Origin of the sequence: Eikenella sp. NML03-A-027 (assembly GCF_001648395.1) — a bacterium.
Classification (GTDB): Bacteria; Pseudomonadota; Gammaproteobacteria; order Burkholderiales; family Neisseriaceae; genus Eikenella; species Eikenella exigua.
Genome location: NZ_LXSM01000007.1, coordinates 56638 through 111916, shown reverse-complemented (window position 1 = coordinate 111916; position 55279 = coordinate 56638). Strand labels below are relative to the sequence as shown.

Annotated in this window: 59 protein-coding genes, 2 tRNA genes and 4 pseudogenes (1 of these 65 cut by a window edge); 26 read left to right on the top strand and 39 right to left on the bottom strand. The window is 55.9% G+C overall.

The window, feature by feature from the left end:
* The first annotated feature begins 57 nt into the window (after positions 1–57).
* Entirely contained in the window at positions 58–471 is a 414-nt protein-coding gene (locus A7P96_RS03960) for a nuclear transport factor 2 family protein (protein WP_067524912.1), read from the top strand.
* An 83-nt stretch (positions 472–554) separates the two neighbouring features.
* Here the strand turns inward: A7P96_RS03960 and A7P96_RS10205 are convergent, their stop codons facing one another.
* Complete coding sequence (locus A7P96_RS10205; RefSeq protein WP_196761666.1) at positions 555–704, bottom strand: hypothetical protein; 150 nt, start codon at positions 702–704, stop codon at positions 555–557.
* A 217-nt stretch (positions 705–921) separates the two neighbouring features.
* On the opposite strand from A7P96_RS10205, the gene A7P96_RS03955 reads away from it, so the two are divergent.
* The gene (locus tag A7P96_RS03955; RefSeq protein ID WP_064105350.1) at positions 922–1584 is read left to right on the top strand and encodes a peptidoglycan DD-metalloendopeptidase family protein; all 663 of its coding nucleotides are present in this window, start codon (positions 922–924) and stop codon (positions 1582–1584) included.
* Between the two features lie 97 nt (positions 1585–1681).
* On the opposite strand, the gene A7P96_RS03950 is transcribed toward A7P96_RS03955, so the two are convergent.
* Complete coding sequence (locus A7P96_RS03950) at positions 1682–2275, bottom strand: glutathione S-transferase family protein (protein WP_067524911.1); 594 nt, start codon at positions 2273–2275, stop codon at positions 1682–1684.
* A gap of 121 nt (positions 2276–2396) precedes the next feature.
* Entirely contained in the window at positions 2397–3107 is a 711-nt protein-coding gene (locus A7P96_RS03945; protein WP_067524909.1) for a YafY family protein, read from the bottom strand.
* Between the two features lie 210 nt (positions 3108–3317).
* Between A7P96_RS03945 and gloA the strand changes: the two genes are divergently transcribed.
* Positions 3318–3713: a lactoylglutathione lyase gene (gloA, locus tag A7P96_RS03940; protein ID WP_067442606.1), complete on the top strand. Its 396-nt coding sequence runs from the start codon at positions 3318–3320 to the stop codon at positions 3711–3713.
* A 242-nt stretch (positions 3714–3955) separates the two neighbouring features.
* Here the strand turns inward: gloA and radA are convergent, their stop codons facing one another.
* Together radA and A7P96_RS03930 are read right to left on the bottom strand one after the other, a co-directional pair.
* On the bottom strand, positions 3956–5335 hold the full coding sequence (radA, locus tag A7P96_RS03935; protein ID WP_067524907.1) for a DNA repair protein RadA: 1380 nt from the start codon (positions 5333–5335) through the stop codon (positions 3956–3958).
* Positions 5336–5405: 70 nt separating this feature from the next.
* Positions 5406–6017 (bottom strand): class I SAM-dependent methyltransferase, encoded by a 612-nt coding sequence (locus A7P96_RS03930; protein WP_067524906.1) that lies wholly within the window; start codon positions 6015–6017, stop codon positions 5406–5408.
* A gap of 283 nt (positions 6018–6300) precedes the next feature.
* Between A7P96_RS03930 and A7P96_RS03925 the strand changes: the two genes are divergently transcribed.
* The gene (locus A7P96_RS03925) at positions 6301–7527 is read left to right on the top strand and encodes an aspartate kinase (RefSeq protein ID WP_067524904.1); all 1227 of its coding nucleotides are present in this window, start codon (positions 6301–6303) and stop codon (positions 7525–7527) included.
* 538 nt (positions 7528–8065) lie between these two features.
* Positions 8066–8545 carry a peptidylprolyl isomerase gene (locus A7P96_RS03920; protein ID WP_067447141.1) on the top strand — a complete coding sequence of 160 codons (480 nt, stop codon included), beginning with the start codon at positions 8066–8068 and terminating at the stop codon, positions 8543–8545.
* A 285-nt stretch (positions 8546–8830) separates the two neighbouring features.
* On the opposite strand, the gene gap is transcribed toward A7P96_RS03920, so the two are convergent.
* Positions 8831–9859, bottom strand: coding sequence for a type I glyceraldehyde-3-phosphate dehydrogenase (gene gap / locus A7P96_RS03915; RefSeq protein WP_067442452.1), 1029 nt, complete (start codon positions 9857–9859; stop codon positions 8831–8833).
* Between the two features lie 198 nt (positions 9860–10057).
* Between gap and asd the strand changes: the two genes are divergently transcribed.
* Positions 10058–11176, top strand: coding sequence for an aspartate-semialdehyde dehydrogenase (gene asd / locus A7P96_RS03910; protein WP_067524902.1), 1119 nt, complete (start codon positions 10058–10060; stop codon positions 11174–11176).
* Between the two features lie 437 nt (positions 11177–11613).
* Here the strand turns inward: asd and glmS are convergent, their stop codons facing one another.
* Both glmS and A7P96_RS03900 read right to left on the bottom strand, forming a co-directional pair.
* On the bottom strand, positions 11614–13455 hold the full coding sequence (glmS, locus tag A7P96_RS03905) for a glutamine--fructose-6-phosphate transaminase (isomerizing) (protein ID WP_067524898.1): 1842 nt from the start codon (positions 13453–13455) through the stop codon (positions 11614–11616).
* A gap of 112 nt (positions 13456–13567) precedes the next feature.
* Positions 13568–14041, bottom strand: coding sequence for a NemA protein (locus A7P96_RS03900; protein WP_067524927.1), 474 nt, complete (start codon positions 14039–14041; stop codon positions 13568–13570).
* Positions 14042–14144: 103 nt separating this feature from the next.
* Here A7P96_RS03900 and ruvA point away from each other — a divergent pair, with 103 nt between their 5' ends.
* From ruvA to A7P96_RS03875, 5 genes are all read left to right on the top strand, one after another.
* Positions 14145–14726 (top strand): Holliday junction branch migration protein RuvA, encoded by a 582-nt coding sequence (ruvA, locus tag A7P96_RS03895; RefSeq protein ID WP_067524896.1) that lies wholly within the window; start codon positions 14145–14147, stop codon positions 14724–14726.
* Between the two features lie 166 nt (positions 14727–14892).
* Positions 14893–15507: a nicotinate (nicotinamide) nucleotide adenylyltransferase gene (gene nadD / locus A7P96_RS03890; RefSeq protein WP_067524894.1), complete on the top strand. Its 615-nt coding sequence runs from the start codon at positions 14893–14895 to the stop codon at positions 15505–15507.
* Between the two features lie 131 nt (positions 15508–15638).
* Positions 15639–17048: a leucyl aminopeptidase gene (locus A7P96_RS03885; protein WP_067524893.1), complete on the top strand. Its 1410-nt coding sequence runs from the start codon at positions 15639–15641 to the stop codon at positions 17046–17048.
* 299 nt (positions 17049–17347) lie between these two features.
* Positions 17348–17596 carry a hypothetical protein gene (locus A7P96_RS03880; RefSeq protein ID WP_067524891.1) on the top strand — a complete coding sequence of 83 codons (249 nt, stop codon included), beginning with the start codon at positions 17348–17350 and terminating at the stop codon, positions 17594–17596.
* Positions 17597–17785: 189 nt separating this feature from the next.
* On the top strand, positions 17786–18151 hold the full coding sequence (locus A7P96_RS03875) for a hypothetical protein (protein WP_067524889.1): 366 nt from the start codon (positions 17786–17788) through the stop codon (positions 18149–18151).
* Positions 18152–18537: 386 nt separating this feature from the next.
* Here A7P96_RS03875 and A7P96_RS03870 read toward each other — a convergent pair whose 3' ends face one another.
* From A7P96_RS03870 to A7P96_RS03845, 8 genes and pseudogenes are all read right to left on the bottom strand, one after another.
* Positions 18538–19875 (bottom strand): NCS2 family permease, encoded by a 1338-nt coding sequence (locus A7P96_RS03870; RefSeq protein WP_067524887.1) that lies wholly within the window; start codon positions 19873–19875, stop codon positions 18538–18540.
* 174 nt (positions 19876–20049) lie between these two features.
* Positions 20050–20508, bottom strand: coding sequence for a hypothetical protein (locus A7P96_RS03865; RefSeq protein WP_067524883.1), 459 nt, complete (start codon positions 20506–20508; stop codon positions 20050–20052).
* 19 nt (positions 20509–20527) lie between these two features.
* Positions 20528–22019, bottom strand: a pseudogene (locus tag A7P96_RS03860) (subtype B tannase).
* Positions 22020–22157: 138 nt separating this feature from the next.
* Positions 22158–23483 (bottom strand): tRNA (N6-isopentenyl adenosine(37)-C2)-methylthiotransferase MiaB, encoded by a 1326-nt coding sequence (gene miaB / locus A7P96_RS03855; RefSeq protein WP_067524881.1) that lies wholly within the window; start codon positions 23481–23483, stop codon positions 22158–22160.
* A gap of 95 nt (positions 23484–23578) precedes the next feature.
* Positions 23579–23725, bottom strand: coding sequence for a DUF2818 family protein (locus A7P96_RS11160; protein WP_231863629.1), 147 nt, complete (start codon positions 23723–23725; stop codon positions 23579–23581).
* A gap of 69 nt (positions 23726–23794) precedes the next feature.
* A pseudogene (locus A7P96_RS11485) lies at positions 23795–23914 on the bottom strand (NADH-quinone oxidoreductase subunit C); the annotation flags it as partial.
* Positions 23908–24123 (bottom strand): annotated as a pseudogene (locus A7P96_RS11480) (NADH-quinone oxidoreductase subunit B); the annotation flags it as partial. The pseudogenes A7P96_RS11480 and A7P96_RS11485, both read right to left, overlap by 7 nt.
* Positions 24030–24410, bottom strand: coding sequence for an NADH-quinone oxidoreductase subunit A (locus A7P96_RS03845; protein ID WP_067524925.1), 381 nt, complete (start codon positions 24408–24410; stop codon positions 24030–24032). The pseudogene A7P96_RS11480 and the gene A7P96_RS03845, both read right to left, overlap by 94 nt.
* Positions 24411–24845: 435 nt before the next feature.
* Between A7P96_RS03845 and mgtE the strand changes: the two genes are divergently transcribed.
* Positions 24846–26267 carry a magnesium transporter gene (gene mgtE / locus A7P96_RS03840; protein WP_067524877.1) on the top strand — a complete coding sequence of 474 codons (1422 nt, stop codon included), beginning with the start codon at positions 24846–24848 and terminating at the stop codon, positions 26265–26267.
* Between the two features lie 281 nt (positions 26268–26548).
* On the opposite strand, the gene A7P96_RS03835 is transcribed toward mgtE, so the two are convergent.
* From A7P96_RS03835 to A7P96_RS03810, 6 genes are all read right to left on the bottom strand, one after another.
* The gene (locus tag A7P96_RS03835; RefSeq protein WP_067524876.1) at positions 26549–26896 is read right to left on the bottom strand and encodes a DUF1841 family protein; all 348 of its coding nucleotides are present in this window, start codon (positions 26894–26896) and stop codon (positions 26549–26551) included.
* A gap of 20 nt (positions 26897–26916) precedes the next feature.
* Positions 26917–27489, bottom strand: a complete 573-nt coding sequence (locus tag A7P96_RS03830) for an RDD family protein (RefSeq protein WP_067447173.1) — start codon at positions 27487–27489, stop codon at positions 26917–26919.
* Positions 27490–27577: 88 nt separating this feature from the next.
* Positions 27578–28102, bottom strand: a complete 525-nt coding sequence (locus tag A7P96_RS03825) for a DUF3465 domain-containing protein (RefSeq protein ID WP_067524873.1) — start codon at positions 28100–28102, stop codon at positions 27578–27580.
* Positions 28103–28219: 117 nt separating this feature from the next.
* Positions 28220–29437 (bottom strand): uracil-xanthine permease family protein, encoded by a 1218-nt coding sequence (locus A7P96_RS03820; protein ID WP_067524872.1) that lies wholly within the window; start codon positions 29435–29437, stop codon positions 28220–28222.
* A gap of 329 nt (positions 29438–29766) precedes the next feature.
* A complete protein-coding gene (locus A7P96_RS03815; RefSeq protein WP_067524870.1) occupies positions 29767–30264 on the bottom strand; it encodes a YbhB/YbcL family Raf kinase inhibitor-like protein in 498 nt (165 codons plus the stop codon).
* A 280-nt stretch (positions 30265–30544) separates the two neighbouring features.
* Positions 30545–31504 (bottom strand): beta-ketoacyl-ACP synthase III, encoded by a 960-nt coding sequence (locus tag A7P96_RS03810; protein WP_067524869.1) that lies wholly within the window; start codon positions 31502–31504, stop codon positions 30545–30547.
* 215 nt (positions 31505–31719) lie between these two features.
* On the opposite strand from A7P96_RS03810, the gene cysK reads away from it, so the two are divergent.
* The 4 genes from cysK (at position 31720) to aspA (ending at position 36331) form a co-directional block, all read left to right on the top strand.
* Entirely contained in the window at positions 31720–32658 is a 939-nt protein-coding gene (gene cysK / locus A7P96_RS03805) for a cysteine synthase A (RefSeq protein WP_067524868.1), read from the top strand.
* A gap of 162 nt (positions 32659–32820) precedes the next feature.
* A complete protein-coding gene (locus A7P96_RS03800) occupies positions 32821–33282 on the top strand; it encodes a prokaryotic membrane lipolipid attachment site family protein (protein WP_067524867.1) in 462 nt (153 codons plus the stop codon).
* Between the two features lie 480 nt (positions 33283–33762).
* A complete protein-coding gene (pip, locus tag A7P96_RS03795; protein ID WP_067524865.1) occupies positions 33763–34701 on the top strand; it encodes a prolyl aminopeptidase in 939 nt (312 codons plus the stop codon).
* A gap of 232 nt (positions 34702–34933) precedes the next feature.
* On the top strand, positions 34934–36331 hold the full coding sequence (gene aspA, locus A7P96_RS03790; RefSeq protein ID WP_067524864.1) for an aspartate ammonia-lyase: 1398 nt from the start codon (positions 34934–34936) through the stop codon (positions 36329–36331).
* A 255-nt stretch (positions 36332–36586) separates the two neighbouring features.
* Here aspA and A7P96_RS03785 read toward each other — a convergent pair whose 3' ends face one another.
* From A7P96_RS03785 to A7P96_RS03775, 3 genes are all read right to left on the bottom strand, one after another.
* Positions 36587–36988, bottom strand: coding sequence for an endonuclease/exonuclease/phosphatase family protein (locus A7P96_RS03785; protein ID WP_197476440.1), 402 nt, complete (start codon positions 36986–36988; stop codon positions 36587–36589).
* A 232-nt stretch (positions 36989–37220) separates the two neighbouring features.
* Positions 37221–37436, bottom strand: a complete 216-nt coding sequence (rpmE, locus tag A7P96_RS03780; RefSeq protein ID WP_064090120.1) for a 50S ribosomal protein L31 — start codon at positions 37434–37436, stop codon at positions 37221–37223.
* Positions 37437–37566: 130 nt separating this feature from the next.
* Entirely contained in the window at positions 37567–38166 is a 600-nt protein-coding gene (locus A7P96_RS03775) for a dual specificity protein phosphatase family protein (RefSeq protein WP_231863628.1), read from the bottom strand.
* Positions 38167–38375: 209 nt separating this feature from the next.
* Here A7P96_RS03775 and dusB point away from each other — a divergent pair, with 209 nt between their 5' ends.
* From dusB to A7P96_RS03750, 5 genes are all read left to right on the top strand, one after another.
* Positions 38376–39380, top strand: a complete 1005-nt coding sequence (gene dusB, locus A7P96_RS03770) for a tRNA dihydrouridine synthase DusB (protein WP_067524862.1) — start codon at positions 38376–38378, stop codon at positions 39378–39380.
* Positions 39381–39483: 103 nt separating this feature from the next.
* The gene (locus A7P96_RS03765; RefSeq protein ID WP_067442493.1) at positions 39484–39723 is read left to right on the top strand and encodes a Fis family transcriptional regulator; all 240 of its coding nucleotides are present in this window, start codon (positions 39484–39486) and stop codon (positions 39721–39723) included.
* 64 nt (positions 39724–39787) lie between these two features.
* Positions 39788–40276, top strand: coding sequence for a 5-(carboxyamino)imidazole ribonucleotide mutase (gene purE / locus A7P96_RS03760; RefSeq protein WP_067524857.1), 489 nt, complete (start codon positions 39788–39790; stop codon positions 40274–40276).
* Positions 40277–40532: 256 nt separating this feature from the next.
* The gene (locus tag A7P96_RS03755; protein WP_049258048.1) at positions 40533–41015 is read left to right on the top strand and encodes a ProQ/FINO family protein; all 483 of its coding nucleotides are present in this window, start codon (positions 40533–40535) and stop codon (positions 41013–41015) included.
* A 153-nt stretch (positions 41016–41168) separates the two neighbouring features.
* Positions 41169–42248 (top strand): T6SS immunity protein Tli4 family protein, encoded by a 1080-nt coding sequence (locus A7P96_RS03750; protein ID WP_067524856.1) that lies wholly within the window; start codon positions 41169–41171, stop codon positions 42246–42248.
* A 149-nt stretch (positions 42249–42397) separates the two neighbouring features.
* On the opposite strand, the gene A7P96_RS03745 is transcribed toward A7P96_RS03750, so the two are convergent.
* The 14 genes and pseudogenes from A7P96_RS03745 to A7P96_RS03680 form a co-directional block, all read right to left on the bottom strand.
* Positions 42398–43741 (bottom strand): hypothetical protein, encoded by a 1344-nt coding sequence (locus A7P96_RS03745; protein WP_067524854.1) that lies wholly within the window; start codon positions 43739–43741, stop codon positions 42398–42400.
* Positions 43742–43909: 168 nt separating this feature from the next.
* Entirely contained in the window at positions 43910–44773 is an 864-nt protein-coding gene (gene accD / locus A7P96_RS03740) for an acetyl-CoA carboxylase, carboxyltransferase subunit beta (RefSeq protein WP_067524853.1), read from the bottom strand.
* 138 nt (positions 44774–44911) lie between these two features.
* Positions 44912–45693 (bottom strand): annotated as a pseudogene (gene trpA / locus A7P96_RS03735) (tryptophan synthase subunit alpha).
* Between the two features lie 60 nt (positions 45694–45753).
* Positions 45754–47109, bottom strand: coding sequence for a PFL family protein (locus tag A7P96_RS03730; protein WP_067524850.1), 1356 nt, complete (start codon positions 47107–47109; stop codon positions 45754–45756).
* 192 nt (positions 47110–47301) lie between these two features.
* The gene (locus A7P96_RS03725; protein WP_067524921.1) at positions 47302–47586 is read right to left on the bottom strand and encodes an ACT domain-containing protein; all 285 of its coding nucleotides are present in this window, start codon (positions 47584–47586) and stop codon (positions 47302–47304) included.
* A 108-nt stretch (positions 47587–47694) separates the two neighbouring features.
* A complete protein-coding gene (locus A7P96_RS03720) occupies positions 47695–48462 on the bottom strand; it encodes a PhnD/SsuA/transferrin family substrate-binding protein (protein WP_067524848.1) in 768 nt (255 codons plus the stop codon).
* A gap of 399 nt (positions 48463–48861) precedes the next feature.
* A tRNA-Ala gene (locus A7P96_RS03715) sits at positions 48862–48937 on the bottom strand.
* Between the two features lie 4 nt (positions 48938–48941).
* A tRNA-Met gene (locus A7P96_RS03710) sits at positions 48942–49018 on the bottom strand.
* A 161-nt stretch (positions 49019–49179) separates the two neighbouring features.
* On the bottom strand, positions 49180–49596 hold the full coding sequence (gene dksA, locus A7P96_RS03705; protein WP_067442509.1) for an RNA polymerase-binding protein DksA: 417 nt from the start codon (positions 49594–49596) through the stop codon (positions 49180–49182).
* 91 nt (positions 49597–49687) lie between these two features.
* Complete coding sequence (locus A7P96_RS03700; protein WP_067524844.1) at positions 49688–50248, bottom strand: YggT family protein; 561 nt, start codon at positions 50246–50248, stop codon at positions 49688–49690.
* A gap of 6 nt (positions 50249–50254) precedes the next feature.
* Positions 50255–51049: a pyrroline-5-carboxylate reductase gene (gene proC / locus A7P96_RS03695; protein WP_067524842.1), complete on the bottom strand. Its 795-nt coding sequence runs from the start codon at positions 51047–51049 to the stop codon at positions 50255–50257.
* Positions 51050–51121: 72 nt separating this feature from the next.
* A complete protein-coding gene (locus A7P96_RS03690) occupies positions 51122–51820 on the bottom strand; it encodes a YggS family pyridoxal phosphate-dependent enzyme (protein WP_067524840.1) in 699 nt (232 codons plus the stop codon).
* Positions 51820–52620 carry an NAD(+) synthase gene (nadE, locus tag A7P96_RS03685; RefSeq protein ID WP_067524839.1) on the bottom strand — a complete coding sequence of 267 codons (801 nt, stop codon included), beginning with the start codon at positions 52618–52620 and terminating at the stop codon, positions 51820–51822. The genes A7P96_RS03690 and nadE overlap by 1 nt, the downstream gene beginning before the upstream one ends.
* 9 nt (positions 52621–52629) lie before the next feature.
* A complete protein-coding gene (locus A7P96_RS03680) occupies positions 52630–52986 on the bottom strand; it encodes a hypothetical protein (protein ID WP_067524838.1) in 357 nt (118 codons plus the stop codon).
* Between the two features lie 182 nt (positions 52987–53168).
* Here A7P96_RS03680 and A7P96_RS03675 point away from each other — a divergent pair, with 182 nt between their 5' ends.
* The 5 genes in view from A7P96_RS03675 to ubiE are tightly spaced (at most 30 nt apart) and all read left to right on the top strand, a layout consistent with a single transcriptional unit that may run on beyond the window.
* Positions 53169–53705 (top strand): GNAT family N-acetyltransferase, encoded by a 537-nt coding sequence (locus A7P96_RS03675; protein WP_067524837.1) that lies wholly within the window; start codon positions 53169–53171, stop codon positions 53703–53705.
* 26 nt (positions 53706–53731) lie between these two features.
* Positions 53732–54133: a gamma-butyrobetaine hydroxylase-like domain-containing protein gene (locus A7P96_RS03670; protein ID WP_067524834.1), complete on the top strand. Its 402-nt coding sequence runs from the start codon at positions 53732–53734 to the stop codon at positions 54131–54133.
* The gene (locus A7P96_RS03665) at positions 54121–54483 is read left to right on the top strand and encodes a hypothetical protein (protein WP_067524832.1); all 363 of its coding nucleotides are present in this window, start codon (positions 54121–54123) and stop codon (positions 54481–54483) included. The genes A7P96_RS03670 and A7P96_RS03665 overlap by 13 nt, the downstream gene beginning before the upstream one ends.
* A 29-nt stretch (positions 54484–54512) precedes the next feature.
* A complete protein-coding gene (locus A7P96_RS03660) occupies positions 54513–54869 on the top strand; it encodes a hypothetical protein (protein WP_067524830.1) in 357 nt (118 codons plus the stop codon).
* 30 nt (positions 54870–54899) lie between these two features.
* On the top strand, positions 54900–55279 hold the 5' portion of the coding sequence (gene ubiE, locus A7P96_RS03655; RefSeq protein WP_067524828.1) for a bifunctional demethylmenaquinone methyltransferase/2-methoxy-6-polyprenyl-1,4-benzoquinol methylase UbiE. 358 nt of this gene lie beyond the right edge of the window; only the first 380 of its 738 coding nucleotides appear in the window; the start codon lies at positions 54900–54902; the stop codon falls past the right edge of the window.

Below are 55279 nucleotides of genomic sequence, written 5' to 3'. Positions count from 1 at the left end.
CCTGTTAGCACCAGTAAGCGTAGTATTCGGTTTTTGCATCCAACACTGGGAAACATCATGACTGCCGAACAAATCTACCGGCAATGGCACGAAGCCGCCAAAAGCCGCAACACCGCCGCCCTGCTCGCACTGTATCACGAAGCAGCCGAGCTCGAATCGCCCCTGGTGCCCATCATCCTTAATCAAAACAGCGGCGTGCTGCATGGCAAAGCCGAAATCGGCCGCTTCCTCGAAGAAGGCACCCACCGCCGCCCCAACGAATTGGTGCGCTGGTATCGCAGCGGCCAATACCTTGCCAGCGGCGACCTCCTCGTGTGGGAATACCCGCGCCAAACGCCCGATGGCGAGCAAATCGACATTTTAGAACTGATGCAGCTCAAAGACGGCCTCATCTGGCGCCACCGCATCTACTGGGGCTGGTTCGGTACGCAGATGCTGATTCAATCCGCGCTATCCAAAGCTCAAGCCTGAGGGCACAACAGCCATCCCTATATCTGCCCGCCATACATAAAATCAAGCGGGTATTTTGCAAAGTTTTCCCAAGCCCACTGCATTCAAAGGCTACCTGAAAGGGTCAGCTTCAATCTAGTTTGCGGCAGGCGAAACAAAAACTCCACCGGGCCCATTAAATCTAACGTTTCGTATTGCTCAAATAGCAAGCAATAAATATCGGTTGCGGCCTGCGGATTGAATGCAGAAGGCATAGCCCTCTCCTCGCGCTATATTTTGCAAACAGCCACATCATACCCTGTTCGCACCAACGCCGCCCGACCGGCCGGTTTGTTTACCTGCCGTTTCCTATAGTATGATAGAAGCACTTCTTTACAGCACACTTGAGCACATGCCAAATTTGCTTAGCTCACACTCGCTGTATCTTTCATTTTTCAGGTAGCCCAGCTGCCCCATCACACGGAGCGCTTCATGAAATTCTCTTCCGCCTGCACCGCCCTCTTATGCACCGCCCTCATGGCCGCCTGCGCCGGCACCTCCTCCGGCGATCAATACTATCGCGTGCAGCGCGGCGACACGCTCTACCGCATCAGCCGACGCTTCAACCAACCCGTCTCCCGCCTAATGGCCTGGAACAACCTGAAAAACTCCTCCCAGCTCGAAGTGGGCCAACGATTGCGCGTGGGCAGCGGCACCAACCGCAGCACATCCGCCAGCAATACGCCCAACCGCACAGTAACACGCACCCCGGCCGAGCGTACCAGCGCCGCGCCCAGCAGCCTGCAATGGCCGGTGCGGGGCGAAATCATCACCCAGTTTAACGGCTCCTCCAGCAAAGGCATCGACATCGCCGGCAGCGCCGGTACCCCCGTGAAAGCCGCCGCCCCCGGCCGCGTGAGCTACGTGGGCGAAGGCATCCGTGGCTACGGCAAGCTCATCCTCATCAACCACACCGGCGGTATGCTCACCGCCTACGCGCACAACAGCCAAATCAGCGTGCGCGAAGGCCAGCAGGTATCCGCCGGGCAAACCATCGCCACCATGGGCAGCAGCGGCACCGACCGCGTGAAACTGCACTTCGAAGTGCGCGTAAACAACCGAGCCGTCAATCCGATGGATTATCTGCCGAAATAAACGCTTGGCACATATACACATATAAAGGCTACCTGAAACAAGCTCCGCGCATTGCTGCGAAGCTCATGTTCAGGTAGCCTTTTTTTGCGCCAACGCCCTAGTTCTGTGCCGCCTGCGCTGCCGGCCGTTGCAGATGCCGCTGCATATAGCTTGCAAACGGCTCAACGTTTGGCACCACTTGGGTGCGGAACATGCCCCAAGCCAAGAGGCCGCTCAAATATAAATCGAGCGCACTAAAGTGTTGTCCCACAGCGTATTCGCGGCCGTCGGCCAGCAGGGTTTGCAGGGTGTGCAACACAGTATCGAAATCGCCATAGCCGATAGCGCGGCGCCGATCTTCGCTCTGCGGCACTTGCTGCCAACGGTCGAGAATGGCGTATTCAAGCTGCGTGCCAAACCACAGCCAGCGGTAGTATTGCCCGCGCTCCGGCGTGCCCGCAGCCGGGATCAACCGTTTTTCGGGGAAAAGTTCGGCCAGATAGGTGAGGATGGCGGGCAACTCGGTAATCACTTGCCCGGCGTGCGTAATGGCGGGCACTTTGCCCATCGGGTTGATGGCCAAATAGTCTGCCTCTTTGAGCTGCGGGTAATCCAGCGCTACAGTGTCGTAATCCGCACCGCATTCGGACAGCATCCAGCGTACATTGTTGCCGCGCGAAGGGTGCACGGTATAGAGGGTGATTTTGCTCATGATGTTTCCTTTTTAAAACAGTTTATTATGTTTTCAGGTAGCCTGAAAGTGCAGTCATGATACGCCATGGCTGTGTCAGTTTTTGTCAGCAGCCAAAACCATCGCTGAAACGAAATCAACACTAGCGGCTCAAATCAAACGAGCTCAAATCCAGCCCCTCCTGCTGCCGCCAGCATTGCAGCAGCAGGCGGTGCGGCATGGAATAGGCCGCGCCGATTTGGGCTTGCTTGATGCGGTCGCAGCGGAAATGGCGGAAGGCCTGCCGCAACGTGCACCAAGCCGCCAACAACCGCACATCGTCCAAATAGCCCAGCGCCACCGGCCACACCGTTCGCCTGCTGGCCTGCCCGCGCAAATCCGTATAGCTGAAGCTGAGCGCCGTTTCCTGCCGCAAAGCCTGTCGTACCAGCGCCAACACCTGTGTTTCGCCGCTCCCATACGCCGTACCGCCCATCGGATACACCGCATGCGCCGCCGCCTGCTCGGCCAGGCGTGCCGGCAACACCGTGTGTACCTTGCCCAACACCGCGCGCGCCGCCTCAGCCATTTCGCCGTCGGCATGTGCCGCCGCCCAACGCATGCCCAACATCAGCGCTTCCAGTTCGTTTTCGCTAAACATCAGCGGCGGCAGATTGCAATCCTGCTGCAACACGAAGCCCAAGCCCGCTTCACCGCCAATCACCGCGCCCTGCCCGCGCAAAGTATCGATATCGCGATACACCGAGCGCACACTGATGCCCAACTCCTGCGCCAACAGCCGCGCACTTTTCGGATGGCGGCTGGCGCGCAGCAGCTGCAAAAGTTTGAGCAGGCGGTCGGTACGGCTGGGCATGATGAGTCTCCGGATGATTTTTCAGGTAACCTGACGACTTGAATTGGAGGCTACCTGAAAATAATAGAGATGATACCGCGTTTGCAAACAATCGCGGCAAGAGGCTATATGAAATCAGGCTCCGTCATTTTCAGGCAGCCCCAAGCTCCGCAGCCCGCCGTGAACCTGCTACAATCCGCTTCCCTAGCCAACACCTACCAAGGACAAACCATGCGACTCCTCCACACCATGCTACGCGTCGGCAACCTCGAAGCCTCCCTCGCCTTCTACCAAGAAGTGCTTGGCATGAAACTTCTGCGCCGCAAAGACTACCCCGAAGGCCGCTTCACTCTTGCCTTCGTCGGCTACGGCAGCGAAGACGAGACTGCCGTGCTTGAACTTACCCACAACTGGGATACCGCAAGCTATGACCTCGGCAATGCCTACGGCCACATCGCCATCGAAGTGGAAGACGCCTACGCCGCCTGTGATGCCGTGCGCGCCAAAGGCGGCAAAGTGGTGCGCGAAGCCGGCCCGATGAAACACGGCAACACCGTTATCGCCTTCGTGGAAGACCCGGACGGCTACAAAATCGAATTCATCCAAAAACACGGCCGTGAAGATTAAGGCAATAGGAAAACAATAAAGGCTGCCTGAATTTTTCAGGTAGCCTTTTCAATGATCGGTTTCAGACGGCCGTAAAAACACCAAACACACAGGCAACAATTGCCCATCCCATAATAGATTCAATTAAATTTCAATACAAAGCAGCAAGCCGCAGACGGTACAGAAAGGAGGCAAGGCAAGACAATGCCGTATCGGAAGTTAAGTGAATCTGCTATATCTCTATTTCTTAGGCAGCCTGCACCCTACTCCGCCAAATCCCTGCACAATCTCACCGCCTCGTCCAACCGTTCCACGCCGAAGATTTCCAGGCCGGCAAATTCTTTCCTGCTGCGCGGCATATTGGCTTTGGGCACGATGGCGCGTTTGAAGCCGAGTTTTTCCGCTTCTTTCAGCCGCTCCTGCCCGCGTGCCACGGGGCGCACTTCGCCGCTTAATCCGACTTCGCCGAAGGCCACCATTTTTTCGGGCAGCGGCTTGTTGCGGAAGCTGGACACCATCGCCAGAATCACCGCCAAATCCGCCGCCGGTTCGCTGATTTTCACGCCGCCCACGGCGTTGATGAACACGTCTTGGTCGAAGCAGGCGATGCCGGCGTGGCGGTTGAGCACGGCCAAGAGCATGGCGAGGCGGTTTTGTTCGAGGCCGACGGTAAGCCGCTTGGGCGTGAAGCCGTGCGCGTCGTCCACCAGCGCTTGGATTTCCACCAACAGCGGGCGGCTGCCTTCCTGCGTTACCAGCACGCACGAGCCGGCCACGTCGTCGCGGTAGCTAGCGAGGAAGATGGCGGAGGGGTTGGATACGCCTTTGAGTCCGTTTTCCAGCATGGCGAACACGCCCAGCTCGTTGGCCGCGCCGAAGCGGTTTTTGATGGCGCGAATCATGCGGTAGTTGGAATGCTGGTCGCCTTCGAAATACAGCACGGTATCCACCATGTGTTCCAGCACGCGCGGGCCGGCAATCGCGCCGTCTTTGGTCACGTGGCCGACAAAAATCATGGCGATGCCCATCTGCTTGGCCATGCGCGTGAACTGGGCGGCGCACTCGCGCACCTGCGACACGGAGCCGGGCGCGGAAGTGATTTGGTCGGAATACATGGTTTGAATCGAATCGATGACCACCACGGCGGGCTGGTGCTGCTTCAAAGCAGCCTGCACCGCTTCCAAGCGGATTTCTGCCAGCAGGTGCACGCCGTCCGCATCCAGCCCCAAACGCTGCGCGCGCAGGGCGACCTGTTGCGCCGATTCCTCGCCCGACACATACAGCACTTTGCGTTTTTTCGCCATCAGGGCAACGGCTTGCAGCAGCAGCGTGGACTTGCCGATGCCGGGGTCGCCGCCCAACAAAATCACTGCACCGTCCACCAGCCCGCCGCCGAGCACGCGGTCGAGTTCGCCCATGCCGGTGGGTTCGCGCGGCACTTCGGCGGCGGTAACTTTCGATAATTCCTGCACTTGCGTGGTGTCCGCCGCCCACGATTGGAAACGGGCATTCTTCGGCTCGGGCGCGGCAAGGCCTTCCTGCAAGGTGTTCCACTCGTCGCAGTGCGGGCATTTGCCCTGCCACTTGGGCACGGTGCCGCCGCATTCGGTGCAGATGTAGAGGGTTTTTGGGGCTTTGGCCATGGTATTGTTTTCCTTGTATCTTTTATTTTCAGGTAGCCTTTTTAACTATTGGATGAGGCTACCTGAAAGCTCAGCGGGTTTCTGCCAAGCTCAAATCTGTTTTGCTGAAATTCAGCGTGTAGTTGCGCTCGTTGCCGAACTGTTGCACAGGAGTGAAGCCGTATTGCTCGAGCAATTGGATAAGCTCGGTGCGGCTGAGTTTATCCGCATCTCCGGCGGCTTCGGAAATGGACAGCAGCCCGTCTGGAGCGAGCAGGCGGTGGAACTCGGCGAGGTAGGCTGCTTGTTCGGCCACTTCGCCTAAAACGGTTACCAGCACGATGCGGTGAAAAGAGGCACTGGCAAAGGGAAAGCTGCTGCCGCTGCACAGGTGGTATTCGGCATTGGTAATATGGCGTTTTTCCAGCCGCTGCCGTGCTTTGGCCAGCATTTCGGGCTGAATGTCGGCCAACACCAAGCTGCCCTGCGGCACGGCACGAGCGAGCGCAGGGCTGAAATAGCCCGGCCCGCAGCCCACTTCGAGAATGCGCTGTTGCGGCTGCAACTCGAGCCGGCGCAGCAGCTCAGCGGGGGAAAGCGCCCAGTTGCGCAGGGGGATGAGCAGGGTGAAGGCGAGCTGGTAGGGGAAGAGTACGCCTTTGGCAGTGAGGCCGTGCCAGATGGTTTTAAGGGTGCGGAGCATGGTGGGATTTTTCAGGTAGCCGTTGCGTATTCGGGCAGGCGGATTGTAGCAAACCCTTTGTGCGGCGGTTGACCCGACAAGGGAAAAGTTCTGCCGCGAATACTGCTGCGACCCTAGGTAATGGCACGGCTGCGGCGATGTGAGGCTTGTTTTTTTATGCCGAACTGGCAATAATGCCGCTCTGCCTGATAAATCGGCAAACTGTCCACTTCCCAATTTTCGGCCAATCCGTTGCCATATGTGATACGGGTTGGTTTCAAAAGTAAAGAGAGTATTCAAGCAAATGGCTTTATTGGTACAGAAATATGGCGGGACTTCGGTGGGAAGCCCCGATCGCATTAAGAATGTGGCCAAACGCATTGCCCGTGCCCGTGCCGAAGGGCACGACGTGGTGGTGGTGGTGTCCGCCATGAGCGGCGAAACCAACCGCCTAGTGGCGTTGGCACACGAAATCCAGGAGTTTCCCGACCCACGCGAAATGGATGTTGTGCTCGCCACCGGTGAGCAGGTAACCATCGGCCTTTTGGCCATGGCGTTGATGGACATCAGCATTCCGGCCAAGAGCTACACCGGCTGGCAGGTGTTGGTGCAAACCGATAATTCCCACACCAAAGCCCGCATCGAATACATCGACGACAGCAAAATGCGTGCCGATTTAGCGGCAGGCAAAGTAGTGATTGTGGCCGGTTTCCAAGGCGTAGATGCCGAAGGCAACATCACCACGCTGGGGCGCGGCGGTTCCGATACTTCCGCCGTGGCGCTGGCCGCCGCACTCCAAGCAGACGAATGCCAAATCTACACCGATGTGGACGGCGTTTACACTACTGACCCGCGCGTGGTGCCCGAAGCGCGGCGCATGAACACCGTATCATTTGAAGAAATGCTCGAATTGGCGAGCCTGGGCAGCAAAGTGCTGCAAATCCGCTCGGTAGAATTTGCCGGCAAATACAAAGTGCGCCTGCGCGTATTGAGCAGCCTCACCGATGGCGGCGAAGGCACCCTGATTACTTACGAGGAAGACCCCAACATGGAAAAAGCCATTGTATCCGGTATCGCATTCGACAAAAACCAAGCCCGCATCAACGTGCGCGACGTTCCCGACAAGCCTGGTATCGCCTATCAGATTTTGGACACAATTTCCGCCGCCAATATTGAAGTGGACATGATTATCCAAAACGCCGGTGAAGAAGGCACCACCGATTTTTCCTTCACCATATCGCGCGGTGACTACCGCCACACGCTCGAGCTTTTGCAAAGTGTGCGGGAAAGTGTTGGCGCATCCGATATCCACGGCGACGACACCGTGTGCAAAGTTTCCATCGTCGGCATCGGCATGCGCTCGCACAGCGATGTGGCCGCCACAATATTCCGCACCCTGGCCGAGGAAAACATCAATATCCAACTGATTTCCACTTCCGAAATCAAAGTTTCCGTGTTGATCGACGAAAAATACCTTGAACTCGCCACCCGCGTGCTGCACAAAGCCTTCGGCCTCGACCGCCAGCAATAACCGCCCTACCCCGCAGCCCCCTCCGGCACGGGGTATTTTTTACCTTGTAAAAACCAAATTTTCATTTTCAGGTAGCCTTTAGGAGGAGAGGCTACCTGAAAACACAACTAAAACGTGGCAAGAGTAAGTTGGCGTTGCTATGCCGACCTTTTATTTATCCGACCTAGCCCGTATTCCGAGTAAAAAAATTTTATCTTTTTGTAAACTATCCATATTCACAAACCACTCTATCCCCGTCGCCACAAAGGCTACCTGAAAACCCTTCCGTTGTTTCCACACACCACCAGCCAACCTACCTAAACACAACAAAACCTAAAATAAATCAACAGAAAACAACACCCCCAACCAAACCGCAATCCTCCACACCTAGGCCACCTCCGCCATTTAACCTCAACCGTTCCACCACTGCGTATACAAACAAACACAGAGTGTCGGCAAATTTCCTCCTACCACGCCCAAGCTACTGCCACATTGCCTAAACCTTGCAATGCAGTAAAATAGTATTTTCCTAACCGTCCCCAAGCAGGAAAGACTTGCCATGAACATCGAAAAAGACACCGTAGTAACTCTGCATTACGAAATGTTTGATGCCAACAACCAGCTAATCGACAAAACAGAAGAGCCCATCGCCTACCTGCATGGCGGTTACGACGGCATTTTCCCGCTGGTGGAAGAAGCGTTGCACGGCAAGACCGTGGGTGAAGAAGTGGACGTAACCCTTTCCCCCGATGATGCATTCGGCGAGCAAGACCCCGAATTGGTGCGCCTTGAGCCGCTCAACGTCTTCCCCGTGGAAGTGGAAGTGGGCATGATGTTTGAAGCAGACGACCCCGAAACCGGCGATACCCTAGTTTACCGCGTAACCGACATTGCCGACGGCAAAGCCGTGGTGGATGGCAACCACTCGCTGGCCGGCATGAAACTGCGTTTTAAAGGCAAAGTAGCCGAAATCCGCCCCGCTACTGCCGAAGAACTCGCCCACGGCCATGCCCATGGTACACACGGCCATCACCACTAACTACCGTATTCGTACAAACAGGCGGGTTGCCACAAGTTGCCACAATAGGCAGCCCGCCTGTTTTTTCTTTCAAAGTTGGAGGCCGTAAACTTTAGCTTCGCAGAAACTCCGCTGTACTTCGTTTTAACTTCGTTGAAACCGCACTTTCAGGTAACCTGAAATCTTTTGGGCTACCTGAAGCAAGCCAAACAAAATATCGGCATAGCAAAGCCGACCGATAACCAACACACCACACAAAAGGCTACCTGAAACCTTTCAGGTAGCCTTTCACATCACAAACAAGCATTACTCAAACGGGCGCACCAGCATCCCGAACATCGCGCGGGCGGTGTTCAACATCTGGCAAGAGAAGCCCCATTCGTTGTCATACCAAGACAACACTTTCACCATATTGCCGTTGGAAACTTTAGTCAGCGTGCTGTCAAATACAGAAGCCTGGGTGGTGTGGTTGAAGTCGGAAGATACCAGCGGCAGGGTGTTGTAGCCCAGCACGCCTTTCAGATCGCCCTCACTGGCGGCTTTCACTAGTGCGTTGATTTCTTCCACGCTGGTATCGCGGCCGGCTTCAAAGGTTAAATCCACCAGCGAAACATTGATGGTGGGCACGCGCACGGCGAAGCCGTCGAGCTTGCCTTTGAGCTCGGGCAGCACCAAGCCCACGGCTTTGGCAGCGCCGGTTTTGGTGGGGATCATGTTTTCCACCGCGCTGCGGGCGCGACGCAGGTCTTTGTGGCACACGTCGGTGAGCACTTGGTCGTTGGTAAAAGCGTGGATGGTGGTCATCAAGCCTTTGGCAATGCCCATGCCATCGGCCAGCACTTTGGCCACGGGTGCCAGGCAGTTGGTAGTGCAGGAAGCATTGGATACAACGGTCATCCCGGGCGTGAGTACTTGGTGGTTCACACCGTATACGATGGTGGCGTCTACATCATCACCGCCAGGCGCGGAAATCAGCACTTTTTTCGCACCAGCTTTGATGTGTGCCGAGCTTTTCTCTTTGCTGGTAAAGGCACCGGTACACTCCAACACCAAATCCACACCCAGCTCTTTCCACGGCAGATCGGCCGGATCACGCTGAGACAAGAAGCGGATTTTGTCGCCGTTCACAATCAAATGGGTTTCGTTGTGCGACACCTCGGCGGCAAAGCGGCCGTACACTGTATCGAATTTGGTCAGGTGAACGTTGGTTTGTAAATCGCCACCGGTATTGATGGCGACGACTTCAAACTGGTCGCGCAAGCCGTATTCGTAAATAGCGCGCAACACCTGGCGGCCGATGCGGCCATAGCCGTTGATGGCAATCTTCAAACTCATATTTACACCTTTCGTAGGTTCTAAGAAAACCCCGCGCCAAACAGCCCGGGCAGACACAAAATAACGAATCGCATTATAGCGGCTTTGCTGGTGAAAACCCACCCCTCGCTGTTTTACCCCCCCTTTACTTTTCCCCGCCGCAGGGTTAAAAAGGCAGTATCATTTCATTCATACTTCTTTACCAATCAAGGAGCAGTTATGCAAAAAGTAGGATTTGTCGGCTGGCGCGGCATGGTCGGCTCGGTTTTGATGCAGCGTATGCGCGAAGAAAACGATTTCGCCCATATCCCCGAGGCCTATTTCTTCACCACCTCCAACGTAGGCGGCAACGCCCCCGATTTCGGCCAGGCCGCCAAAATCCTGCTTGATGCCAACAACCCCGCCGAACTGGCCAAAATGGACATCATCGTTACCTGCCAGGGCGGCGACTACACCAAATCCGTGTATCCCAAGCTGCGCGAATCCGGCTGGAACGGCTACTGGATCGATGCCGCCTCCGCCCTGCGCATGAACGACGATGCCGTCATCGTGCTCGACCCGGTCAACCGCAACGTAATCGATGCCGCCCTGCAAAACGGCGTGAAAAACTACATCGGCGGCAACTGCACCGTTTCCCTCATGCTCATGGGCTTGGGCGGCCTGTTCCAAAACGGCCTGGTGGAATGGGCTTCCTGCATGACCTACCAAGCCGCCTCCGGCGCGGGCGCGAAAAACATGCGCGAACTCATCAACGGCATGGGCGCCATCCACAGCCAAGTGGCCGCCGAACTGGCCGACCCCGCCAGCGCCATCCTCGATATCGACCGCAAAGTATCCGACTTCCTGCGCTCGCCCGACTACCCCAAAGCCAACTTCGGCGTGCCGCTGGCCGGCAGCCTGATTCCGTGGATCGACGTAGACTTGGGCAACGGCCAATCCAAAGAAGAATGGAAAGGCGACGCTGAAACCAACAAAATACTCGGCGGCAGCCGCCCCACCATCGTGGAAGGCCTGTGCGTACGCATCGGCGCCATGCGCTGCCACAGCCAGGCCATCACCCTGAAGCTGAAACAGAATCTGCCCGTATCCGAAATCGAAAGCCTGCTCGCCGGTGCCAACGACTGGGTGAAAGTCGTGCCCAACACCAAAGAAGCCAGCATGCACGAGCTCACCCCCGCCGCCGTTACCGGCACGCTCACCGTGCCCGTAGGCCGCATCCGCAAGCTCGCCATGGGCGGCGAATACATCAGCGCCTTCACCGTGGGCGACCAACTGCTCTGGGGCGCGGCCGAACCCATCCGCCGCATCCTGCGCATCGTATTGGGCAATTTAGATTGATGGTGTCTTAGCCTCAATCCGACAAACACAGGCTACCTGAAAATTTTCAGGTAGCCTGTTTCGTTACTGCCAGCCATTTCGATCACAACAAATCGATCCTCCTCCCCCAATTTGCCAGCCTAACACTCTCCATATTCCGCCTCACGAAACCTAAATTTCCAGCCTGGTCAGCCGCTGTTCGTCATTTCACTACGCACTAACACAAACATTTTGCTGCAGCATCAGCCTGCTACCCAACGAACTACCCGGCCTCACACCTCCATGCAACACAGCCTGTCAGATACATTGGCTCACCTTACCGCATTAGCTGTATTACCTGCAGCTCACCGCCTTATCTGGATTTAACCTTAATCCGCGACACCCTATATCTACTCCTCAAACCAAAGGCTACCTGAAAGCCCAAAACTTTCAGGTAGCCTTTTTTCACTCCAGCAGCGCTATTCCACCGTTACTGATTTAGCCAGATTGCGCGGTTTGTCCACATCCGTGCCGCGCACTAAGGCGGCGTGGTAGGCCAGAAGCTGTACGGGGATGGTGTGTACAATCGGCGAGAGTACACCCACGTGGCGCGGGGTGCGGATGATGTGCACATTGGGGCTGGGCAGGAAGTTGCTGTCCAAATCGGTAAACACAAACAGCTCGCCGCCGCGCGCGCCCACTTCCTGCATATTGGCTTTTACTTTATCCAGCAGGCTGTCGTTCGGCGCAATCACCACCACGGGCATATTCGCATCCACCAGCGCCAAGGGGCCGTGTTTGAGCTCACCGGCGGGGTAGGCTTCGGCATGGATATAAGTGATTTCTTTGAGTTTCAGCGCGCCTTCCAAGGCCACGGGATAGTGGATGCCGCGCCCTAAAAACAGGGCACTGTTTTTCTCAGCGAATTTGTGCGCCCAGGCGGCAATCTGCGGCTCGAGGTTGAGCGCGTGCTGGATACTGCCGGGCAGCTGGCGCAACTCTTCCATATAAGACTGCGCCTGCTGCTCGGAAACATAGCCGCGCATTTTGCCCAAGGTAACCGCCAGTCCGAACAATACCACCAGCTGGGTGGTAAAGGCCTTGGTGGAGGCCACGCCGATTTCTACGCCGGCGCGGGTGTAGAGCACCAGTTCGCTCTCGCGCGGCAGGGCAGATTCCATCACGTTGCACACGGAAAGGCTGTGCTTCTGCCCCAGCAATTGCGCGTATTTCAAGGCTTCCATGGTATCCAGCGTTTCGCCGGATTGGGATACGGTAATCACCAGTTGGTCGGAGCTGGCAATCACGTCGCGGTAGCGGTATTCGCTGGCAATTTCCACATCGGTGGGCACTCTGCCGATGGCTTCCAGCCAGTATTTGGCGGTGAGCGCGGCGTAGTAGGAGGTGCCGCAGGCCAAGATTTTGATGCTGCGGATGTGTTCAAACACTTCTCGCGCTTTGGCACCAAAGTTTTCCGGCTCAAAGCCGCCACCGAGGAATACTTCGGCGGTGTCGGCAATTGCCTTGGGCTGTTCGTGAATTTCCTTCTGCATAAAGTGGCTGTAAGGGCCCAGCTCCAACGAGGTGAGCGACAGCTCGGACACACGCACTTCGCGTTTGGCTTCCTGCCCGCTGCAGTCGACGAGGCGGCGGATGCCTTCGCTGCCCAATTCGGCAATATCGCCGTCTTGCAGATACACGATGCGGCGCGTGAAGGCCACCACGGCAGAAACGTCTGATGCAGCAAAGGTTTCACCCTCGCCCAAGGCCACCAAGAGCGGGCAGCCCATGCGTGCCACCACCAATTCTGCCGGTTTATCCTGCGCCATCACGGCAATCGCATACGCGCCGTGAAAACGCGCACAGGCAGCTTGCACGGCGGCAAACAGCTGGTGTCCGTTGGCGGTGTATTCGCGGTGTACGCTGTGTGCAATCACTTCCGTATCGGTTTGCGATTCAAACACATAGCCCAAGCCTTGCAAGCGGGCGCGTTCTTCCTCGAAATTTTCGATGATGCCGTTGTGCACCACTGCAATCAGGCTACCTGAAATATGCGGATGCGCATTGGGCTCGGTTACACCGCCGTGCGTAGCCCAGCGGGTGTGGCCGATGCCGATGTGGCCGCACAGGCCGGCTACCTTGGCTGCGTCTTCCATCTGCTGCACGCGGCCCACGCGGCGCACGCGCTCGATAACGCCCTGCTCCGTGCCCACTGCAATACCGGAAGAATCATAGCCCCGATACTCCAGCCGCTTCAGGCCGTCGGTGAGAAAATCCACCACATTTTGCTTGGCGCGCACCGCGCCCACAATACCGCACATTGCAAAGCCCTTCTACTATTTGGTTGCCAGCCGCCGAAGCGGCAAAAAATCGGGCAGATTATAGCAAACCAGACTACCTTTCAGTCAGCCCGGTTCGCCAATATTGCCCGCTTCAATACGAAGCCGACACCATCTTACCGTTCCTAAAATTCTGCTGATACAGAATATTGCCATTGATGGCATAAGTGGTAAGCACCCCGTTTTGCGGATGGGCACGGAAATCATACAGGCTCTCGCGGGTGAGCAACATGGCATCGCTGCGCTTCTGCCCGCTCTCGTAAAAATCCTGCACCAAATAACCCCTGCCCTGGCGGCTCAGCAGCCGGCGGTAGTAGCCGCCCTTCACTTCGTTTTGCACTGCCTTGCCCTGCGCATCGAAATACGTTACCACCTGCTCCTCAATAATGCGCAAACCGCCCAAATCCTGCACATTGCTGCCGTTATTCCGGCTGCCAACCGGAATACTCAAGCCCGTGCCCACGCCTAGATAGCGGCCGGTAAAGCCCAAGCCCAGCAGCACATTGCTGCCCGAACAGCCGGCCAACAACACAACGCAGGCGGCAGCCGCAAAATTCCGTTGTTTCATCATCATTCCCCCTTGAACCCAATCAAAATCAATGCCCGATTATAACCCTTTTGAATAAACCGATATAATGCCCCTCTTCCCATTTTTCAGGTAGCCTCATCCCATGATCAGCAAGCTCACCGGCAAACTCATCGAAGCCATCCCCCCGCAAGTCGTTATCGACGTAAACGGCGTCGCCTACGAAGCCGACGTTTCTATGCAAACCTTCTACACCCTGCCCCCCGTGGGCGAAACCGTCTCGCTCTACACCCAGCTCATCGTGCGCGAAGATGCCCACCTCCTCTTCGGCTTCGGCAGCCACAGCGAACGCAACACCTTCCGCCAACTCATCAAAGTGAGCGGCATCGGCGCCAAAACGGCGCTCGGCATCCTCTCCGCCATGAGCGCCGACGAGCTTGCTGCCGTCATCGCCGCCGAAGACATCAAACGCCTCTCCTCCGCCCCCGGCATCGGCAAGAAAACCGCCGAACGCATGGTGCTCGAACTGCGCGGCAAACTCACCGCCTCCGGCAGTGCCCAAGCCCAGCCTGCCGCCCAAGCAGGCGATAGCAGCGAAGACATCGTCAGCACCCTGCTCGCCCTGGGCTACAACGAAAAAGAAGCCCGCGCCGCCGCCAAAGGTATCCCGCCCGACACCGAAGTGGGCGAAGGCGTGCGTTTAGCCCTAAAAAACCTGCTGAAATAACCAGATAAAGGCTACCTGAAATTTATCGGACCATTTTCAGGTAGCCCCTTATATGGCAAATTAACACACTACCCAAGCAAGGCGAACCAATACCATAGCAAAAGTTAAGCGAATTGGCGCCGCCCAGCCAAAGGCTACCTAAAACCCACCGCAAAGGAACCCCACCATGCCCCGCATCGGCCTCTTCGGCGGCACCTTCGACCCCATCCATAACGGCCACCTGCACATTGCCCGCAGCTTTGCCGACGAGCTGGATTTAGAAAGCGTCATCCTCCTGCCCGCCGGCGACCCCTACCACAAAACCACCCCCCGCACCGCCGCCCAGCACCGCCTAGCTATGGCCGAAATCGCCGCCCAAGCCGATTCCCGCCTCGCCGTGAGCGACTGCGACATCGTCCGACAAGGCGCCACCTACACCCACGAAACCGTGCAAATCTTCCGCCAACACTTCCCCGCTGCCGAGCTCTGGCTGCTCATCGGCATGGACAGCCTGTTGCAACTGCACACCTGGCATCGTTGGCAAAACCTCGTGCGCCAATGCCGCATGGCCGCCGCCCCCCGCCCCGGCAGCAACCTCGCCCAAGCTCCTGCCCCACTCCAAAGTTGGCTAGCCGAAGCCCTACCCCAAGGCCGCCTACACATCCTGCAAGCCGAGCCGCTACCCATCAGCTCCAGCCAAATCCGCCAACAGCTCGCCACCGAACACACCAGCCCCGACATCCCCCCCGCCGTGCTCGGCTACATCCGGCAACACCAACTGTATTGCCATATCGGCACATAAACTTTCATGTAGCCTCTTTCAAAAGCAAAGACTACCTGAAATTTTCTCCACGCTGTTTTCAGGTAGCCTTTCCTCCGCGCCAAGCGATAAAATGCCACCCGTTTTCCACCCTAATCAAGCCAAGGATCAACATGCAATTCCATCTATACTCCGCCGCACTGCCCGCCAACCAAGTCGCCCGCCTGTTTTTGTGCACCGCCGCACCGGCCGATGAAACCGCCGCCCTGCTCTACGGCACGCTCACCGAAAGCGAACCTTTTGCCGCCGCCCGCATTCCCGTTAACGGTGGCTTTGCCGACACCGCCGTGCTCAAACTCGACAATACAGGGCGCGACACGCTGGCCAAAGCCTTCCGCCATGCCGCCGGTTGGGCACAGAAACAGCCCGTGCTTGCCATCGACTTAAGCACCTTCTCCGCCGCCGAATTGGCCGATACTCTCAATGTGCTCACTACCGCGCTGGGCGAAGCCGTATACCGTTTCGACCGCTTCAAAAAAACCGCCAAACCCGCCGCCCTGCAGCAAGCCGATTTCTACGCCCCCGCGGCCGATAAATCCGCCCAAGATGCGCTCGGCCGCGCCCAAGCCCTACTGTACGGCATCAATCTGTGCAAAGACCTCGGCAACACCGCCGGCAACATCTGCACACCCGCCTATTTGGCCGACACTGCCCGCGCCGAAGCCCAAGCCGCAGGCGCATCCGCCAAAATCATCGGGGCAGACTACATCCGCGAACACATGGGATCATTTTGGTCGGTAGCCAAAGGCAGCGCCCAAGAGCCGCGCTTAATCGAGCTTTCCTACTTCGGCGCGCCCGATAAAAACGCCGCGCCCGTCGTACTGGTAGGCAAAGGCGTAACCTTCGACAGCGGCGGCATCTCCCTCAAGCCCGGTGCCGAAATGGACGAAATGAAATTCGACATGTGCGGCGCCGCCAGCGTGATCGGCACCTTCATTGCCGCCGCCCGCGCCAAACTGCCCATCAACCTCATCGCTGTTGCCCCCGCCTGCGAAAACATGCCCGATGCCGCCGCCAACAAGCCCGGCGATATTGTAACCGCCATGGACGGCACCACTATCGAAGTCCTCAACACTGATGCCGAAGGCCGCCTGATCCTGTGCGACGCCCTCACCTACGCCGCCCAATTCAAGCCTGCCGCCCTCATCGACGTGGCCACCCTTACCGGCGCCTGCGTCATCGCGCTGGGCAGCGCCGCCAGCGGCCTGGTGGCCAACAATCAGGAATTGGCCAACAGCCTGCTCGAAGCCGCCCGCCAAAGCGGCGACAAAGCCTGGCAGCTGCCCTTGTTTGAAGAATACAGTGAGCAGCTCAAATCCAACTTTGCCGACCTGCAAAATATCGGCGGCCGCCCCGCCGGCACCCTCACCGCCGCCGCCTTCCTCGCCCACTTCACCAAAGAGCAACCCTGGGCGCACCTCGACATCGCCGGCACTGCCTGGAAATCCGGCAAAGAAAAAGGCGCCACCGGCCGCCCCGTTCCGCTCTTATGGCAATACCTCTGCAACCTAGCCGGCGTGTAAAGCAGCAGCCATAAGTTTCAGGTAGCCTGCTGTGGCAAGAAGCAGGCTACCTGAAACCTAACTCCCACCAAACCAACCTTATCCTCACTGCCACCCTCAGTGCCGCCCATGCTGCACCTATCAACGAAGCCCAACTCGGCGGCCACTGGCGCTGCATCACTGAATACCCCGACATCTACGCTACCGTTACCGACAGTCTCACCCTACGCCTCAACCACCACGCCGGCTGCATCGGCGACTATACCTTCCGCCGCTAAGGCCTCAACTTCGGTTCCCGGCAAAGCGACAACGGCACCTAATTGTCCAAATTGTCCAACGACACCCCAACCTTCATCTGGAATAGCAGCCATGCCCGCCCGCAGCACGATGCTGCCATCCGCCAAGCCATCGGCAACGATCCTGAGCTCCGCAACATAGAGCACCGCATCGCCATCATCCTCGATAGTGATCACCAGGCCAAAACCATCACTCCGCACATCGACAGCCTTGACACCGACACCATGCCTCAAACCCAAATCGACGACCAAACCGGCAAAGAAATGACATAATGCCCCCTGCCGCCGCCTACCAAACTGAAGCGTTGCCCAAACCGGTAGGGTGGCTTCAATTCTCCCATGCCAGGAAAACACTAAACTCATTTATTTACACCCACTCTGTTTTATTTTCCATTTTTCAGGTAGTATCCCATCCCGAAAGGCTACCTGAAATATAATTCCCTTCACAACTCAAGGATTTTCATGAGAAAACTACTTCCCCTCCTACTTGCCCTCTCCGCCCTGCCCACTGCGCTCTATGCCGCACCGGCCGATGATGCTGCGCGTATTAGCACGCTAGAGCGGCGCATTGCCAGTTTGGAAGCGCGTATCGCCGTGCTGGAGCGCAATCAGTCTGCCCGCAACAGCGGCGTGCGCGAAGTCATCATTGAACACCGGGCAGGCCGCAATACTGCTTATGTGTGCAGCGTTACCCCGTTCCGCAAAACCTATGAGGCCACCAGCCACAATGAAGGCCTTGCCCGCGCCCAAGTCCGCCGCGCCTGCCAGGCTGAGCAAAATGCGATTTTCTGCACGGATTCGGATATTCAGTGCCGCCGTTATGATTGATTCAGACAGATGTGGCTATAGCCAATTAAATGACAATCGATACAAGGCGGCGAGCTGCAGGCAGTACAGCTAGTACGGCAAGATGAGCCAACGCGGTATTGGAAGTTAAGTTGATTGGCTATACAAGGCTATAAAAACAGGCTACCTGAAAGCATAGCTTCAACCAAGCTAGATCTTTCAGGTAGCTTCTTGACTATTAGCAAAATGTTTTCAGGTAGTCTTTCTATCCTGAACCGCAAACTTTTCATCAGCCATTTCAAGCCAGCGCACCCCAAACGGGCGCAAACCCACCAGCAGCGCCCCCGCATTCTCATTTCTGCCACACATACAAAAAGGCTACCTGAAATTTTTCAGGTAGCCTTTTCTCTCCAATATTCAAACCTGCCTTATGCGCCTAAGAACCAGAATTTCAATGCCCACAATACGGCTACACCCCACACCATCGGCGGTACATCGCGGGATCGGCCGCAGCACAGTTTCACCAAGGCATAGCTGATGAAGCCCATGGCGATACCGTCGGCAATCGAATAGGAAAACGGCATAAACACCATGGTGAGAAAGGCGGGTGCGGCTTCAGTCATGTCGTTCCAGTCGATTTCCGTGGCCGAGCGCATCATGTGGATGCCGATATACAACAGTGCCGGCGCGGTGGCGAAGGCGGGCACGGCTTCGGCCAGCGGTGAAAACCACAGGCAGGCGAGCATCAGCACGCCCACGGTAACGGCAGTAAGCCCGGTGCGGCCGCCCGCAGCCACGCCGGAGGCGCTTTCCACATAAGGCGTGGTAGAGGAAGTGCCCAGAGCCGCCCCAGCCACGATGGCCACGGAATCGGCAAACAGGGCTTTTTTCAAGCGCGGCAGCTTGCCGTTTTCCAACAGGCCGGCACGGTGCGCCACGCCCACCAGCGTGCCGGTGCTATCAAACAAATCCACTAGGAAAAATACGAAAATCACCGCAATCAGGCTACCTGAAAACAGATGGTTGAAATCCATCTGCATAAAGGTGGGCGCCATGCTGGGAATGGCCGACACCACGCGCTCGAAGCGGGTCAGCCCCAGTGGCACCGCCAGCAGGGTAACGCCCAAAATGCCGATGATGATGGCGCCGCGCACGCGGAAATAATCCAGCACCACGATGATGAAAAAGCCCAGCAGTGCCAAAAGCATCGGCCAATTCGGCGTATACACGCCCGGCTGCCCTTCCACCGGCAGGCGGAATTCGCCCATGTGCACCAGCGTGGCCTCATTGCCCACTACCACGCCCGAGCCTTTGAGCGCAATCAGCGCCAAAAACAGGCCGATACCGGCGGCAATCGCCATTTTCAGGCTCATCGGCAGCGCGTTCACCAACATTTCGCGCACTTTCAAAAAGCTGAACAAAATAAAGATAATGCCAGACACAAACACCGCTGCCAGCGCCACCTGCCACGGCACACCCATGCCTTTGACCACGCTGAAGGTGAAATAGGCATTCAGCCCCATGCCGGGTGCCAGCGCAATCGGATAATTGGCCAGCGCGCCCATAATCAGGCAGCCGATGGCGGCGGAAATGCAAGTGGCCACAAATACCGCGCCGAAATCCATCCCCGCCTGCGACAGGGTGTGCGGATTCACCACGACGATGTAGCACATGGTGAGGAAGGTGGTGAGCCCCGCCATCAGCTCGGTGCGGATGGTGGTTTTGTTTTCGGAAAGTTTGAAATAACGGTCTAGAAAGGATTGCATGATGTTTCAAGTGTGGTTGGGAAAAGGGTTGAGATAAAGGGTTCTTGCAGGATTAAGCTCCGGTTTTATTTTCAGATAGCCTCAAGGGTTGCCTGCGGAAGGCTACCTGAAAACTATCTGCTATCAATCTTTGCTGCCGGGATGCAAGGCTAACCGCGCCATCCATTCGGCAATCTATTCTGTTTCGACAGCCTGTTGTTGGTGGCTGGTTATCCAAGATTGCGTTTGCTCGTGTAGCGGCATAATCGGCTGTTTGTCGTTTGACTGCTCTAGCGCTTTGCGCATGATACTCCGTCCGGCAATATCACGATAAGCGCATAAATCTGCTTTATTTTCCGCATAGCATTGCGCAATATAGCCAACAAACTGCTGCATCACTTGCCCGCGCATTTCGCTTTCCCAGCGGGCCGCCTGCTGCTTATCGGCAAGTAGTCGGTCGAACTCGCTCTGCTGTTCCGGCGTCATGGCAAGAAAGTGATCCACTACCAGGCTGGATGCCTGCTCACCCAAATATTGGGCGGCCATCCGTGCCTGCCGGGCAAACACCAACTGATCAAGCCTTTCGGCATCCTTTGCATAAGCTGGCGCAAGCAAGCATAGCGATAATGTGGCCGCCATCATTTGCTTCATCATTTTCAGGTAGCCTCAGTGGTTAGCCGCGCGGCCGGCGTACGGTTTTATCCATCCAATCAAACAGTTCGTCTAAGTCGTAATCGCCGCTGTGCGGTACGTCCCACGGCAGGGCGAAATCCACCCGTTTGCCGCTGTTTTGCAGCTTGGCGGTGAGGATGGCGGCTATGGCCAGCGAGGTATCGCTATCGGCAGTGCCAACGCGGATACGCCAATGCTGTGGCGCGGTGTGGCGGCTAATGTAGTGCATCGGGTTCATCAGCTTCACCGCCTGCGGGTCGGCCAAGGTGGCTTGCGCATTGGCGCGGTGTTGATAGGAGAAGGCAGTGAAGTGCTGTTTGTCAGTGGTGGCGGTGCTGAACAGTTGGTTTTCGCCGCTGCTCAAATCCAGCGCATCGAAAGCGGGCGGGGTTTTCTGGCGGCCGGCGGCACGGGCATAGGCGGAAAAGTCCACGGCACTCACTTTGCCGTTGCGGATAGTGAGCCAGTTGCGGCTGCTCAAGTCTTTGCCTGCATCCAGCTGGCTTTGGGCCGAGCGGCGCAGGAAGGAGGCAACATAGTTTTTAAAGCTGCCGTTACCCTGCGCGTCTAACCGCAGTACCCGGCCTTGCGGATCACGCAGGCGCAGGCTGTTCACATAGGCTGGGAATTGGGCTTTAAGGCTACCTGAAATTTGGATTTGCTCATTGGTGAGCGTGCCGTTTACCAATTTGCGTTCAACATGGTAATCGATCATGGAAATATCCATTTTTTGGTAGTCATTCACGCCGTTAAACTGCCATTCATAGGCAGCATCGGCATGATCTAAAATGGAAATCGGGCAATAGGCGGAAACGGCGAAAATATGGTCTTTGGTCGGAGCGGCACCAAGCTGTTGCAGATAGGGCTCGTAGTCGGCTTGATTGCCGCTGGCACCGAGCAACACAGATAAAGCACCGCCCGCACTGGTGCCGTTAGAGATGATTTTTTTCAGCATCACCTGCCATCACCGCATCGTTGAAACGCAAATAACGCACGGCTGCTTTCAAATCGACAATGGCAGCAGGCGCTTTGCCGGTGGCGGCGGTGCGGCCACGCGCGCCGGGCGAGGCCACCACATAGCCTCTGGCCAAAGCAACCTGCATGGCGTCAACCTGCCCTTCTTTGCTTGGGCCGAAACCACCCTTCCCCGGCACACCGGCTTTGGCCGGCATATAGTCGCCGATTTGGTTGGGCAGGAAGATGGGCGAGGTTTGCGCGGTGTAGCCGTTGATACTGCCACCGCTGAAATAGGCTTCGGGGATGTAGATATTGATGGTTTGATAAGCACTGTCGGCCGGATTAGCCACATACACGATATTTTCATAAGCACGATAAGCCACGGTTTGGCCGTTCACTACGGTGCTTTGGCGGGTGTAGGTTTGAGTACGGAAATCGAGGCTATGTACTTGCCCGGCCTGCTCAGTTTGTGCCATGCCGCTGCCGCAAGCCAACGCTAAGATACCGACCAACAGGGTGGGTTTGAATTTCATCATGTCATCCCTTTCTACATGCTCGAAAAGTGTGATTGTACGCCTAAAATGCTAACAGGCTACCTGAAAACGAGTCTCCGAAAGATGACTGGTTTCTATGAAACTAAAATCTATGGATGCGTTTTTCAGGTAGCCTGTTATTTACTCCACCAACTCGCCGCGTAACGAGAAGGTAAAAGCTTCGGTAATTTCGATCTCTACCATTTGATTGATGAGCGACACATCGCCGGTAAAGTTCACCACGCGGTTGTTGGCAGTGCGGGCTTGGAGCTGGTCGGGATCTTTTTTGGAGATGCCTTCCACCAAACAGCGCTGCACCGTGCCGAGCATGGTTTGGTTGATGCGGGCGGTTTCGGCCTCGATCACTTCGTTCAGCGCTTCGAGGCGGCGCACTTTTTCTTCGTGCGGCGTGTCGTCGGGCAGGTTGGCCGCGGGCGTGCCGGGGCGCGGGCTGTAAATGAAGACGAAGCTCAAATCGAAGGCGATGTCTTTCACCAGCTTCAGGGTTTGCTCAAACTCGCGCTCGGTTTCACCGGGGAAGCCGACGATGAAGTCGCTGCTCAGACACAAGTCGGGGCGGATGGCGCGCAGTTTGCGGATGATGGATTTGTATTCCAAGGCGGTGTAGCCGCGTTTCATTGCGCTCAATACGCGGTCGGAACCGCTCTGAATCGGCAGGTGCAGGTGCGACACCAGCTTAGGTAGGTCGCGGTAGCACTCGATAATCGAGTCGGTAAACTCGCGCGGGTGGCTGGTGGTGAAGCGCAGGCGTTCGATGCCGGGAATTTCGTGGACAATGCGCAGCAGGGTGGCGAAGTCGCAGATTTCGCCGTTATCCATTTCGCCGCGATAGGCGTTCACGTTCTGCCCCAACAAGTTGATTTCTTTCACACCTTGCTGTGCCAGGCCGGCGATTTCGGTGAGCACGTCGCCCAGCGGGCGGGAGAATTCTTCGCCGCGTGTGTAGGGCACCACGCAGAAGCTGCAATATTTGGAGCAGCCTTCCATGATGGAGATAAACGCGCTGCCGCCGTCCACACGGGCGGGGGGCAGGTGATCGAATTTTTCGATTTCGGGGAAGGAAATATCCACCTGCGAATGGCCGGTGGTTTCTTTATCCACAATCATTTTGGGCAGGCGGTGTAGGGTTTGCGGGCCGAATACCACGTCCACATAAGGCGCGCGCTCAATAATTGCTGCGCCTTCCTGCGAGGCGACGCAGCCTGCCACACCGATGATCACATTGGGATTTTTCTGTTTGATAGGTTTGATGCGGCCGAGGTCGGAAAACACTTTTTCCTGCGCTTTTTCGCGCACGGAGCAGGTGTTAAACAGAATAATGTCGGCGTTGTCCGGCTCGGCAACCTGCTCGATGCCGCCGTGTCCTTCGGCGAGGACGGCGAGCATTTTGTCGCTGTCGTATTCGTTCATTTGGCAGCCGAAGGTGCGGATATAGACTTTTTTCATGGTTTGTTTCTTCTTTCAGGTGTCCCGTAATTGCGGGGCTGATGGTTTGCGGAGGCGGCATTATACGCAGTGCGCCTCAGAATGAAAAGGCGGAGTTAAAACAAAATGATGTAGTATGATTTAAGGCTACCTGAACTCCTGCCAAATCGAAGAAGTTCAGATAGCCTTTTGAGGCCAAACCAGCGCTGCATAACAAACGGCAGGTTGGCACACACCAAGGCCACCAGCAACAGCAGATACATGGCCGCAGTCATCGCCCTGCCCAATGTCGGTTTAGAATGTTTTTAGTGCATAACGCGTCTTTCGATTTAATCGAAACGCATTTCGACATAACCGGAAATAGAGAAGCCTTTGCAGAAGGAGTGGCCAACGAAGCCGTAGTTGGCAAGGATGTGGCACAAGTCGGGATGATTTTCGAAGACGATGCTGTACCGGCGTGTGTCATCTCCACCGCAGCAAGCCAAGCCGAAGGTTACCGGCCACAGCGAACCAATGCACACATAGTTGAGCACAGTATCCCCACTGGGGATGATGAAACCCTTTAATTCAGAATGCATTCTGCTCCCATTCCAGCGCTCCTTTTTTCCACTCGTATACAAAACCCACACCGAGCACGACGATGAAGACAAACATCGACCAGAAGGCAAACTGCCCCGACTGAGCCAGCAAATCTTTGAACACCACTGCCCACGGAATCATAAATGCCACTTCCAAATCAAACAGGATGAACAAAATCGCCACCAAGTAATAACGCACGTCAAACTTCATACGCGCGTTTTCAAACGCCTCGAAGCCGCACTCGAACGGCTGGTCTTTTTCGGCATAGTGGCGCTTGGTGCCCAGCAGCGTACCGAGCAGGATAAACAGCACGCCGGCAATCAGGCCGACCAAAATAAAGACAAAAACGGGAAAATAGTTAGCCAACATGGTTTGCACTCTGAAGATAGACATAAAAATGCAGGTAAAACCAACGCGCATTGTAACCAAATTTTTTTCCGCATTCAAAATAAACAGGCTAAAAAGCACAATATTATCATTATATTATAATGATAATAATTTTCGATATTAAAATAGTGATGGTAAGAATTACATCTCTCTACAGAGTTTTGATTTAAATCAATATCATAAGTTTGGCCAATAAAATGTATGGATATAGCGCATGATTTCCCTGCCGCAGGATACCTGAAAGCAGTTTGTCGCCTCAGTGCAAAAACGTGTAGAATACGCTGGTTTGCTATTGATGCCAGATTGGGGCGCCAAACTTATGGATCCTTCCGGTTCCCATCCGATTTTGTTTTCCCTTATTTATTCTTCCTGATTTCTCCCGTGCGCCATTACCGTGATGCACGGTAAGGAGTGCGCATGCCTACCCTACTGCCCTCTTCCGAACAACCGCAGATCGACACCGGCCGTATTCACGAACTGGCCGATGCCCTGCTGCCGGTGTCCAACACCATCCAGCCCGACAGCGTGCTGGATAATCCCTATCTCAACAGCTGCCTGGCCGAACTCATCGAAATTCTGCACGAGCTGCATCCAGCCGATATTGCCGCCGTACTCGAATCACTGCCGCTGCAATCGCGCCTGTTGGTGTGGAAACTGGTTGAACCGGAGAGCGACGGCACTATTCTGCTTGAAGTATCTGATGCTGTCCGCGAATCTCTGATTGAAAACATGGAGCGGCAGGAAATCCTGGCTGCCGTGGAAGACATGGACGTGGACGACTTGGCCGAGCTGGCCGACGACCTGCCGCGCCAAGTCGTGGCCGAAGCCCTGCAATCATTGGATGAAGACGAACGCGCCAAAGTACAGGCCTCCATGTCGTTTGCCGACGACCAAGTGGGCGCCATCATGGACTTCGAACTGGTGAGCATCCGTGCCGATGTTACCTGCGAAGTTGTGATGCGCTACCTACGCCGCTTCGAGAGCCTGCCCGACCACACCGACAAAATCTTCGTGGTCGACGAAAACGACGTCTTGCAAGGAGTGTTGCCCATCCGCAAGCTCCTTGTGGCCGACCCCGACGAAATCGTCGAGCACATCATGGCGCACGATATTGTGCGCTTCCGCCCTGAAGACAATACCGAAGAAGCCGCACAGGCGTTTGAGCGTTACGACTTGGTAACCGCGCCCGTAACCGATGCCGATGGCAAACTCATCGGCCGCCTGACCGTGGACGAAATGGTGGACGTGATTCGTGAAGAAACCGAAGCCGATATGTTGAACATGGCCGGTTTGCAAGAAGACGAAGACCTGTTCGCCCCCGTACTTGATTCCGTGAAAAACCGCTGGATGTGGCTGGCCATCAACCTCTGCACTGCCTTCCTCGCCAGCCGTGTAATTGGCGCATTCGAAGGCAGCATTGCCCAAATTGTCGCCCTGGCCGCTCTGATGCCGATTGTGGCCGGCATCGGCGGTAACTCCGGCAACCAAACCATCACCATGATCGTGCGTGCCATGGCCATGGGGCAGCTTTCAGGTAGCCAGGCGCTGCATCTGCTGCGCAAAGAAGTGGGAGTGGCGCTGATCAACGGCGTGATTTGGGGCGGCGTGATGGGCGTGGTGGCCTGGCTGCTGTATAAAAACATCGGTATCGGCCTGGTGATGGTAGCCGCCATGACGCTAAACCTGCTGCTCGCCGCCACCGTGGGCGTGCTGATTCCAGTAATCATGGATAAACTCGGCCGCGATCCGGCACTGGGCAGCTCAGTGCTGATTACCGCCGTTACCGACTCCGGCGGCTTCCTGATTTTCCTCGGGCTGGCTACAATCTTTTTGCTTTAATATCAAGCTCAAATGTTCAGGTAGCCTTTTCCTACCACACAAAGGCTACCTGAAAAATTTAGCGACAGAAAACTTATAGCTGCAACAATGATGTTTTTTCATACACGGCGGTGGTTCGTAGGCAGCACTAAGTAGTACGGCTAGACGAGCCAACACGGCATGAAGAAATAAGTATTTTAGTTATCCTCCACCATACGGCGATAGCCACTTCAATTAAAAAAGGCTACCTGAAACCTCGCGGCTCTTTCAGGTAGCCTTTCTCTTTAACTCAATACAGCTGGCTAATGCCCCGTTTCCATCTTTGCCACCTCATGCGGATTAAGACGCGCCTGGTCTTCTTGCCCCAAGCCGACCAGCCGACGCAGACGGGTCATATAGAGGTTCACATCCAGCCCCTGCCCGTTGCGCTGCGCGCTCCAGATGGTTTCGGCCAGCGCATCCATCATATCGTGTTCGGCGCGTACCCAGTCGCCGGCATAGCGGCCTTGCAGCTTGTGGTGGATGGCGCGGATGCCGGGCGGTTGGTCGATGTCGCTCTGTTCCTGTATCGAAAGGTGCAGCGAGGCAAGGCATTGCCGCCATACGTCGGCAAAAAAGCGGCGTACGTCGTGTGTGTTTACATCATACATTTTCAGCTAGCCTTTGGCGCCTAATCACGGATAACCAAGGTTTTGGCCAACATATCCTGCCCAGTGCGGCGGTTGCCGTCTTCCATAAACATCATAAGGATGCAGGCAGCGGCCACCACCAAGGATAGCATGCCACCGATAAGCGGGATGAATTTCAGCAAGATGGCCAACGGCAGCAGAATGACGGCTTCGCGCAATAGAAGGTATTGCACCAAGCTGGGCTCGCTGCCGTCTTCGCTAATCACGCGAATGCCCATAATGCGTTTGCCCAGGCTCTGCCCGCTATTGGCCATCAACATGGCCTGCCCGATCACATAGGCAAGCATCGCGCCATAGCCGATGAGGGCAGGGTTGCCGAAATTGCTGCCAAATAGGCTGCCGACTAGGCCAACAATAAAGCCGACACCGATGGTAAACAGCAGCAGCATCAACAGGTTAAATGCTGCTGCAGCTATCCGCCGCCACGGCGCCGCCAGCTCTACATTGATGCCGTCTTCGTCAAACGGTTCGTCTTCCAAAACGGCGGAACGGAAAACTTGTTTGATCTCTTCGCCTATCTGACTATTGAAGTTTGGTTTACGAAAATCCCGCATAATTTTTCCTTTCTGATTAGTCTGACGGTTTGCTTACGGGGCTACCTGAAAACCTGTCTCCTGCCGTTTTCAGGTAGCCTGAATGCTGCTACTGATACCGTTGACCATTATGCTCCAACCAGCCATCCGCATGACGGCCAGCAGGGTCGTGGTGCGTCCAGTGGATCACGCCGCCTTGGGCGTTGTATTCGTATTCGCCGGAAAAGCCCACCGTATCGCCGCGCTGCAAACGCGGAATGCGCGGGGCGAGGTCGATATTGTGCGCCACCAACACGGTTTGGCCGTTGGAGAGCTTCATGATGAAACGCTGGTGGCGCGAGCCTTGGGTATCGTCGGGCAGGGTGCGGTGCACTTTGCCGCTGCCGCTCACCTGCACATCGCTGCGCTGCTCGGCAAAGGCTTGGGCAATCAGTTCGGCGCCGTCTGTCGCGCCTGGCTTGGCAGCAGCTTGGGCAGCGTTTCGGTGTGGTACACGCGCCTGTTCGACTACGGCGGTTTGCGGCTGTGCCGCGCCCTGCTTCGGCTTGGATTTTGGCTGTTCGGCAAAGTGGAAATAGGCGGCGATGCCGAGCAACACCAAGAGCCACAGCCATTTGTTTTGTTTCTTATTCATTGTTGTTTGAATTAGTTAGCAGGCTACCTGAAAGTTTGAGCTTGCGGAAGCGGCGTTTTAGCTTCGCAGAAACTCAGCTTCCTTCGGAAACTCCGTTTTCAGGTAGCCTCAAACAGATTAATCGTCGTGCCGCACATCGGGCAAGAGCAGGCTCAGGAGAATCGCCAGCAACGCGCACAAGCCCACGCCGGCAAAGCTGAAACTGCCCAGCTTCATTTCCATGCCGCCCACGCCCACGGTGAGCACCGAGCTCACAATCACCAGGTTTTTCGGCTGCATTAGGTTTACTTGCGCGTCGATCAGCGTTTTCAGCCCCAGCGAAGCAATCGTGCCGAACAGCAGAATCATCACCCCGCCCATCACCGGCAGTGGAATCGAGGCCAGGAAAGCATTGAATTTGCCGAAAAATGCCATGCAGATGGCAAAGATGGCCGCCCAAGTCATGATGGCCGGATTGCTGTTTTTAGTGAGCATCACCGCGCCCGTTACCTCGCCGTAAGTGGTTACCGGCGGGCCGCCGATCAGGCCGGCCACGCACACGCCCAAGCCGTCGCCGGCCAGCGTTCTGTGCAGCCCCGGCTCGGCGGCATAATCCTTGCCGGTTACCTTGCCGATGGCCATGATGCCGCCGATGTGCTCAATCGCCGGTGCAATCGCCACCGGCAGCATAAACAGCGCGGCCTGCCAATTCACCTGCGGCGAATGGAAATGCGGCACGGCAAACCACGGCGCGGCCGCAATCGGCGCGGTATCCACCATGCCCATGGCCAGGGCCATCAAATAGCCCGCCGCCACCCCGATTAAAATCGGCACCAGTTTCATCATCTTGCTGCCGAACACCGCCACCATCACGGTTACCGCAAAGGTAAAGCCGGAGAGCAGCAGCGAATGGGTGTAATCCAACACCTGATTGCCGCCCGCCCGGCCCATCGCCATATTGCCGGCCACCGCCGCCACCGAAAGCCCGATCACCATAATCACCGGCCCGATCACCACCGGCGGCAGCAAACGGTTGACCACCGGCAGCCCGAAATACTTAATCAGCGCGGCAAACACAAAATACATAAAGCCCGCTGCAAACAGCCCGAACATCGTGCCGCCCATGCCCCATTCCTGCATGGCATAGATAATCGGCGCGATAAACGCAAACGACGAACCCAGGAAAATCGGCACCTTACGGCCGGTCAGCACCTGAAACAGCAGCGTACCGATGCCCGCGCCCAACAGCGCCATCGCCGGGTTCAGCCCCGTGAGCAGCGGCACCAGCACCATTGCGCCGAAGGCCACAAACAAAATCTGCGCCCCCGCCACTGCGGTTTTAAAAGATTGGAACATGTCTCCTCCTCGAAAAATTCAGTCGGCAAAACGGACTTGATTATACCCGAGAGCCTGTGCGTCCGCATCGCTTGGGCTACCTGAAAATATGAAAATCCTGCTGGCTCCAAACCACTCCGGCAAAAGGGAAGGCAAGACAATGCTGTAACCCAAGCCAAGTGAATCCGCCATATAGTTTTCAGGTAGCCTGCCATGCCGTTTGGAGGCTACCTGAAGCCGGTAGGAACACACTGTGTCCCCACACGTAGGCATACAAAAGGCTACCTGAAACTTTTAGCTTGGCAGAAACTGCATTGCGTTTTCAGGTAGCCTTTGTTTACCACTTCATCTCACACATCATAAGTGCCCACTGCATAGGCCTCGGCCAGAATATGCCCGCGCATGGCGAAGTGCAGGTCGTTGTAGCGGAAACCTTGCGGCAAGTTGAGCTTGGTGTCGAGCGCATACACAAACAATTCGTAGCGGTGGCGGCAGTTGGGCGGTGCCATGCCGCCATAAGCGGAGGCTTCTTCCAAATCGAGCTGCCCCAGCACGCTGGCCCAGCTGTTGGCGCCCTGCACATAATCTTGGGCCGTTTGGCTGTCGTTTTCCGGCACAAAAGTGCGGGTGAGGTCGGCAATCAGCCAGTGCACCCACACGAAGCCGCTGGCAGTAATGGCATCTTTGTCTTCCAACACCACAGCGAAAGATTGGGTTCCGGGCGGGGCATCGCTGATTTCAAACGGGATGGAATAAGTGGGCATGCCGTTGGGGCTGAATTGGCTGCCGCGTTTGCCGAAGCGGTCGGCGAATGCGCCGTTTTGGATGGCGGAAGTGCTGACTTTCATGGTGTTCTCCTGTGGTTGGACAAGCTAATTATAACCGCAAATTAAAGCACATATCACAAACTCACCAGCCAGCAAGGATTTCAGCCAGCCTTAATTGTACCGGAGGCTAGCTGCAAACCAGTAGCAGTAGGTTTTAACTCTGTTTCAATCGCTTGTGCTGATCAAATAATAATGTCGATATTGGGCATGAATGCCCTGCTTATGCTTGCCGATACCCACGCAAAAGGCTACCTGAAACTTTCAGGTAGCCTTTCTTGGTGCCTAACAGGCAGCTGCAAGCCTAATATTTTACCAGTACCGCGCCCCAGGCGAAGCCACCGCCGATGCCTTCCAAAAGCAGGGTGTGGCCGCGTTGGATGCTGCCGTGGCGCACGCCCCAGTCGAGGGCGAGGGGAATAGAGGCAGCGGAGGTGTTGCCGTGATCCTGCACGGTGAGCACCACTTTTTCCATACCAAGTTTGAGATGTTTGGCAGTGCTTTCCAGAATGCGGTAGTTGGCCTGGTGCGGCACCAGCCAATCGATTTGCTCGGGGATGAGGCCGGCTTCGGCAATCACGTCTTCGGCCACTTTGGCCAGCGCTTTCACGGCGAATTTAAACACGCCGGGGCCATCCATCTGCAAAAACGGTGTGCCGCAAACGGCGCCGTTGGCAATCTGACCAGGGGTTTGCAGCAGGTGGCCGTAGCTGCCGTCGGCCAAGAGTTTGCTGTGCAGGATACCGGGCTCGTCGGATGCACCGAGCACCACGGCGCCGGCGCCGTCGCCGAACAGCACGCAGGTGCGCCGATCGGTCCAGTCCATGATGCGGCTGAACACGTCGGCACCGATTACCAAAGCTTTTTTGGCCATGCCGCTTTTGATGTAGGCGTTGGCGGTGGTGATGGCATACATAAAGCCGGCACACACGGCCTGCACATCGAACGCAGGACAGCCGCTGATGCCGAGCTTCTGCTGCACGATGGTGGCGGTGGCGGGGAACTGCATATCGGGTGTGGAGGTGGCCACGATGATTAGGTCAACTTCGGCGGATTCCGCACCTGCGGCTTCCAGCGCTTTGCGGGCTGCGGCCACGGCCAGGTCGCTGCATTTTTCGTTGTCGGCGGCGATATGGCGGGTTTTGATGCCGGTACGGGTGGTAATCCACTCGTCTGAAGTGTCTACAATTTTGGCTAGGTCGTGGTTGCTGAGTGTTTTGGCCGGCAGGTAGCTGCCGGTGCCGAGGATTTTGGCGTAGGTCATGAGTGTGTCGCTTTAGGGTTAATCTACTGCTGGGAAACGGCGTATTTTAAAGATTTCCGCCGGGTTTGTCTCATGATTTATCCAAACTTCATGCGAAATACCGCCATTGCATATGCCTTTTTAATATAAAGATACAAAAACAAATTATTTGTTTGCCTGCGGCTTTACCATTATCATGCGCACCGTATCCAATTCACACTTCACAGGAGCCCCTAATGAACAATATCGCCAACAACATCGTTGATTTAATCGGCAACACCCCGCTGGTTTACCTCAACCGCCTCACTGAAGGCCTGCCCGGCAAAGTGGCCGCCAAGCTGGAATACTTCAACCCCGGCAGCAGCGTGAAAGACCGCATCGCCATCTCCATGATCCGCGCCGCCGAAGCAGCCGGCCAAATCAAACCCGACACCATCATTGTAGAAGCCACCAGCGGCAACACCGGTATCGGCCTGGCCATGGTTTGCGCCGCCTTGGGCTACAAACTGGTCATCACCATGCCGGAAACCATGAGCAAGGAGCGCAAAATGCTGCTGCGCGCCTATGGTGCCGAGCTTATCCTCACCCCCGGCGCAGAAGGCATGCCCGGCGCCATCGCCCGCGCCCAAGCACTGGTGAACGCCCACCCCGGCCAGTACTTTATGCCGCGCCAGTTCGACAACCCCGCCAACCCCGAAATCCACCGCCGCACCACCGCCGAAGAAATTTGGCGCGACACGGACGGCCAAGTTGATATTTTCGTTTCCGGCGTGGGGACCGGCGGCACACTCACCGGCGTGGGCGAAGTGCTGAAAAAACACAAACCCTCGCTGCAGGCCTATGCAGTTGAGCCTGCCGCTTCCCCCGTATTGAGCGGCGGCGAAAAAGGCCCGCACCCGATTCAGGGCTTGGGCGCAGGCTTCGTGCCGCAAACCCTGAACACCGAAATCTACGACGGCGTGATTACCGTGGCTAACCAAGCCGCCTTCGATACCGCCCGCGATGCCGCCGCCAAAGAAGGCCTCTTGGTGGGTATCTCTTCCGGCGCCGCCATCTGGGCTGCCTTGGAGCTGGCGAAAAAACCGGAAAACAAAGACAAACTCATCGTAGTGGTGCTGCCTTCCAACGGCGAACGCTATCTTTCCACCCCGCTGTTTGAAGACCTCGCCTCCTAAGGCAATCCAACGCCAAAAAGCCGCATTGCTGCGGCTTTTCTCGTATTTCACACCTGCCGGCATGTTGCAAATTTGTCTGCAAAATAGCCAAAAACTTGCCGTGCCGCCAGATTTTCCCTATAGTTAGCTGCATCAATGGAACTGTTACCTTTAAGTCAAAAAATGAAAAGATATATCCCAATCCTCCTCGTTGTCGGCCTGCTCAGCGGCTGCAACCTTCTCTCCTCCCCAAACAGCACACGCCAAAACACACAGGCCTCACCACGCTACACCCTAGCCGCCAATCATTGGGGCGATGTGGCTAAAATCCGTAACGAAGCCACCCGTTTGGGCTACGAAGTAAACAAAGGCCGTATAACCAAAACCCAGGCTGCGCAGCAACTCAACCGCTTCCGCATCAACTTAGTCGGCCGCAACAGCGTGGACGACAGCATGTATGAAATCTACTTGCGCTCTGCCGTACAAAGCCAACAAGGCCGCATCACGCCCGAGCAATCTAAAATCTTCGTGCGCAACGCCCTGCAAGGCTGGCAGCAACGTTGGCCCAATATGCAAAACCGTCCGGCCAACCCTGCGTTCACCAACTTCCTGATGGAAGTGATGAATATGCAGCCGCTGAAATAAACAAGCTGCACGAATCAGCAAAGGTTACTGAAAGTTTTAGCTCTGCAGAAACTCTGCTGCGCTGCGTTTTCAGGTAGCCTTTTATTTTGTTTCTTCAATATTGCCGAAGCACATTTTTCATATAGTTATAGAGTCCCTAATTAACTGACACAAGGCAGTGAGTAGCAGGACAGTACAAGAGTACAACAAAGCGAATTAATCCCGTAGCAATTGGTTAGGGTTTCACTATACATAAATAAAGCTGCTTTGCCACACACAGCGCACAACCCTCGTCTCTATTTGATTTTCCAGCACAATTATCAGTCTATTAAACCACCCTGATACAACAAATCTTTACTAAATTTTAAAGGTGAACGAAATGGTGTATCATTCTCCCTATGATATACCTAAAACCATTTATAACAAATGGCGCATAGATATCGATGAGCATCTGTTAGGCAATACCGATATCTGTCCAAATTCTGAATTAAGGAGAAGTTTATGTATCCGATTCAAGAACCACTCCGCAGCGGTATGCTGCCTGTATCTGAGCTCCACACAATCTACTGGGAGGAAAGCGGTAATCCTGCAGGCATCCCTGTTATCTTCCTGCACGGTGGCCCCGGCGCCGGATCTAGTCCGGCTTGCCGGGGTTTTTTCAATCCGGAAAAATACCGTATCATCATCATCGACCAACGCGGCAGCGGCAAATCCACCCCCTATGCCGATACTCGCGAAAACACTACCTGGGACTTAGTGGAAGATATTGAGAAAGTAAGAAAAATGCTTGGCATTGAGAGCTGGCTGGTATTCGGCGGCTCATGGGGAAGCACCCTTTCTCTCGCCTATGCCGAAACCTATCCCGACCGTGTATGCGGCTTGATTTTGCGTGGCATTTTCCTCTGCCGACAAATTGAAATTAATTGGCTGAGCGAAGAAGGCGGCGTAAGCATGATTTACCCCGAACAGTGGCAACGCTATTTAGCCGCCGTGCCGCCGGAACAACGTGCCGGCTCGTTGGTGGAGGCTTATTATTGGATGCTTAATTCGCCCGATCCCGCCGTGCATCTGCCTGCCGCCAAAGCTTGGGCAGATTGGGAAAGCTGGCTGATTTGGTTCGACCCCAAACCGGTGGACGAAGACCCGCAAGCCTCTTTGGCCATCGCCCGTTTCGAAAACCACTATTTCATGCACCAAGGCTGGTTGCAGGGCGATAAATCCATCTTGGCCAACGCCCACAAAATCCAGCATATCCCCACCATCATCGTGCAAGGCCGCTACGATCTCTGCACCCCCACCCGCAGCGCATGGGATTTGAAGCAGGCACTGCCGCAGGCTGATTTGCGTATTATCCAAAGCGGCCACTACGCGCAAAACCCTGCCATCGCCGATGCACTAGTGCAGGCCACCGATGAATTTGCCGAGCGGCTCGGCGCTTGATTGATTCCGTTGAGCACGCGCGATGAGGCTACCTGAAAACCATTTCACTGTTTCAGGTAGCCTCTTTGATGTAACGCCAATCATGGGCAGCAACGAACTGCTATCATTTTGCTGGCAATGAATGCTAACCAACACTTTCCCAACATACCGCAGTAAGCTATCAGCAATCTTTAGGCTACCGCTGCCGCCAGCCTACATTAACCACCCTACCCCACTCAAAGGATATCCAAACATGACAACCCGCACCGAACACGACCTCCTAGGCGAACGCGAAATCCCCGCAGCCGCCTATTGGGGCATCCACACTCTGCGCGCAGTGGAAAACTTCCAAATCTCCGGGCAGAAAATTTCCGACATACCCCAGTTTGTACGCAGCATGGTAATGGTGAAAAAAGCCGCAGCCCAGGCCAACGGCGAGCTGGGCGCACTCAAGCCCGAAATCGCCGCCGCCATTGCCCAAGCCTGTGACGAGGTGCTGATTAAAGGCCGCTGCCTCGACCAGTTCCCATCCGACGTATTCCAAGGCGGTGCCGGCACTTCGGTGAACATGAACACCAACGAAGTTATCGCTAACCTCGCCTTGGAAGCCTTAGGCCACGCCAAAGGCCGCTACGACATCGTCAACCCCATGGATCATGTAAACGCCAGCCAATCCACCAACGATGCCTATCCCACCGGCTTCCGACTGGCCGTGTACACCAGCATTGGCGAACTGCTGGGCAAACTGGCACACCTAAAAGACACCTTTGCTGCCAAAGCTAATGAATTTAAAGACATCCTAAAAATGGGCCGCACCCAGCTGCAAGATGCCGTGCCCATGACTGCCGGTCAGGAATTCCAATCCTTCCAAGTGCTGCTGGCAGAAGAAGAAACCAACCTCGAACGCACCCGCCAACTGCTGCTGGAAGTAAACCTTGGCGCCACCGCCATCGGCACAGGCATCAATACGCCGCAAGGCTATGCGTCGCTGGCCGTACAAAAACTATCCGAAATCAGCGGCCTGCCCTGCAAGCTCACCGAAAACCTGATCGAAGCCACCTCCGACTGCGGCGCCTATGTGATGGTGCACGGCGCCCTGAAGCGTACCGCGGTGAAGCTCTCCAAAATCTGCAACGACCTGCGCCTGCTCTCCTCCGGCCCGCGTGCCGGCCTGAAAGAAATCAACCTGCCGGAAATGCAGGCCGGCTCATCAATTATGCCCGCCAAGGTGAACCCCGTGATTCCCGAAGTGGTGAACCAAGTTTGCTTCAAAGTAATCGGCAACGACACCGCCATCACCTTTGCCGCCGAAGCCGGCCAGCTCCAGCTCAACGTGATGGAGCCGGTTATCGCGCAATCCATGTTTGAAAGCATCTCGCTTTTAGGTAACGCCGCCGTTACACTGGCCGACAAATGCGTGCGCGGCATCACGGTAAACCGCGAAATCTGCGAACGCCACGTCTTCAACTCCATCGGCCTGGTAACCTATCTCAACCCCTATATCGGCCACGAAAACGGCGACTTGGTAGGCAGAATCTGCGCCCAAACCGGCAAAACCGTGCGCGAAGTGGTGCTGGAGCGCCAGCTCTTGAGCGAAGCGGAACTCGACCGGATTCTGTCACCACAGAATTTGGCCAATCCACGTTTGTGAGCTTAAATTGAAAAAGAGAAAGGCTACCTGAAAACCGATAATCGGTTTTCAGGTAGCCTTTCCAGTTGAAGCACATTTTTTCATACAAGGCGGCGAACCGCAAACAGTACAAATAGTACGGCAAGGCAAGTAACCCTGTAGGAAGTGGAGTGCTTTTGCTACTACTCACCACTACTATTTCGGTACGACTACAGCAAAGAGGGGGCAGGTGGTCGGAGAGTCGTTGCCAGAGCAACCCCTGGTGGCTTACTGCGTTTAATACGGTAACATCCTATCCCTGCCGGGTGGCTGAATTTCGCAATGCAGCACGCCGCGTTGTTCGAGCCGGTTTACCGATACGTTTAGATTGGTGCACATCTGCAGCGGCAGGCGGCTGAGGATGGCGTTGCCGTGGTGGCGGCCGGCATAGGTGGCATTTTGGCCATAACTGCAAGCAAAAGCGAGCTGCCGGCCAATCACTTCGCCGTGTGGCTCGGCAGGAAATTCGGGCACGTTCTGCTGCCGTTTGTGGTGTACGCCCTGCACTTCCTGCAAAAACAGGATGTCGGTATCGAGATGCTGCAGGGCATCGACCATTTGCGGCAGTTGTAGCCGCCGATTTAGCGGCGACATGCCTTTGTGGATATTGTAGGTGGTGATGGAAACGGCGCGGCTCATGGTGTGGCGTGGCAAAGAAATTTAATGCTGTTTTTCAGGTAGCATCTTATGTGCCAACCTGCAATACTCTGCTAAATATGTCCTGTCTATGCCATTTTCCAACTGCTTCAGTCAAAACTTTTCATTTCTGTTGTATTCAGCCTGCTTGGCATCCGTTTCCTGACATCCCGCCCTATTTCCAGGCAAAACAAAAGGCCGCCATTCGGCAGCCTCGGGGAAACACAGCAGCAAATTAACGTTTGAACATATTGCCGTATTTCTGATTGAATTTGTCCACACGGCCGGCGCTATCCACGATCTTCTGTTTACCAGTGTAGAACGGATGGCACTCAGAGCAAACTTCAATGTTGAATTCGGTTTTGCTCATGGCAGATTTAGTGGTGAATTTGTTGCCGCAAGAGCAGGTAACATTGACTTCATGGTAGTCAGGATGAATTTCAGGTTTCATGGTTTTTCCTTTAAAAAGCGGGTATAGGGGATTTGCCTATACTACAGACAAGCGACGGATTGTACTTAAAAACGTCCATTAAGGCAATAGGCTGCGCGCATATTAGGCTACCTGAAAACTTATTTTTCGGCTATTTAGGCTGCGAACGCAACTGCTGCAAATACGTCCGCACTTGGCGCACGTTCTCTTCGGTAAACAAATCCTCGATATTGCGCCAGATGCTGTGGAAGCCGTAGGGGCCGTGGCGCATTTCATTTTTGGCTTGCTCCACCGTCCAGCCCTGGTAGATGATGCGGTACATGCCGGCAATCAGGCCTGTGCGGTCGGCGCCGTGGTAGCAATGGATCAACACCGGCCCTTCAGCCTGCTGCTGTTCAATCAAATATAGCGTTTCGGCCACCTGTTTCGGCGTAATCCGCCAAGTGAGCAGTGGGCGGTTGAACAGCGCGATGCCCCGGTCGGCCAACACTTTGCGGTCGCCGCTACGGTTGAAATAGCGCAGATTCACCACGCTTTTCACGTTCAAAGATTGCAATAGCGCCACATCTTCCGCCACCGGCTGCTCGCTGCGGTAGAGTTTGTCGTCCACCCGATACAGATTGGCCGCCTTGCTCACCTGCTCCGCCCAAACAGGCTGCCCGGCCGGCGGCGTTTGCACCTGTGCCTGCGGCTGCACACAGGCGCTCAGCATAAGTGCCAGCAACAGCCCGCCCAAACAGGTTTTATTCATTTTTGTTCCCATTGCGTAATCTCTTTATTTAATTCTGTAACACGCTATTCAAATGAAACTTTCAGGTAGCCTTCATCGCAATCGCAGGCTACCTGAAAAACAATAACGGCACGCATTGTAAATAAGCATGCCCGTTCCGACAACCGCCGCCGCACTTGGAGGCTTTGTCTAAAAAATGTACAATTCCCAATTTACAGCAGTTCAGCTTTATGCAAATCGGCCCCTACACTGTTTCCCCCGCCGTGGCGCTCGCGCCGATGGCCGGCATCACCGGCAAACCGTTCCGCATGCTGGCACGGCAATTCGGCGCGGGCTGGACGGTGGGCGAAATGATCAGCAGCAACCCCGATCTGCAAAACACGCGCAAAACCCTCAACCGCATCGACCGCAGCGGCGAAAGCGGTGTGATTGCCGTGCAGATTGCCGGCAGCAACCCGGCTCAAATGGCCGAAGCCGCCTGCTACAACGTGGCGCAGGGCGCGCAGCTTATCGACATCAATATGGGCTGCCCGGCCAAGAAAGTATGCCAGGTGCAGGCTGGCAGCGCCCTGCTGCAAAACGAGCCCTTGGTGGCCGAAATTTTACATGCCGTGGTGCGTGCAGTGAGTGTGCCGGTTACCCTCAAAACAAGGCTGGGCTGGCACGACGAACACAAAAATATCCTCACCATTGCCCGCATGGCCGAAGACGCCGGCATTGCCGCCATCGCCATCCACGGCCGCACCCGTACCCAAATGTATCGCGGCCAGGCCGAATACGGTCTGATTGCCGAAGCCAAACGCCGCCTGAGCATTCCCGTGTGGGTAAACGGCGATATCGACAGCCCGCAGAAAGCCGCGCGCGTGTTGGCCGAAACCGGCGCCGACGGCGTGATGATCGGCCGTGCCGCCCAAGGCCGGCCTTGGCTGTTTCGCGATGTGGTGCACTACCTCGCTCACGGCAGCCTGCCGCCGCCGCTGCCTTTTCAGGTAGCCTCCGAAGCCCTGCTTGGCCATATCCGTGCCATGCACGGCTTCTACGGCGAAGTAGCCGGCATGCGCATTGCCCGCAAACACATCGGCTGGTATCTGGCCGACCTGCCGGAAGGCGAGACCGAACGCCGTCGCCTAAACGCGCTGGAGAGTGCCGAAGCGCAATACAACGGGCTAGCCGCCTTTTTGGTCGCACAGTCCGAACAACACGAATACTGGCCCTGCCCCTGGCGGCAGGCCTGAAACACCGCAAACCGCACGAAGGGAAGCTGGCAATACCCGCTGCTGCATAATGTGCCGGTTTGCCACCCCCGTTTTTACACCACAATAATAAAAGGAGAGCAAAATGCTCCGTCAGAACAGCCATATTACTACTTGCATCGAAAACAGCCTGCAGCAATACTTTACCGATCTCGACGGCCAACCGGCTCACGACGTGTATCAAATGGTGTTGCAGCAAGTAGAACTACCGCTTTTGCGCTGCGTGATGGCGCATTGCGAAGGCAACCAATCCAAAGCCGCCCAAGTGCTCGGTCTAAACCGCAACACCCTGCGTAAAAAGCTTACCGCCCACGGCCTGATTTAGCCGCCGCGCTATGACCAATATTTTTCAGGTAGCCTCTTACTCCAAAACCACAAGGAACACCTAAATGACCAAAATCGGCATCATCATGGGCAGCAACAGCGATTGGGCCGTAATGCAGCACGCCGCCGCCGTGCTCAAACAATTCGGCATCGCCTACGAAACCCGCGTGGTTTCCGCCCACCGCACACCCGACTTGATGTTTGAATACGCCGAAACCGCCCGCGAGCGCGGCCTGCAGGCCATTATTGCCGGCGCCGGCGGTGCCGCACACCTGCCCGGCATGGTGGCCGCCAAAACCACCCTGCCCGTGCTCGGCGTGCCCGTGCCCAGCAAATATTTGCACGGTGAAGACTCCCTGCTCTCCATCGTGCAGATGCCCAAAGGTATTCCCGTGGCCACCTTCGCCATCGGCGAAGCCGGTGCTGCCAATGCCGCCCTCTTTGCCGCCGCCCTGCTTGCCAACCATGATGCCGCCATCGCACAAAAACTTGCCGATTTCCGCGAAACCCAGCGCCAAACCGTGCTGGCAATGGAACTGCCTGAAGCCGAATAACTAAAACCCTGATTGCCTAGCCCGTTTGGCCGTGTACTGACTGTGCTTATACAACTCGCTACCTAACATGAAAGAAAAAGCTTCAGCTGCAAAATCCACGCTATTCAGGCTACCTGAAAACAACACCCGCCGTCCGGCAAAATAGCAATTATTGCCAGACAAAGCCGCACAAACTGGCAAAAATATAAGGATTGTTCGCCAAAACTGCCAAGCTGTGCCACAATCCACCCACTACCCCACTAACCGAGAACCTGCCATGACACAAGAAACCGCCTTGGGAGCCGCCCTCAAATCTGCCGTGCAGACCATGAGCAAGAAGAAGCAAACCGATCTGATTGCCGACCACATCTACGGCAAATACGACGTATTCAAACGCTTCAAACCCCTGGCCTTGGGCATCGACAAAGACCTCGTTGCCGCCCTGCCCCAATACGACCCCGCCCTGATCGCCCGCGTGCTTTCCAACCACTGCCGCCGCCCGCGCTACCTCAAATCGCTGGCACGCGGCGGTAAGCGCTTCGATTTGAACAACCGCTTCAAAGGCGAAGTCAGCCCCGAAGAGCAGGCCATCGCCCAGCAACACCCAGCCGTGCAGGAAATGCTTGCCCGCCAAGCCGCCAAACAGGCCGAACAACAGGCGGCCGAGGCTGAAGCCGCCGTTGCCGAACAGCCCGCCGAAGCCACAGCAGAAACTGCTGCGCCCGCCGCAGAAACCCCTGCCGCCCCGGCAGCCGAATAAATCTACGGCCCATAAAGGCTACCTGAAAAGTTTCAGGTAGCCTTTTGCTGTACTTCAGTATGAATTAGCGCTAATGAATACCCACAACCACACTACAGGCTACCTGAAACTTTCAGGTAGCCTCAAACTCTAATCCCACATAAGGAAAACCATATGCGCACACCCATCCTCCTCCCCATCGCTGCCCTGCTGCTCGCTGCCTGTGCCGGCAACCCCCTGCCTCCGCCCACCGCCGACCAACCCACCGACACCTCCATGATCAACACCGCCTATTGGACTGCCCAGCCCTATTGCGCCGGCCGTGTGCAAATGCGCCTGCCCGCCGAGCGCCGCTATGGCTCAAGAGACCAAGGCCAAACTGAAAACTACCACTACAACGGCTGGCATATCAAACACTACGCCGACGATTGGCGTTTCCTCAACGTCATCCTCACCCAAAGGCGGCAAGGCGGATTTAACCGCTATTTCGATCGGCGCACCGGCCATGGCGAAGGCTATATCGGCGAGCGAGAGCTCATCTCCGGCCGCGCCTTCCTGCAATTCACCCGCAAAACCCCCATGTTCGACGGCAGCCGTCTGAGTGCCAGTCTCGGCATTCGCTACGATGCCGAGCTTATCGTCAAACTCGGCCCAAACGGCGGTTTCCATACCGACGGCGAATTAAAAATCCCCACCCCGGACGGCACAGAACCAAGCAACTGGCGTGAACAGGAGCGCACACTGCTCAACAAAGTAACGCATGAAATGCGCCGCGACCTCACCTCCCGCCTGCGCGAACGCCAGCCATACGAAGTGCCCAAACACCAAGGTGTGTGCATCCCCGACGGCTTCTTCGCCGACAACGGCGATACCCCCTTTAAAGGCAGCTCCCGCGTTTATTTCGCCGGCCAAGACGATACCTACATCATCATCTCCCACGGCCGCAACCCGCGCGGCGCTTCCATCGCCAACGGCCGCAACCATCCCGACACCGAAGGCTTGAAAGGCTTTATGCAATCGCTCACCGCCCGCGCCATCCGCCAAGGCCCGCGCACCATCAACGGCATGCCCGGCTACGAAAAAATCAGCCGCTGGGACGGCAACCACTACCTGCTTAGATGGGAGCGCGAAAGCGACCGCCTCCTCGTGATGATGCCCTTCGGTACCGAAACCTTCGACGGCACCAAACGCAGCCAGCAGGAAATCTTCGCTATTTGGGACACTGTCCTGACCACCCTCAAACCGGTGGAATAACCCGGCAACCCAAGCAAAAGGCTGCCTGAAACAGTTTTTCTGTTTCAGGTAGCCTTAATTTATCGGGTGTAGCACAGCTATTGCCGCGCCTCCTTGGTGCAGGCAAATTGGTCTGACAGCAGCTTATCTTTTTTCAGACCAGCTGCACCCTATTTCCCGGCATTCAGGTTAACCGGAATCGGATCCGGCGCCTTGTTTGGGCTGTATGCATCAAAATAAATCATCCGCTCCTGCTCATTCCAGCTCAATTTGCGCGATGGGGAGGAATGTTCGGCCAAGACCTTATCCAAGGCGGCACGGTGCTGGCCGGCGGGCAGGCGGTATAAGGCCAAGGCAGCATTAAAGGAGCGCTGCTGCATGGCGGTGTCTTGCAGGCGGTAGACGTATTCGCCAAACGAAGGTATCGCGATATCAGAAGTCAAGCAACCAACGCTATTCCTCACACACGCCCATTTTTCGATCAGTGTTTTTTCCGACAACGGCTGCCATGACGCTTTCTGGTCGGCCTGCAAAATCGCAGCAGCTTCCGGCTTGCAGCAGACAGCATAATACGGCGCCATCATGGCGAGGCTATGTGCCGTATCCAATACTCTGGGGCCATACGATTGGCCTGTCGGTGTCATCTGCTGCACTTCGTTTTCCAATTTGTGCTGTAGGTTGGCAGATAGGCGGAATTCGTCTTGTACCGCCAGGCAGATGCTTTGCTCTTGTTCGGTTAGCACGTCAAACATGCCGCCGCATTCGTCAGGCAGGCGGTTTGCCCATTCGGGTTTTTCATACAACATTTGTGCTGCCAAGTCGGTATTACGGAGGATAATGGCGTTACCGATCATAGGGTAAATCAAGCCGGGGCGGCTGTTCAGCAGGCTGCGGCCGGTTTTGATGTTGCGGCAGACGCGCCGCCAAGCTTCATGTTCCCTGCCCTGCACCCAATCCAGCATAGCAACAGCATGACTGCGGAAGACCAATTGAAAACGAGGAATCCGCATTTTGTTCAAATCTGCTTCATCGTTTGGCCAATCACGCGGGGTGAAAGTGTCATAATCGGCTAGCTTATCTATATTGGCAAACAATTCGGCCTGTTTTTCCACCTCGGCACGGTATTTTGGCAGATGTGCGCGGACTTCAGCTAAAGATTGCGCTACCGTGCCAGTAAGTTTCAATGCATCGCCATCGGACAGCGGCAGGTGTTTGGCCACTAATTCTTGATGCTGCTTAAAAGCATCATTATCGCCTTGGATAATGTGGCCGAAGCGGCGCATCAAATCAGCACGCTCGGCATCGTCGGTGGTGCGGTATTCCAACAGCCACAGCGCGTCTATACCGTTTTTCACGGATGACGGTGGCGCAGGCGGAGTGGCCAACAAGGCCAAATCAGCTTCGGCAGCGCGAATTTCACGCTGTTTCAGCCATTCGGGGAACAGATACAGAGTAGAAACAACAGACATGATCAGGATGGCAATTACACCAAACAAATATTTCAGGTGGTTCATGCGGTTCTTTCATAGCCAGGCTGTTAAGAATTATAGCGAAAGCAGGCAGCCTAGCGAGAGGCTACCTGAAACAATTTATCCATTTCAGGTAACCACTCGCCATTCTGAAACAGCAAACAAAAAACAGGCCGGATTGCTCCGGCCTGTTTCCCTTCGTATCTCTCCCAACTAAGCCGCCACCGGCTGGTTGCGCAGCAGACGAATAAGTTTGGCGATGCGCGCTTTCATTTCGCGGCGATCCACAATCTGGTCGATGGCACCTTTCTCCAGCAGGAATTCGGCGCGCTGGAAGCCTTCGGGCAGCTTTTCGCGCACAGTCTGCTCGATCACGCGCGGGCCGGCAAAGCCCACCAGCGCATTCGGCTCGGCCAGCACCACATCGCCCAAAAAGGCGAAGCTGGCAGAAACGCCGCCCATGGTCGGATCGGTGAGCACGGAAATAAAGGGCAGCTGCTTGTCACTCAACAGGTGCAGCACGGCGCTGGTTTTGGTCATCTGCATCAGCGAGCTCAGGCCTTCCTGCATCCGTGCCCCGCCGGAAGCGGCCACGCAGATAAAGGAGCAGCCGTTTTCCGCCGCCTCACGCACGCCGCGCACGAAACGTTCGCCCACCACCGAGCCCATCGAACCGCCGATAAAGCGGAATTCAAACGCAGCCACCACCACGGGCAGCCCGTCCATTTCGCCTTTCATCACCACCAAGGCATCGTTCTCGCCGGTGGCTTTGCGCGCCGCGCTGAGGCGGTCGGGGTATTTTTTGCTGTCTTTGAATTTCAGGATATCGGTGGGCTTCACCTCGGCGCCGATTTCTTCGCGGCCTGCTTCGTCTAACAGCAGATCCAGCCGCTCGCGGGCGCTGAGCGGGTTGTGGTGGTTGCACTTGGGGCAAACTTGGTGGTTTTGTTCCAAATCGGAGGCATACAGCACTTCAGAGCAGGCCGGGCATTTGCGCCACAGGCCTTCCGGCACGCCGGATTTACCACTGTCTTCGCGTTTGATTTTCGGGGGGAGGATTTTGTCGAGCCAACTCATGGCTTGCTCCTTTGTTAATAATTGCCGAGGCAGAAGGCTACCTGAAAACGGACAGCCGCCATCATAGCCTTTGCCGGCCGCCGGCTCAAGTTTTAACTTTGCCAAAGTTTACGTTTGGTTTTGTGCTTTCAGGTAGCCTCAAATGGCTTCTTTCAGGCTTTTCACCAACTTGCCTGCGGCTTCGACTTCGCGGCCGGGGTTGGCTTCGATTTCTTTCACAATGCGGCTGCCGATCACCACACCATCGGCCACGGCAGCGATCTGCCGCGCACTCTCGGCATCAGAAATGCTGAAGCCCACACAAATCGGCAGCGGCACATGGCGGCGCAGCACGGCCACTTTTTCCGCCACTTCGGCGGTGTTCAGGCTGGCCGAGCCGGTAACGCCTTTGAGCGATACGTAATACACGAAGCCGGAAGCCAGCTTGGCAATTTCGGCCATCCGCTCCTCGCCGGTGGTGGGGGCGATCAGGAAAATGGTGTCGAGCCCGGCGGCTTTGAGCGCGTTATGCAGCGGGGCCACGGTTTCAATCGGGCTGTCCACCGTGAGCACGCCGTCTACGCCGGCTGCTTTAGCGGCACGGGCGAATGGTTCATAGCCCATTTTGTGAATCGGATTCAGGTAGCCCATCAGCACCACGGACGTGCTTTGGTTGCTTTGACGGAAACGGCACACGGTTTCCAATACATCTTTCAGGGCGACTCCGTTTGCCAAGGCACGCTCGGCGGCACGCTGGATGGTGGGGCCGTCCAACATCGGGGCAGGAAACGGCACGCCAGCTCGATAATATCCGCGCCATTGGCGGCCAGGCTGCGCATCAGCTCCAGTGTGGTTTCAAAGTTTGGGGCGCTGGCGGTGATGTAGGCAACCAAGGCTTTATGTGTATCGTTTTTTTGAAAGACTTGTTTGATTCTACCAATGATTTCATCCATATCTAAGGCTGCCTGAAAACCAAATAAAGGTTTCAGGTAGCCTTTGGTTTAATTCTTCATCGACTGCACCGGTGCGGGGATGCGGCCGCCGCGCGCGATGAAGTCCGCACACGAGCCCGATTTCACCGGCATGATCGGCGCGTAGCCGAGCAGGCCACCGAATTCGACGCGTTCGCCCACGCCTTTGCCCGGTACGGGGATGATGCGCACGGCGGTGGTTTTGCTGTTGATCATGCCGATGGCGGCTTCGTCAGCGATGATGCCCGCAATGGTCGCCGCCGGGGTGTCGCCCGGCACGGCAACCATGTCGAGGCCGACGGAACACACTGCCGTCATCGCTTCGAGTTTGTCCAGGGTAAGGGTGCCGCTGGCAGCGGCGGCAATCATGCCTTCGTCTTCGGAGACGGGGATGAAGGCGCCGCTCAGGCCGCCAACGGCGGATGAGGCCATCATCCCGCCTTTTTTCACCGCGTCATTCAGCAGGGCAAGGGCGGCGGTGGTGCCGTGCGTGCCGCAGACGCTGAGACCCATCGCTTCGAGAATGCGGGCGACGCTGTCGCCGACAGCGGGGGTGGGCGCGAGCGAGAGGTCGAGGATGCCGAAGGGGATACCGAGGAGCCGCGCCGCTTCCTGCCCGATGAGTTCGCCGACGCGGGTGATTTTGAAGGCGGTTTTTTTGACAACTTCGGCGATTTCGGTGAGGTTCTTACTATCGCAGTGTTGCAGCGCCGCTTGCACCACGCCCGGCCCGGAGACGCCGACGTTGATGACGGCGTCCGCTTCGCCTGCGCCGTGGAAGGCGCCCGCCATGAAGGGGTTGTCCTCGACGGCGTTGCAGAAGACGACGATTTTGGCGCAGCCGAAGCCTTCCGGGGTGATGGCGGCGGTGTGCTTGATGGTGTCCGCCGCGAGCTTGACCGCGTCCATGTTGATGCCGGCGCGGGTACTGCCGGTGTTGATGGAGGCGCAGACGATGTCGGTCGTGCGCATCGCTTCCGGGATGCTGGCGATCAGGACGCGGTCGGCGGGCGAGAGGCCTTTGTGCACCAGGGCGGAGAAGCCGCCGATAAAGGAAACGCCGATGGCTTTGGCCGCCTTGTCCAGCGTCTCTGCCACGCTCACATAGCTGTCCGCCCCGGTCGCGGCGGCAATTTGCGCAATCGGCGTGACGGCAATACGCTGGTTGACGATGGGCACGCCGTATTTGGCGGAGAGTGCTGTGGCAGTCGTGACCAGGTCTTTGCCGATACGGGTGATTTTGTCGTAGATGTTGCGGTTGAGCTGTTCCAGGTCAGGACTGATGCAGTCGTGCAGGTCAATGCCGATGGTGATGGTGCGCACATCAAAGTTTTGCTCGGATACCATGCGGATGGTTTCGAGGATTTCGGTAAAGTGAAGGGACATTTTCAGGTAGCCTTTTTATATTGTTGGATTAAATTTTGAATTTGACATACATATTTCTATGGGTTCCCTCAACACTTTTACGCATCTGGTATGCGAATATCTCTGGGTATTTCCTCACTTCAGGCTACCTGAAACATATTCCCTGCCTAAAATACTGTAATCGCGGCGAAGAGCTTTCAGGTAGCCTGCAAATTAAATCCGGTGCATAGCGTTGAACAACGCTTCGTTTTGCATGCGAATATCCAAGCCCAGCTTCTCACCGGCTTGGGCAAACACGCTCAGCATTTCTTCGCGGCTTTGCGGGCAGTGGCTGGTGTCCATCAGGATAATCATGGTGAAATATTCGCCCATGAGCTGCTGGCTGATATTGAGGATGTTGATTTGATGTTCGGTCAAGAGTTTGGATACGTCGTAAACGATGCCGATGCGGTCTTTGCCGATAATGGTGAGTATGGAATGGGGGTTAGGCTGGGGCATAGTCATTCAATTTCTGTTTGAAAATTTGAGGCCTTTGCGAAGTGCCGCTCTGCGGTGTGTTCGCAAAGGCCTCCTAGGATATGGGCATGCATAGAACGGTGGCCGTGCTCAATCATCCTGTTGGCCGTTTTCGGCATTGGCCACCATCTGTTCGGCAGCTTCTTGGGTGAGGGCGGCGAAACCGGCAGGCAAATCCAATGCTTCCAACGTGGTTTTGCCGGTGGGTTTGTCGGCCATCTCGGCAAATGCCTGACGCAGGGCTTCTTGCTGTTCGGCAAAATCAGGATGCAATACCACCATATGTGTGACGACGGCAAAACTGCTTTCCTGCAAAACACGCAGCTGCTCAAGCGTGCGCTTGCTCATGTAGGCATAGGTACTGGCCAGAAAGAAGCCGGCCTGTGCTTGGCCTCTAATCAGGGCAGAGGCTGCCTGGGGGAAGGTGGCGGCTTCTTCGATTTTAAGCTGTTCCGCATCCAGCCCGGCCTGTTTCAACAAGCGCAGGCCAAGGCAGCGGATATCGGGATTGGAGCCGGTTTTGATCAACGCATCAGCCGGCAGGTCTTCCATTTTTTGATATTCCGATTCGGCAGAGACGGCCACCACGGCTTCATCAAATTTATCTTTCAGGCACACCAGCGGCAAATAGCCTTTGTCTTTGATCAGCGCCATAGCATCAAAAGCGTTGACATAGAGCATGTCCATTTTTCCTCCCTCGGCTAACTCCTGTATTTCTTCAACATTAGCAGGCAGATGCAGATGGATGGAGAGTTCGGTTTCGCGCTGTAAATGGCTGCTGAGCAGATACCAATGGCTGAAGTGGTCGGGCAGGTAGTCCGGCGCCACCACAAAGTTGATTCCAGCTTGTTGCACCATAAAACTTTTTCCTTGTTTTTGCTGAGTAATTTCTGTCTTCACAACAAATGAGGATGTGTGTTTGTGTTTCGAGATTGGATTGAGGTTACCTGAAAACTTAAGGTTAAAACATCAACCGTATTCCAAGCGCCCTACCCTTATCCCCCCAAAAAACAGCAGGGACGAAAAGAGTCATTCTGTTCTAATGTAATTATCTTACCACCTTTACCTGCGATAAAAAACCACCTAATATTAGGTGATTTTTTGCTTGGCTATGGATATGCTAGAAATAGCATCAGGCAAGGATTTTCTGCCAATATTGGAAGCCCTCCGCTACATCAGGCTCTGAGGCCTAACATACAGGAAAGGCTACCTGAAATGCAACAAAGAGCCGGCTATTTTAGCCGACTCTTTGAAATTTGGTGGAGGTAAGCGGGATCGAACCGCTGACCTCTTGCATGCCATGCAAGCGCTCTACCAACTGAGCTATACCCCCAATTTGGTGGCGAATCAGGGACTCGAACCCCGGACACAAGGATTATGATTCCTCTGCTCTAACCAGCTGAGCTAATTCGCCACTTCTTCCAGAAGGCGCGTATTATACGGCTTTCTCAAATTCTGTCAAACCCCAAAACACACTTTTTTGCTATAGTTTGATTTATATGGATAACTATATTTTCACACTGCTTTTCAAAACTCAAACAAGCCGGTATTTCACTCGCCAGCCCATTTGATGTATCAACCCGCAAACTGTTTCTTCATGCGCTCACGCCGCTCCTGCGCTTCCACCGACAAAGTGGCAGTAGGGCGGGCGAGCAAGCGCTTGAGGCCGATGGGCTCGCCGGTATCGACGCAATAGCCATATTCACCTTCATCAATCTGACGCAGCGAGGCCTGAATTTTGTTCAACAATTTACGCTCACGGTCGCGGGTGCGCAACTCCAGCGCATATTCTTCTTCCTGCGTGGCACGATCAGCCGGGTCGGGGGCAGCTTCATGGTTTTGCAGATGGCCAGTAGTGTCGGCCGCCTTTTGAATCAGCTCGTCTTGCAGCTTAACCAACAACTCACGGAAAAAAGCCAGCTGATCAGCATTCATATACTCCTCTTCCGGGCCTTTCCAGTTGATGATGTCTTGCTCGGTTAATTTTGCCATGAGTTATCCTTTTTGTGAAATTCTACCAACCGCCCTTCCCGAAAGCGGCTGCTTCTTTTATAAAAGAACGAAATATAAAACAGCCGACCGCTTATGGCAAGAGCAAAAAATTCAAATGCATGATAATCGCCGGCAACCCCCAGCCAATCCAGCCCCACAGTAAAAGCGCCAACAGGCTACCTGAAAAATCCCAGCGACCGATACGCAAAAAGGCAAATGGGCGGCACAGCGGCTCATACACGCGGCTGAGCACTGCCACCAGCGGCGAATACGCCTGCGATAAAGACAGCACCATGCGCCACAACAAACCACCCAGCAACACATAAGCTGCCGAACGCGTAAGGACAAGCGCAGCGAGCAACACATCTGCCGCTACTATCGGCCAGCCAAACATCCCCGCCGGCAGATTGAGTAGTGACAACAACAAATACAACGCTACATACAGCAGCCAAGCCGCCAAGATGCAGGCGCTGTCCAAACCGCCCAAGGGAGGAAGTAGGCGGCGTAGCGGCTTCACCAGCCAGTCGCTGCTGCGGCAGCAAAACTGCGCCAGCGGGTGCATATAATTCAAACGACCGTATTGCAGCAGGCAGCGCGCCAATAGGAGCATGACCAGCGCATCAGCAAGCAGGGAGACGAATTGATTAAACATACAGCCCTATTCTGCCAGCTGCTTGGCCAATTCCTGCGAACGCGCCACACAGGCAGCCACGCCCGTGCCAATCGCTTCGGCCACACCACGCGCCTCAAAGGTTTGCAGCGCAGCATAAGTGGTGCCGCCTTTGGAAGTAACTTTTTGCCGCAAATCGGAAAACTCTTCCCCGCTCTGCTCGGCCAGCCGCACCGCACCTTGAAACGTGGCCAAACTGAGCTGCCGCGCTTCTTCCGCATTGAAACCCTGCTGCCTTGCGGCGTCTTGCAGCGCTTCAAGCAAGTAAAACACATAGGCCGGGCCGCTGCCGCTGATACCGGTAATGCGGTGCAGACCATCTTCACTATCCAGCCACAGAGTTTGCCCGCTGGCACGCATAATACGATCGGCTAATTCGCGGTCGGTCGCAGATGCGCCGCTGTCGGCAAACAAACCGGCCAAGCCCTGCCCCACCTGCGCTGGAGTGTTCGGCATAATGCGCACGATGCGGCGCTTGCCGCCCAGCCAGCGGCTCAAGGCCGCGCACGGCAGCCCGGCGGCAATCGACAACACCAGCGCGCCGCCCGTTTGTACCTTTTGCAGTGCCGCCTGCATATCTTGCGGCTTCACTGCCAACACCAACACGTCGCCCTCCTTCAGCGGCGGCAGCTCTGCAGCAGTGGCGATGCCGTATTGCTGCGCAAGCGTGGCCAGCTTGTCGGCACTGTAGTCGATGGCACAGATATCGAAACCACCGGCGCGGCTCATGCCGGCGATAATGGCAGAGGCCATATTGCCTGCGCCGAGAAAATAGATGGTCATGATGTTTCCTTATGTGGTGGTTTGAAAGTTTCAGGTAGCCTCATCTACCTGCCGACAGGCTACCTGAAACCTTTATTCGCCATAATCCCGCTGCCCGAAAATAGCGCTGCCGATACGCACATGGGTGGTACCGCAGGCAACGGCGGTTTCCAAATCGTCCGACATGCCCATGGAGAGCACATCCACATCCAGCCCATGCGCCTGCAGAAATTGCAGCAATTCGTTCATGCGGCCAAACTGCTGGCGCAACTCTTCTTCGCTGCTGCCCAGCCGCGCCACGCACATCAGGCCGCGCAGTTTCAGCCTGGGCAGGGAGGCTACCTGAAAAGCCAGTTCGCGCAGCGTTTCCTCTTGCGGCGGCACACCGTGTTTGACGTCTTCGCCGCCGATGTTCACTTCAATCAGCACTTGCAGCGGCGGCATGGTTTCCGGCCGCTGATCGCTCAGGCGGCGGGCGATTTTTTCGCGGTCTATGGTGTGCACCCAATGGGCGCGTTCGGCGGCGATGCGGCTTTTGTTGGATTGGATATGGCCGATGATGTGCCAGCGGATGTCGGGAATATCGGCCAGTTCGCTGCTTTTTTCTTCAAATTCCTGCAGATAGTTTTCACCAAAATCGCGCTGCGTGCTTTTTTGGCACAACAGGCGCACATCGGCGGCGGGGAAGGTTTTGCTCACCGCAATCAGTTCGGGCTCGGGGCAGCCTGCCGCTTCAGCGGCAGCCCAAATGCGGGCGCGCACGGCGTGCAGGTTCATGGTTAGCACTCTCATCATTTTTCCTTTTCATCAAATAATTCAGCGGGAATTTTGCACACGGGAATGGGCTGGATTTTGTGTAGCGTGGCACGGTGCAGGCGTTGGTAAATCTCGAACACTTCGCGCTCGCGGTCGGCAAATTCTTCGGCGCGGCGGCCGGCTTCGCTTTGCGCCATCGCCCATTCCAGCTCGGGATAGCTCGCGCCCATCTGCTGCTCGTCGGTGCGCTCTTCGTCCCACAGCCCGTCGGTGGGTGCGGCTTGGCGGATGGCGGGCAGCACCGCCAAGGCTTCGGCCAGGGTGTACACCTGGGTTTTGAGCAAATCGCCGATGGGGCTTAAATCCACACCGCCGTCGCCGTATTTGGTGAAAAAGCCCACGCCGAAATCTTCCACCTTATTGCCCGTGCCCGCCACCAGCAGGCCGTTGATTTGGCCATAGTAATACAGCGCGGCCATACGCAGGCGGGAACGGGTGTTGGCCATGGCCAGGTTTTTATTGGCGGCGGCGGTGTCGGCCACGCTGCTCTCGAATTGCTCGAAAGTTGGCGTTAAATCCAGCATTTGGCTGCGCACGTTGATAAAACGGCGCTGCAAGTCGGCGATGTGTTCGTTGGCCCGCTGCAACTGGTCGGCCTGTTGGCGGATGGGCAGCACCACGCACAACACGTCCAGCCCGCTGTGCGCACACAGGGCAGACACCACGGCGGAATCTACCCCGCCGGAAATGCCCACCACAAAACCTTTTGCGCCCGCGCGCACGGCATAATCGGCCAGCCAGCGGCTGATGTGTCGGATAACGGCTTGGGTTTGCATCATGTTTTCCTATTTTGATGAGCCGCCAACGCATAATTCATTGGCGACCTGTTGAATATAAACGCTTAATGAAGCCAGGCCGGCTTCATCCGCAATCTTTTCATTCTCTTCCAAATAATAATATCGCCCCAGCGAATCGCTCACACCCACCCTGCCTTGCAAAGTTGGCTGGTTTAGCTCCATTTCGAGCACCACTTCATCGTTATCGTCATTTTTCAGGTAGCCTTCCCGTAGCAGCAGGCTGAGCAGAATCCTAATCGCACGCGGGCGCACAAAAATATCCGCATCTGTCTTCAACACCCGAATATCGGCCGAAAGCTCATCGTGCCATCTGATGATGTGTGCCAACAATTCTATCTCGCCCATTTGCCATCCTTCGCTCGGTTTCACGGCAGCGGGTAATATATCGCCAATCCGCCCAAAAGCCAAATGCTAAGCCCAGCCCGGCAATCTGCTAAAATTCTGCAGAGGCTACCTGAAAACCAAAGCCTCAGCGTAATAACAATGAACACCGCAGCTTTCTGCGCCGCTCAAACCGAAAGCAATCAATGGAAACCCTCCGCACCGCCCACCTTATCCTCCGCCCATGGATACTCGCCGACGCTGCCGCACTCTACGCGCAAGCTCAAAACCCTAAGATAGGCGCAATGTGCGGCTGGCTTCCGCACAAAAGCGTGGCAGAAAGCCAGGAAATTATCGAACATATCCTGCTTAATCCCCATTCTTTCGCCATCTGTCTTGCCGACAATCAACTCATCGGCAGCATCGGTCTTCTTTTCCCCAACGACAGCAATTTGCCACTGGCCGCAGGCGAAGCCGAAATAGGCTATTGGCTGGGCGAAAGCTTCTGGGGCAAAGGCTATGCCACCGAAGCCCTGCAAGCCATGATTGCCTATTCTTTTGAAAAGCTGGAGCTAACCCGCCTATTGGCCGGCGCTTATCAAGAAAACATCCCCTCACAAAAAGTGCTGGAAAAATGTGGCTTCCGCCACCAGCAAACCATAGAGCACTTCTTTTCCAAGATCACCGGCGAAACGCACACCGCCCTGCTATACGCATTAGCCACCACTCCCATTTTCAGGTAGCCTCTATTACACAAAAAAGGAACCCCATGCTTCACCAGCCCCCGCAACAAATCCGCCTACAAGCTGACCACCAAGGCCTCGTATTGGTTTACCCTAATGCCGAATACACCCTGCCTGCCGAATACCTGCGCGTGTATTCCCCCAGCGCCGAAGTGCGCGGCCACGGACGCAGGCAGGCCAAACTGCAAACCGGTAAAGCCGGCATCAGCATCACCAACCTTCAGCCTGTCGGCAACTATGCCCTCAAAATCACCTTCTCCGACGGCCATGACAGCGGCCTCTACAGCTGGGGCTACCTGTATGAATTGGCAAGCGGATACGCTACAATGTGGCCCGATTACCTGCGCCGCCTCGACGCAGCCGGCGCTTCCCGCGAACCTGCCACACAAACCCTTGCTATCCCGAAAGGAAAAAAATGTCCGCATTAAGCCGCACCCTCCCCGCCCTCATCACCGCCTCCGTTTTGTTGCTGGCCGGCTGCGATAAAGTTGCCGACAACGCCGCCGGGCAAATCGACGACCAAAAAGCCCGCAGCGAATTCGTGACCAACTGCGCCAAATCTGCCGTTGAATCCTCCAAAGGCTCAATCAACGACGTAGCGGCCACCAAACTGTGCGGCTGCACCTACGACCAAGCCGCCTCCACCTACAGCAACTCCGAAGAGTGGAAGAAAGACCTCATCCGCTACGGCCTGAACCAAAACAATAAAGAGCTGGAAGCCAAAATCCAAGCCGCCATGACCACCTGTATCGACCGCTTCTCCAAAGGCCAGCTGTAACCCTTCTGCAGGCTACCTGAAAGCACTTTATGTCCACCAAACCCGCCCTGTTCGTCCTCAGCTTCTTGCTCCTGGCCGGCTGCGACTTTATTGCCAATAAAGCCGCCAGCAACGTAACCGAGCAAGAAGCCAAAGACGGCTTTATCGAAGGTTGTGTCAAAGGCGCGCTCGATCCGCAAGCCTTCAAACGCCAATTGAGCCAAGCAGAAGCTTCCAAGCTCTGCCATTGCGCCTACGACACCGCTTCCGCCCAATACACCGACCGCGAAAAATGGAAACGCGACCTGATTCGCGCCGGCCTGTCTCCCAACGACCAAAACCAAGAAATCTTCCAAAAACTGGTTGTCGGCCTGCAAAGCTGCGCCGCCAACCAAAACCTGATGTAACCCGCCCAAAGGCTATCTGAAAGCACCACAATGACCGACAAACAAACCCATTTCGGCTACCGTACCGTAAACGAAAGCGAAAAAGCCGCCAAAGTGGCCGAAGTATTCCACTCCGTCGCCAAAAAATACGACATCATGAACGACGTGATGTCCGGCGGCCTGCACCGCGTGTGGAAACACTTCACCATCACCACCGCCCGCGTGCCCAAAGGCGGCAAAGTGCTCGACATCGCCGGCGGCACGGGCGACCTCTCGCGCGGCTGGGCCAAACGCGTGGGCAAAGACGGCGAAGTCTGGCTCACCGACATCAACTCTTCCATGCTTGGCGTGGGCCGCGACCGCCTGCTCAACGAAGGCCTGCTCCTGCCCGTGGCCGTATGTGATGCCGAAAAACTGCCCTTCCCGGATAA

Coding starts and splice junctions, on each gene's coding strand:
- A7P96_RS03960 (WP_067524912.1), top strand. CDS start 58: ATGACTGCCGAACAAATCTACCGGCAATGGCACGAAGCCGCCAAAAGC.
- A7P96_RS10205 (WP_196761666.1), bottom strand. CDS start 704: ATGCCTTCTGCATTCAATCCGCAGGCCGCAACCGATATTTATTGCTTG.
- A7P96_RS03955 (WP_064105350.1), top strand. CDS start 922: ATGAAATTCTCTTCCGCCTGCACCGCCCTCTTATGCACCGCCCTCATG.
- A7P96_RS03950 (WP_067524911.1), bottom strand. CDS start 2,275: ATGAGCAAAATCACCCTCTATACCGTGCACCCTTCGCGCGGCAACAAT.
- A7P96_RS03945 (WP_067524909.1), bottom strand. CDS start 3,107: ATGCCCAGCCGTACCGACCGCCTGCTCAAACTTTTGCAGCTGCTGCGC.
- gloA (WP_067442606.1), top strand. CDS start 3,318: ATGCGACTCCTCCACACCATGCTACGCGTCGGCAACCTCGAAGCCTCC.
- radA (WP_067524907.1), bottom strand. CDS start 5,335: ATGGCCAAAGCCCCAAAAACCCTCTACATCTGCACCGAATGCGGCGGC.
- A7P96_RS03930 (WP_067524906.1), bottom strand. CDS start 6,017: ATGCTCCGCACCCTTAAAACCATCTGGCACGGCCTCACTGCCAAAGGC.
- A7P96_RS03925 (WP_067524904.1), top strand. CDS start 6,301: ATGGCTTTATTGGTACAGAAATATGGCGGGACTTCGGTGGGAAGCCCC.
- A7P96_RS03920 (WP_067447141.1), top strand. CDS start 8,066: ATGAACATCGAAAAAGACACCGTAGTAACTCTGCATTACGAAATGTTT.
- gap (WP_067442452.1), bottom strand. CDS start 9,859: ATGAGTTTGAAGATTGCCATCAACGGCTATGGCCGCATCGGCCGCCAG.
- asd (WP_067524902.1), top strand. CDS start 10,058: ATGCAAAAAGTAGGATTTGTCGGCTGGCGCGGCATGGTCGGCTCGGTT.
- glmS (WP_067524898.1), bottom strand. CDS start 13,455: ATGTGCGGTATTGTGGGCGCGGTGCGCGCCAAGCAAAATGTGGTGGAT.
- A7P96_RS03900 (WP_067524927.1), bottom strand. CDS start 14,041: ATGAAACAACGGAATTTTGCGGCTGCCGCCTGCGTTGTGTTGTTGGCC.
- ruvA (WP_067524896.1), top strand. CDS start 14,145: ATGATCAGCAAGCTCACCGGCAAACTCATCGAAGCCATCCCCCCGCAA.
- nadD (WP_067524894.1), top strand. CDS start 14,893: ATGCCCCGCATCGGCCTCTTCGGCGGCACCTTCGACCCCATCCATAAC.
- A7P96_RS03885 (WP_067524893.1), top strand. CDS start 15,639: ATGCAATTCCATCTATACTCCGCCGCACTGCCCGCCAACCAAGTCGCC.
- A7P96_RS03875 (WP_067524889.1), top strand. CDS start 17,786: ATGAGAAAACTACTTCCCCTCCTACTTGCCCTCTCCGCCCTGCCCACT.
- A7P96_RS03870 (WP_067524887.1), bottom strand. CDS start 19,875: ATGCAATCCTTTCTAGACCGTTATTTCAAACTTTCCGAAAACAAAACC.
- A7P96_RS03865 (WP_067524883.1), bottom strand. CDS start 20,508: ATGATGAAGCAAATGATGGCGGCCACATTATCGCTATGCTTGCTTGCG.
- miaB (WP_067524881.1), bottom strand. CDS start 23,483: ATGAAAAAAGTCTATATCCGCACCTTCGGCTGCCAAATGAACGAATAC.
- A7P96_RS11160 (WP_231863629.1), bottom strand. CDS start 23,725: ATGTATCTGCTGTTGCTGGTGGCCTTGGTGTGTGCCAACCTGCCGTTT.
- A7P96_RS03845 (WP_067524925.1), bottom strand. CDS start 24,410: ATGTTGGCTAACTATTTTCCCGTTTTTGTCTTTATTTTGGTCGGCCTG.
- mgtE (WP_067524877.1), top strand. CDS start 24,846: ATGCCTACCCTACTGCCCTCTTCCGAACAACCGCAGATCGACACCGGC.
- A7P96_RS03835 (WP_067524876.1), bottom strand. CDS start 26,896: ATGTATGATGTAAACACACACGACGTACGCCGCTTTTTTGCCGACGTA.
- A7P96_RS03830 (WP_067447173.1), bottom strand. CDS start 27,489: ATGCGGGATTTTCGTAAACCAAACTTCAATAGTCAGATAGGCGAAGAG.
- A7P96_RS03825 (WP_067524873.1), bottom strand. CDS start 28,102: ATGAATAAGAAACAAAACAAATGGCTGTGGCTCTTGGTGTTGCTCGGC.
- A7P96_RS03820 (WP_067524872.1), bottom strand. CDS start 29,437: ATGTTCCAATCTTTTAAAACCGCAGTGGCGGGGGCGCAGATTTTGTTT.
- A7P96_RS03815 (WP_067524870.1), bottom strand. CDS start 30,264: ATGAAAGTCAGCACTTCCGCCATCCAAAACGGCGCATTCGCCGACCGC.
- A7P96_RS03810 (WP_067524869.1), bottom strand. CDS start 31,504: ATGACCTACGCCAAAATCCTCGGCACCGGCAGCTACCTGCCGGCCAAA.
- cysK (WP_067524868.1), top strand. CDS start 31,720: ATGAACAATATCGCCAACAACATCGTTGATTTAATCGGCAACACCCCG.
- A7P96_RS03800 (WP_067524867.1), top strand. CDS start 32,821: ATGAAAAGATATATCCCAATCCTCCTCGTTGTCGGCCTGCTCAGCGGC.
- pip (WP_067524865.1), top strand. CDS start 33,763: ATGTATCCGATTCAAGAACCACTCCGCAGCGGTATGCTGCCTGTATCT.
- aspA (WP_067524864.1), top strand. CDS start 34,934: ATGACAACCCGCACCGAACACGACCTCCTAGGCGAACGCGAAATCCCC.
- A7P96_RS03785 (WP_197476440.1), bottom strand. CDS start 36,988: ATGAGCCGCGCCGTTTCCATCACCACCTACAATATCCACAAAGGCATG.
- rpmE (WP_064090120.1), bottom strand. CDS start 37,436: ATGAAACCTGAAATTCATCCTGACTACCATGAAGTCAATGTTACCTGC.
- A7P96_RS03775 (WP_231863628.1), bottom strand. CDS start 38,166: ATGAATAAAACCTGTTTGGGCGGGCTGTTGCTGGCACTTATGCTGAGC.
- dusB (WP_067524862.1), top strand. CDS start 38,376: ATGCAAATCGGCCCCTACACTGTTTCCCCCGCCGTGGCGCTCGCGCCG.
- A7P96_RS03765 (WP_067442493.1), top strand. CDS start 39,484: ATGCTCCGTCAGAACAGCCATATTACTACTTGCATCGAAAACAGCCTG.
- purE (WP_067524857.1), top strand. CDS start 39,788: ATGACCAAAATCGGCATCATCATGGGCAGCAACAGCGATTGGGCCGTA.
- A7P96_RS03755 (WP_049258048.1), top strand. CDS start 40,533: ATGACACAAGAAACCGCCTTGGGAGCCGCCCTCAAATCTGCCGTGCAG.
- A7P96_RS03750 (WP_067524856.1), top strand. CDS start 41,169: ATGCGCACACCCATCCTCCTCCCCATCGCTGCCCTGCTGCTCGCTGCC.
- A7P96_RS03745 (WP_067524854.1), bottom strand. CDS start 43,741: ATGAACCACCTGAAATATTTGTTTGGTGTAATTGCCATCCTGATCATG.
- accD (WP_067524853.1), bottom strand. CDS start 44,773: ATGAGTTGGCTCGACAAAATCCTCCCCCCGAAAATCAAACGCGAAGAC.
- A7P96_RS03730 (WP_067524850.1), bottom strand. CDS start 47,109: ATGTCCCTTCACTTTACCGAAATCCTCGAAACCATCCGCATGGTATCC.
- A7P96_RS03725 (WP_067524921.1), bottom strand. CDS start 47,586: ATGCCCCAGCCTAACCCCCATTCCATACTCACCATTATCGGCAAAGAC.
- A7P96_RS03720 (WP_067524848.1), bottom strand. CDS start 48,462: ATGGTGCAACAAGCTGGAATCAACTTTGTGGTGGCGCCGGACTACCTG.
- dksA (WP_067442509.1), bottom strand. CDS start 49,596: ATGGCAAAATTAACCGAGCAAGACATCATCAACTGGAAAGGCCCGGAA.
- A7P96_RS03700 (WP_067524844.1), bottom strand. CDS start 50,248: ATGTTTAATCAATTCGTCTCCCTGCTTGCTGATGCGCTGGTCATGCTC.
- proC (WP_067524842.1), bottom strand. CDS start 51,049: ATGACCATCTATTTTCTCGGCGCAGGCAATATGGCCTCTGCCATTATC.
- A7P96_RS03690 (WP_067524840.1), bottom strand. CDS start 51,820: ATGAGAGTGCTAACCATGAACCTGCACGCCGTGCGCGCCCGCATTTGG.
- nadE (WP_067524839.1), bottom strand. CDS start 52,620: ATGCAAACCCAAGCCGTTATCCGACACATCAGCCGCTGGCTGGCCGAT.
- A7P96_RS03680 (WP_067524838.1), bottom strand. CDS start 52,986: ATGGGCGAGATAGAATTGTTGGCACACATCATCAGATGGCACGATGAG.
- A7P96_RS03675 (WP_067524837.1), top strand. CDS start 53,169: ATGGAAACCCTCCGCACCGCCCACCTTATCCTCCGCCCATGGATACTC.
- A7P96_RS03670 (WP_067524834.1), top strand. CDS start 53,732: ATGCTTCACCAGCCCCCGCAACAAATCCGCCTACAAGCTGACCACCAA.
- A7P96_RS03665 (WP_067524832.1), top strand. CDS start 54,121: ATGTCCGCATTAAGCCGCACCCTCCCCGCCCTCATCACCGCCTCCGTT.
- A7P96_RS03660 (WP_067524830.1), top strand. CDS start 54,513: ATGTCCACCAAACCCGCCCTGTTCGTCCTCAGCTTCTTGCTCCTGGCC.